48 protein-coding genes, 1 pseudogene, 2 CRISPR repeat arrays and 1 riboswitch (1 of these 52 running past the window's edge) are annotated in these 57,671 nt (G+C 48.2%); of the genes and pseudogenes, 41 read left to right on the forward strand and 8 right to left on the reverse strand.

Annotation, left to right across the window (positions count from 1 at the left end):
* Position 1 precedes the first annotated feature (1 nt).
* Positions 2 to 294: direct repeats of the CRISPR family, unit length 30 nt; unit sequence GGGCAACCGACACATTAGATGTATTGAAAT.
* 337 nt (positions 295 to 631) lie between these two features.
* From pta to BLR06_RS11585, 18 genes and pseudogenes are all read left to right on the forward strand, one after another.
* On the forward strand, positions 632 to 1,621 hold the full coding sequence (gene pta / locus BLR06_RS11500) for a phosphate acetyltransferase (protein ID WP_092073163.1): 990 nt from the start codon (positions 632 to 634) through the stop codon (positions 1,619 to 1,621).
* A 517-nt stretch (positions 1,622 to 2,138) separates the two neighbouring features.
* Complete coding sequence (locus BLR06_RS11505; RefSeq protein ID WP_092073166.1) at positions 2,139 to 2,816, forward strand: hypothetical protein; 678 nt, start codon at positions 2,139 to 2,141, stop codon at positions 2,814 to 2,816.
* Between the two features lie 14 nt (positions 2,817 to 2,830).
* A complete protein-coding gene (locus tag BLR06_RS11510) occupies positions 2,831 to 4,561 on the forward strand; it encodes a hypothetical protein (RefSeq protein WP_092073170.1) in 1,731 nt (576 codons plus the stop codon).
* A 14-nt stretch (positions 4,562 to 4,575) separates the two neighbouring features.
* Positions 4,576 to 5,544 (forward strand): type I CRISPR-associated protein Cas7, encoded by a 969-nt coding sequence (locus BLR06_RS11515; protein WP_092073172.1) that lies wholly within the window; start codon positions 4,576 to 4,578, stop codon positions 5,542 to 5,544.
* A 10-nt stretch (positions 5,545 to 5,554) separates the two neighbouring features.
* Positions 5,555 to 6,313 (forward strand): type I-B CRISPR-associated protein Cas5b, encoded by a 759-nt coding sequence (cas5b, locus tag BLR06_RS11520; protein ID WP_217636889.1) that lies wholly within the window; start codon positions 5,555 to 5,557, stop codon positions 6,311 to 6,313.
* Between the two features lie 80 nt (positions 6,314 to 6,393).
* Positions 6,394 to 8,811 (forward strand): CRISPR-associated helicase/endonuclease Cas3, encoded by a 2,418-nt coding sequence (locus BLR06_RS11525; protein ID WP_092073175.1) that lies wholly within the window; start codon positions 6,394 to 6,396, stop codon positions 8,809 to 8,811.
* The gene (locus BLR06_RS11530; RefSeq protein WP_092073178.1) at positions 8,808 to 9,296 is read left to right on the forward strand and encodes a CRISPR-associated protein Cas4; all 489 of its coding nucleotides are present in this window, start codon (positions 8,808 to 8,810) and stop codon (positions 9,294 to 9,296) included. Before BLR06_RS11525 ends, BLR06_RS11530 begins: the two co-directional genes overlap by 4 nt.
* Before the next feature lie 21 nt (positions 9,297 to 9,317).
* Positions 9,318 to 10,324: pseudogene (cas1b, locus tag BLR06_RS11535) on the forward strand (type I-B CRISPR-associated endonuclease Cas1b).
* A complete protein-coding gene (gene cas2 / locus BLR06_RS11540) occupies positions 10,321 to 10,605 on the forward strand; it encodes a CRISPR-associated endonuclease Cas2 (protein ID WP_092073180.1) in 285 nt (94 codons plus the stop codon). Before cas1b ends, cas2 begins: the two are co-directional and overlap by 4 nt.
* Before the next feature lie 711 nt (positions 10,606 to 11,316).
* The gene (locus BLR06_RS11545) at positions 11,317 to 12,552 is read left to right on the forward strand and encodes an MFS transporter (protein WP_092073183.1); all 1,236 of its coding nucleotides are present in this window, start codon (positions 11,317 to 11,319) and stop codon (positions 12,550 to 12,552) included.
* Between the two features lie 285 nt (positions 12,553 to 12,837).
* Positions 12,838 to 13,599, forward strand: a complete 762-nt coding sequence (locus tag BLR06_RS11550; RefSeq protein ID WP_092073186.1) for a transposase — start codon at positions 12,838 to 12,840, stop codon at positions 13,597 to 13,599.
* Positions 13,600 to 13,845: 246 nt separating this feature from the next.
* Positions 13,846 to 14,270: a CRISPR direct-repeat array (repeat unit 30 nt; unit sequence GGGCAACCAACACATTAGATGTATTGAAAT).
* Between the two features lie 165 nt (positions 14,271 to 14,435).
* Positions 14,436 to 15,191, forward strand: coding sequence for a hypothetical protein (locus tag BLR06_RS11555; protein ID WP_092073189.1), 756 nt, complete (start codon positions 14,436 to 14,438; stop codon positions 15,189 to 15,191).
* A gap of 178 nt (positions 15,192 to 15,369) precedes the next feature.
* Positions 15,370 to 16,413 (forward strand): AI-2E family transporter, encoded by a 1,044-nt coding sequence (locus BLR06_RS11560; RefSeq protein ID WP_173812879.1) that lies wholly within the window; start codon positions 15,370 to 15,372, stop codon positions 16,411 to 16,413.
* Positions 16,414 to 16,452: 39 nt separating this feature from the next.
* Positions 16,453 to 18,585 (forward strand): DNA helicase RecQ, encoded by a 2,133-nt coding sequence (gene recQ / locus BLR06_RS11565; protein WP_092073378.1) that lies wholly within the window; start codon positions 16,453 to 16,455, stop codon positions 18,583 to 18,585.
* A 52-nt stretch (positions 18,586 to 18,637) separates the two neighbouring features.
* Complete coding sequence (locus tag BLR06_RS11570) at positions 18,638 to 19,021, forward strand: YkvA family protein (RefSeq protein ID WP_092073195.1); 384 nt, start codon at positions 18,638 to 18,640, stop codon at positions 19,019 to 19,021.
* A 148-nt stretch (positions 19,022 to 19,169) separates the two neighbouring features.
* On the forward strand, positions 19,170 to 21,308 hold the full coding sequence (locus tag BLR06_RS11575) for a DNA topoisomerase 3 (RefSeq protein ID WP_092073198.1): 2,139 nt from the start codon (positions 19,170 to 19,172) through the stop codon (positions 21,306 to 21,308).
* Positions 21,309 to 21,458: 150 nt separating this feature from the next.
* Positions 21,459 to 22,667, forward strand: a complete 1,209-nt coding sequence (locus BLR06_RS11580; protein WP_092073201.1) for a DEAD/DEAH box helicase — start codon at positions 21,459 to 21,461, stop codon at positions 22,665 to 22,667.
* A gap of 349 nt (positions 22,668 to 23,016) precedes the next feature.
* A complete protein-coding gene (locus BLR06_RS11585) occupies positions 23,017 to 23,217 on the forward strand; it encodes a hypothetical protein (protein WP_092073203.1) in 201 nt (66 codons plus the stop codon).
* 142 nt (positions 23,218 to 23,359) lie between these two features.
* On the opposite strand, the gene BLR06_RS11590 is transcribed toward BLR06_RS11585, so the two are convergent.
* Entirely contained in the window at positions 23,360 to 24,658 is a 1,299-nt protein-coding gene (locus BLR06_RS11590) for a lipase family protein (RefSeq protein ID WP_092073206.1), read from the reverse strand.
* A 216-nt stretch (positions 24,659 to 24,874) separates the two neighbouring features.
* Here BLR06_RS11590 and BLR06_RS11595 point away from each other — a divergent pair, with 216 nt between their 5' ends.
* The 8 genes from BLR06_RS11595 (at position 24,875) to BLR06_RS11630 (ending at position 34,046) form a co-directional block, all read left to right on the forward strand.
* Positions 24,875 to 26,353, forward strand: coding sequence for an amino acid permease (locus BLR06_RS11595; protein ID WP_092073209.1), 1,479 nt, complete (start codon positions 24,875 to 24,877; stop codon positions 26,351 to 26,353).
* Positions 26,354 to 26,443: 90 nt separating this feature from the next.
* Positions 26,444 to 28,348, forward strand: a complete 1,905-nt coding sequence (locus BLR06_RS11600; RefSeq protein WP_092073212.1) for an ABC-F family ATP-binding cassette domain-containing protein — start codon at positions 26,444 to 26,446, stop codon at positions 28,346 to 28,348.
* Between the two features lie 152 nt (positions 28,349 to 28,500).
* The gene (gene dapB / locus BLR06_RS11605; RefSeq protein WP_245698128.1) at positions 28,501 to 29,322 is read left to right on the forward strand and encodes a 4-hydroxy-tetrahydrodipicolinate reductase; all 822 of its coding nucleotides are present in this window, start codon (positions 28,501 to 28,503) and stop codon (positions 29,320 to 29,322) included.
* Positions 29,323 to 29,504: 182 nt separating this feature from the next.
* Positions 29,505 to 30,143: a TrkA C-terminal domain-containing protein gene (locus tag BLR06_RS11610; protein ID WP_092073217.1), complete on the forward strand. Its 639-nt coding sequence runs from the start codon at positions 29,505 to 29,507 to the stop codon at positions 30,141 to 30,143.
* A 78-nt stretch (positions 30,144 to 30,221) separates the two neighbouring features.
* On the forward strand, positions 30,222 to 30,587 hold the full coding sequence (locus BLR06_RS11615) for a VOC family protein (RefSeq protein WP_092073220.1): 366 nt from the start codon (positions 30,222 to 30,224) through the stop codon (positions 30,585 to 30,587).
* A 423-nt stretch (positions 30,588 to 31,010) separates the two neighbouring features.
* The gene (locus BLR06_RS11620) at positions 31,011 to 32,360 is read left to right on the forward strand and encodes a cytochrome ubiquinol oxidase subunit I (protein WP_092073223.1); all 1,350 of its coding nucleotides are present in this window, start codon (positions 31,011 to 31,013) and stop codon (positions 32,358 to 32,360) included.
* Positions 32,361 to 32,379: 19 nt separating this feature from the next.
* Positions 32,380 to 33,603 carry a cytochrome d ubiquinol oxidase subunit II gene (cydB, locus tag BLR06_RS11625; protein WP_092073226.1) on the forward strand — a complete coding sequence of 408 codons (1,224 nt, stop codon included), beginning with the start codon at positions 32,380 to 32,382 and terminating at the stop codon, positions 33,601 to 33,603.
* A complete protein-coding gene (locus tag BLR06_RS11630; RefSeq protein WP_092073229.1) occupies positions 33,600 to 34,046 on the forward strand; it encodes a hypothetical protein in 447 nt (148 codons plus the stop codon). Before cydB ends, BLR06_RS11630 begins: the two co-directional genes overlap by 4 nt.
* Before the next feature lie 57 nt (positions 34,047 to 34,103).
* Here BLR06_RS11630 and BLR06_RS11635 read toward each other — a convergent pair whose 3' ends face one another.
* Together BLR06_RS11635 and cshA are read right to left on the reverse strand one after the other, a co-directional pair.
* Positions 34,104 to 35,234, reverse strand: a complete 1,131-nt coding sequence (locus tag BLR06_RS11635; protein ID WP_092073232.1) for a protease complex subunit PrcB family protein — start codon at positions 35,232 to 35,234, stop codon at positions 34,104 to 34,106.
* Between the two features lie 228 nt (positions 35,235 to 35,462).
* The gene (cshA, locus tag BLR06_RS11640) at positions 35,463 to 36,884 is read right to left on the reverse strand and encodes a degradosome RNA helicase CshA (protein WP_281242284.1); all 1,422 of its coding nucleotides are present in this window, start codon (positions 36,882 to 36,884) and stop codon (positions 35,463 to 35,465) included.
* A 181-nt stretch (positions 36,885 to 37,065) separates the two neighbouring features.
* Between cshA and BLR06_RS11645 the strand changes: the two genes are divergently transcribed.
* The 4 genes from BLR06_RS11645 to BLR06_RS11660 all read left to right on the forward strand — a co-directional run bounded on the left by BLR06_RS11645 (position 37,066) and on the right by BLR06_RS11660 (position 40,999).
* Positions 37,066 to 37,743, forward strand: coding sequence for a TVP38/TMEM64 family protein (locus BLR06_RS11645; RefSeq protein ID WP_092073238.1), 678 nt, complete (start codon positions 37,066 to 37,068; stop codon positions 37,741 to 37,743).
* 145 nt (positions 37,744 to 37,888) lie between these two features.
* Positions 37,889 to 39,265 carry an RNA polymerase factor sigma-54 gene (gene rpoN / locus BLR06_RS11650; protein WP_092073241.1) on the forward strand — a complete coding sequence of 459 codons (1,377 nt, stop codon included), beginning with the start codon at positions 37,889 to 37,891 and terminating at the stop codon, positions 39,263 to 39,265.
* Positions 39,266 to 39,467: 202 nt separating this feature from the next.
* A complete protein-coding gene (locus tag BLR06_RS11655; RefSeq protein ID WP_092073244.1) occupies positions 39,468 to 40,400 on the forward strand; it encodes a hypothetical protein in 933 nt (310 codons plus the stop codon).
* 191 nt (positions 40,401 to 40,591) lie between these two features.
* Positions 40,592 to 40,999, forward strand: a complete 408-nt coding sequence (locus BLR06_RS11660; RefSeq protein WP_092073247.1) for a VOC family protein — start codon at positions 40,592 to 40,594, stop codon at positions 40,997 to 40,999.
* A 60-nt stretch (positions 41,000 to 41,059) separates the two neighbouring features.
* Here the strand turns inward: BLR06_RS11660 and BLR06_RS11665 are convergent, their stop codons facing one another.
* Both BLR06_RS11665 and BLR06_RS11670 read right to left on the reverse strand, forming a co-directional pair.
* Positions 41,060 to 42,244: an HD-GYP domain-containing protein gene (locus tag BLR06_RS11665; RefSeq protein ID WP_092073250.1), complete on the reverse strand. Its 1,185-nt coding sequence runs from the start codon at positions 42,242 to 42,244 to the stop codon at positions 41,060 to 41,062.
* A 212-nt stretch (positions 42,245 to 42,456) separates the two neighbouring features.
* Positions 42,457 to 43,425, reverse strand: coding sequence for a bile acid:sodium symporter family protein (locus BLR06_RS11670; protein ID WP_340148021.1), 969 nt, complete (start codon positions 43,423 to 43,425; stop codon positions 42,457 to 42,459).
* A gap of 232 nt (positions 43,426 to 43,657) precedes the next feature.
* Here BLR06_RS11670 and xth point away from each other — a divergent pair, with 232 nt between their 5' ends.
* The 3 genes from xth to aspA all read left to right on the forward strand — a co-directional run bounded on the left by xth (position 43,658) and on the right by aspA (position 46,849).
* The gene (gene xth / locus BLR06_RS11675) at positions 43,658 to 44,446 is read left to right on the forward strand and encodes an exodeoxyribonuclease III (RefSeq protein WP_092073258.1); all 789 of its coding nucleotides are present in this window, start codon (positions 43,658 to 43,660) and stop codon (positions 44,444 to 44,446) included.
* A 122-nt stretch (positions 44,447 to 44,568) separates the two neighbouring features.
* The gene (locus tag BLR06_RS11680; RefSeq protein ID WP_092073261.1) at positions 44,569 to 45,117 is read left to right on the forward strand and encodes a pyruvate kinase alpha/beta domain-containing protein; all 549 of its coding nucleotides are present in this window, start codon (positions 44,569 to 44,571) and stop codon (positions 45,115 to 45,117) included.
* A 274-nt stretch (positions 45,118 to 45,391) separates the two neighbouring features.
* Positions 45,392 to 46,849: an aspartate ammonia-lyase gene (aspA, locus tag BLR06_RS11685; RefSeq protein WP_092073264.1), complete on the forward strand. Its 1,458-nt coding sequence runs from the start codon at positions 45,392 to 45,394 to the stop codon at positions 46,847 to 46,849.
* Between the two features lie 15 nt (positions 46,850 to 46,864).
* Here aspA and BLR06_RS19570 read toward each other — a convergent pair whose 3' ends face one another.
* Positions 46,865 to 47,035 (reverse strand): hypothetical protein, encoded by a 171-nt coding sequence (locus BLR06_RS19570; protein WP_173813082.1) that lies wholly within the window; start codon positions 47,033 to 47,035, stop codon positions 46,865 to 46,867.
* A 75-nt stretch (positions 47,036 to 47,110) separates the two neighbouring features.
* A riboswitch (SAM riboswitch) is annotated at positions 47,111 to 47,212 on the reverse strand.
* Between the two features lie 148 nt (positions 47,213 to 47,360).
* On the opposite strand from BLR06_RS19570, the gene msrB reads away from it, so the two are divergent.
* A complete protein-coding gene (gene msrB, locus BLR06_RS11690; protein WP_217636891.1) occupies positions 47,361 to 48,320 on the forward strand; it encodes a peptide-methionine (R)-S-oxide reductase MsrB in 960 nt (319 codons plus the stop codon).
* A gap of 5 nt (positions 48,321 to 48,325) precedes the next feature.
* On the opposite strand, the gene BLR06_RS11695 is transcribed toward msrB, so the two are convergent.
* Together BLR06_RS11695 and BLR06_RS11700 are read right to left on the reverse strand one after the other, a co-directional pair.
* Positions 48,326 to 49,228, reverse strand: a complete 903-nt coding sequence (locus BLR06_RS11695) for a DMT family transporter (protein ID WP_092073269.1) — start codon at positions 49,226 to 49,228, stop codon at positions 48,326 to 48,328.
* Between the two features lie 143 nt (positions 49,229 to 49,371).
* Entirely contained in the window at positions 49,372 to 50,094 is a 723-nt protein-coding gene (locus BLR06_RS11700) for a helix-turn-helix transcriptional regulator (protein ID WP_173813080.1), read from the reverse strand.
* Positions 50,095 to 50,759: 665 nt separating this feature from the next.
* Between BLR06_RS11700 and nifH the strand changes: the two genes are divergently transcribed.
* The 7 genes in view from nifH to BLR06_RS11735 are tightly spaced (at most 40 nt apart) and all read left to right on the forward strand, a layout consistent with a single transcriptional unit that may run on beyond the window.
* Complete coding sequence (nifH, locus tag BLR06_RS11705; RefSeq protein ID WP_092073275.1) at positions 50,760 to 51,581, forward strand: nitrogenase iron protein; 822 nt, start codon at positions 50,760 to 50,762, stop codon at positions 51,579 to 51,581.
* 29 nt (positions 51,582 to 51,610) lie between these two features.
* The gene (locus tag BLR06_RS11710; RefSeq protein WP_092073278.1) at positions 51,611 to 51,937 is read left to right on the forward strand and encodes a P-II family nitrogen regulator; all 327 of its coding nucleotides are present in this window, start codon (positions 51,611 to 51,613) and stop codon (positions 51,935 to 51,937) included.
* A gap of 12 nt (positions 51,938 to 51,949) precedes the next feature.
* Positions 51,950 to 52,357, forward strand: coding sequence for a P-II family nitrogen regulator (locus BLR06_RS11715; RefSeq protein WP_092073281.1), 408 nt, complete (start codon positions 51,950 to 51,952; stop codon positions 52,355 to 52,357).
* Positions 52,358 to 52,390: 33 nt separating this feature from the next.
* Entirely contained in the window at positions 52,391 to 54,010 is a 1,620-nt protein-coding gene (gene nifD, locus BLR06_RS11720) for a nitrogenase molybdenum-iron protein alpha chain (protein WP_092073284.1), read from the forward strand.
* Positions 54,011 to 55,399 carry a nitrogenase molybdenum-iron protein subunit beta gene (gene nifK, locus BLR06_RS11725; RefSeq protein ID WP_092073287.1) on the forward strand — a complete coding sequence of 463 codons (1,389 nt, stop codon included), beginning with the start codon at positions 54,011 to 54,013 and terminating at the stop codon, positions 55,397 to 55,399.
* A gap of 40 nt (positions 55,400 to 55,439) precedes the next feature.
* Positions 55,440 to 56,774, forward strand: coding sequence for a nitrogenase iron-molybdenum cofactor biosynthesis protein NifE (nifE, locus tag BLR06_RS11730; RefSeq protein ID WP_092073290.1), 1,335 nt, complete (start codon positions 55,440 to 55,442; stop codon positions 56,772 to 56,774).
* 14 nt (positions 56,775 to 56,788) lie between these two features.
* Positions 56,789 to 57,671, forward strand: partial view of a nitrogenase component 1 gene (locus BLR06_RS11735; RefSeq protein ID WP_245698129.1) — the 5' portion only. 512 nt of this gene lie beyond the right edge of the window; 883 of the gene's 1,395 nt are visible here — the first part of the coding sequence; the start codon lies at positions 56,789 to 56,791; its stop codon lies off the right edge, out of view.

A 57,671-nucleotide genomic window follows, 5' to 3' on the forward strand; every position in this document is an offset into this window, starting at 1 on the left:
AGGGCAACCGACACATTAGATGTATTGAAATCTACGGCAGAAATCCACAGACCAATAGGTCGGCGGGGGCAACCGACACATTAGATGTATTGAAATCAAAATCGGCTAAGCTGCCGCCCTTCCAGTTATTCCGGGCAACCGACACATTAGATGTATTGAAATATGGCGCAGATCGCTAAAACAGCATCCCAAGCCGAGGGCAACCGACACATTAGATGTATTGAAATCCATGCGGTTCAGGCGGCATACCCGGAGATGGTTCCTGGGCAACCGACACATTAGATGTATTGAAATTGTCCCCCGAACCACTTTCCAAGCTCGGCATTATCGGGCAACCGACACATTAGCGGAAGCGCTGCGTTTCAAGCTATCGGTTCATCACAATGGCGGTGTTGCTTTTTTCGGGCTTTTCTTGTCGGTATTTTTAACTATATATTCCTACTGGGAAAGGTTGAGCATATTGAGGTTTAAATAGGTAAATAAATCAAATCACCGCTTGATTATCTGTAACCAATCTTGACAGATGAGAAAGAATCAAAGACAATAACTGTATAGAAATGATTTTCATTGCTATACAGTTTTTTGCTTTTGCATTGCAATCAACTGGATAACTAAGTGAGGGAGCGATAACATGACTTTTATTGAACAGATGAAGCGAAAAGCCAAACTCAATCAGAAGACCATTGTTTTGCCTGAATCTACCGATTTGCGGGTTCTGACAGCCGTCAGCGAGGCAGCTAAAGAAGGGCTGGCCAAGGTTGTATTGACCGGCCGGAAAGCGGAGATTCTGCAGGCAGCGGGGGATATCGATTTATCACAGGTTACCATTATTGATGTCGCGGAATCGGACAAGCGCGAAGCATACAGTCAAGCTTTCTATGAGTTAAGAAAATCGAAAGGCATGACCATCGAAAAAGCCCGTGAATTGTTGCTTGACCCAGTTTATTTCGGAATGATGATGGTCAAGCTGGAGGACGCCGACGGTTTAATTTCCGGGGCTGTTCATTCGACGGCCGATACCCTGCGCCCGGCGTTGCAGATTATTAAGACTGCGCCTGGAACCAGTCTGGTATCTTCTTTCTTTGTTATGGCTATTCCTGATTGTGATTACGGCGCAAATGGCGTGCTGTTATTTTCCGACTGTGGTTTAAATGAAAATCCCAATGCCGAACAGTTATCGGATATCGCAATTTCCTCTGCCCATACCATGAAAAACTTACTGGGCATTACCCCGGTGGTGGCAATGCTGTCCTACTCTTCCTACGGCAGCGCGAAAAGCGAGATGACTGAAAAAGTGGTTAAGGCTACTGCATTAGCCAAACAAAAAGCGCCTGAGCTGGAGATTGACGGCGAACTGCAGGTGGACGCGGCGCTGGTGGAAAGAACGGCTAAGCTGAAAGCACCGGGCAGCACGGTTGCCGGCCGGGCCAATGTATTGATATTCCCTGATTTGAACACCGGGAATATTGGTTACAAGCTTGTTGAGCGTTTGGGCAAGGCCCAGGCTTACGGACCGATCACCCAGGGACTGGCCAAACCGATCAATGATTTATCCAGAGGCTGTAAAGCCGAGGACATTGTCGGGGTCATCGCCATTACCGCCATTCAGGCACAGGCTTAGACGGTTAAGCCACCAACGGTTTAATTAGTAAAATAGCATTTGACAACTCTTTATTCATCGGAGTTGCCAAATGCTATTTTTACTATGCGATAATAAGCATAAGAACTGTCAGATTAACGGTTAGCTCCCTATCGTTAGAAGGGGGGCTAACCGTTAATCTTGAGGCAATCTATTATAGTCGTTCGTATTTGTTATACTTGGTGGGCTTATTTCACAATAACGTATAATCCAAGCTAACCGTTTCCGGTTAGGAATTTGCAAGGCTGACCTGCTGCCGACGTATTAGTCCTTTATTTAATATTATACAAGGAAGAAAGCATGCAATTTCAAGTAATAGCCGCTAAAACTCGCAGCCACATATCACAAGATTGTACTGATCACCAGGAAAAATAGTTGAATAATACTTTGTATATCGTCCAGTAGATAATTGACGAAATATAGTAAAAAATGCCATAATATGTTTAATATGACATTGTTTGGACGGACAACTTGGTTTTAATGAGGAGAGGGTGAGCGCTTGCTTTACTATGAGTTAGTCATTACCATGATGTTGCAGGACAACCTTGAAGCAGCCAAAGGCTATGAATATTTATCAAGACTAATATCCAGCGCGATGCTGAAGGATGATCAACTTAAAAAATTGCATGGACAGAAAGCGCTTAAGGGTTACTGTCTGTGCAATCTGTATCCGCGGGAAGCGGATAAGACGTATAAGAAGGGCCGGGTGTATATTTTTCACATCCGGTCGTTTCAACTTAATTTCCTGTTGAAGCTAAAATATATTTTGCCGCAGCTCAGGGCAGGGGTTATTGCAACGGAGATTAAAAACTTCTCCTATCGTCCGGTTGCCCAGCTGAAAAGCCTGACTCCAGTGGTGGCGACAGTAAATAACCGTTCGTGGATCAGGGAGAACGGGTTGAAATTATTAATGGAACGGATTGAAGTTAATTGCTTAAAGAAATATCGGGCGTTTATTGGCGATGTGGACGAGCCGGAGGAAAACTTTATTGAGAGTATTCAACTCATCAATGAGAAACCGATTAAAATCCCCTATAAAGCCAACTCGTTTCTGGGGCATAAGCTAATCCTTGGCGTGAAAAGCGATCCGGTATCGCAGCAGCTGGCTTTTGCGGCAATTGGCGCAGGCCTGCTGGAGAAGAATGCAATCGGATTCGGGTATTGTCTTTATGAATAAAAGGCGGTGATGGGATGATTCTTGATTTGCTGGAGGTTTATCGCAAAAATGCGGACGGCGACAGGCTGGTTATTGACAATTATCAGTTGAAAGAGGGGTTGTACTTTAAGCTGTACGGCAGTCATAAAGAACCGGAGATCTTAAGAATCGAAAAAAAAGTAAATTATAGCGGCCCATTATGGGAGTTTATTAAAACGGCTGATTTTTATAGTCAGCTGGTCGATATGAATAAGCCGGTTGATCCCAAAAAGCAAATTCACAGCAATAATATCTTTGCGGTAGCGTTTAAAGCGGCTGTCCTGACGGAAGTCGCTAATGCGGTGGAAAATTTTAAAAACAGTCTGGCCAGATATTACCAGGCATTGCAATTTCCTAAAAAAGAAGATGCTAAAATTTTAAGCAACTACCAGTTTCCGCCACTGAATGAGCAATTGATTATGAACAAGCAGGAATATGTAATAAGCCTGATCGAGTATATCAAGCAGAAGATTTCTGACAACAAAATTAAGGATAATCAATATGTCAAGCTTTATTTTGCAGTGGATATTGAGCACTATATCCGGGAAAGCAAACGTTATTTAATCCCTAAAATTTTCAATAAAAATGACTACAATATACTCATCAATGGAACTTTGTACGGGCTATCGAACAGCAATATGGGGCTGAATGCCAAAAAGCCGTTTTTGGAGCATAAAACGACAGCCTTTAAAGTGCCTTTCCGGGTAAGCGCAGCCGATGCTTTGGCTACTAAAAATATGTTTACCTGGCTGGACGGGCAGCAGGATGCTGAGGGAAAGCCGGTAACCGAAGGGTATCTGCCCATTGGCGATTCGAAGGTATTTACCCTTGTTAAACCTGATGAACGCCGGTGGGATGCTCACTATCTCCATTTAGCCAAAGGTACGCAGCCGGTGATTGACGACTACGACTTTTTGCCGGGATTGACCGATAATTTAGTGCCGGCATTCACCTTGCACAACTTCTTGCTGCTGGAGGATTTTAACCCGCAGAACATTTCCAGTCGCCTGGAACTGGAAGGTCTGGTTGACGACTGGCTGTTCAATAAAAATTTAGTCAGGAATTATTTTAATGAAAAACCCAAGCCCAATGATTGGTTTTCCGAGTTTCAGGTAAGCTTGCTAGTACGATACAAGGACGCGATGCGTAATTATTTCCATAAAGGCGATCAACGCGATTTTGTGAGCTGTATTGACCGATTGTCTCAGGCCATGCTGAAAGAAATGCTGCCCTATAAAAAGTTGGAAGATCCTAAGCTTGCCAAAGCTCTCAATTTGCGATTATCGCTGTTTAAATATTTTAAAATAAAGGAGAAGGAAAAAATGGGTGACCTATTGATATGTTTGGCGGAGGGGCTCAGAGAAAAACTGGATACTACCGATAACAGCAGCGAGAATATTAGCTGTCAAAACGACCAGGAGTTTTATTATTATGCCGGGCAGATAGTACGCTATCTGATTTCTCAGAGTCAAGCGCAGAATCCATCGTATGCATTGATTGATCCTGTAACCGAGGCCCGGGATAATGTTAAATTCAAACAGGAAATTATAAAATTGCATAAAAAATACAACCATTCGTTAGGATTTAATACTAACATTCAATCTGATGTGCGGTTTAACAAATTGTTTGCAGTGGTAATGGCTTATCAGTGTGAAGATGTCAAAATGAATGGTCTTGATCTGTTTTTGGCTGGGGTAGCGTCAAAAAACTTAATTGATGTCAAATAAGGAGGCAATGAGCAATGAAAATGACTAACCGGATTTATGGAGTTGCGGCCATTCGCAGCATCATGGCGAACTGGAATGCGGATTTCAGCTCCAGGCCGAAAACGATTTCCAATGGGACCATCTTTGGCAGCGATAAAGCGTTTAAGTATCCAATTAAAAGAATGTGGCAGGCAACCGGTGAGAAAGTGCTGGCAATCAAGTCGTTTAAAATTGGCGCAAAAGGCAAGGAGGGCGAAGATGAGGCCGGAAAGCTGCAGCCCCGGGATTTACAGGAGCGGTATGAACAAATTTTTCAGACTGCCATTAATGATAAAACTCCCTCTAAAGAAGTCCTGAAAAATCTTTTTTCAGCAATTGACGTCATGAATTTTGGCGTTACTTTTGCTGAAAAAAAGCAGAATATCAGCATTACCGGCGCAGTGCAAATCGCTCAGGGCTTCAATAAATACCGCGAAACAGAAATTGAAAGCCAGGATATTCTTTCGCCCTACCGGAATTCCAGTGAAAAAAAAGAAAAAGCTATGGCTTCGACCCTTGGCAGCAAGATTGTCACCGATGAGGCTCATTATTTTTATTCGTTTGCCGTAAATCCCGACAATTATCTGGAATATCTGGATTTGGGCATTGACGGGTTTGAAGGGTACACCTGGGAGGCTTATCAGAAATTTAAACAGGGCTGCCTGGTAGCGGCGACTGCATTTCATACCAATAGCAAGAGCGGCAGTGAAAACGAGTTTGCCTTATTTGTGCAATGCAAAGAAAACAGCCATTTATATTTGCCTAATTTGGACAGGTATGTTGATTTCAGCAAGCAGGATGAGCGTAATCTCATCATCCTCACCAGACTGGCTGAGCTGCTTAAGGGACACGAACAAAGCATTGAGTGCGTGGAAGTATACTATAATCCGCTGGATACCGCGATTGAAGCCGACGGTCTGAATTGTACGGAATATGACTTATTTGGCCGGGCAATGAAAGGTTGAGAGGCGCAGCATGATGAAAACCAAAGCAATTAAATTCAGACTGTCCGGCGATGCCGCCTGTTTCCGGAAGCCTGATGTGAATGCGCAGGTCTACTTTACTTACCACAATATTCACCGGATTGCTCTGCTGGGCTTGCTGGGGGCAATCCTGGGCCTGAAGGGCTACCGGAATCATCGTTTGTTTGATGAGCAACAAAGCGGCTATCCCCAATTCTATGAAAAACTGACTGGACTGAAAGTGGCGATAAGACCGGAAGCCGAGCGGGGGTATTTCGCGAAAAAAATTCAGTATTTCAATAACAGCGTAGGCTATGCCTCAAAGGAGACCGGGGGCAATTTGCAGGTCTTTGAGCAATGGCTGGAACGGCCGGCCTGGACAATCTACCTTGCCCAAGGAAGCGCGGAGCCGGAGTTATGGGATCAATTGACGGAGTATTTAAGCGGCGGAAAATGCGTTTATCTTCCTTATCTGGGGAAAAACGAATTTCCTGCGGTGCTTGAGAAGGTTGAGTTTTGCGAACTGGAACCGGTACAGCAGGACGAACCGGTATTTATTCATTCGTTGTTTACCGGCGAGCTGGCGGAAATTGACGACACCGAGACAGAGGGAGACCAATTGCCCTTTCTATTTTCCGAGCGTGCTCCGGTGGCGCTGCAGCCCGAGCATAACTTTTATGTCCTGCAACAATGTTTTTATACTAACTGTATGGTGATTCAGGTCCCCGGCGTTTTGTTGCGGGACGGCGAGAAGGTGCTGTTCTTTTTATGACAGGGCGGATGTATTCCGTCCTATTTGTTTATGAAAGGCGCGGGTGTTGGTTTTGAAGTTACGAAAGGGAGCGAACTGAGATGCGTGCTATTGATGAACTTCTGAGTGATCCCCGCTACTGGGCCCACACGGATAAGGGGAAAGAGCCGGAGACGCTGGCTGCGCATAGCAATTTATGCCTTCACTATTATCACCGGTTTTGCCGGAAGAAAGGCTTGGACGCAATCATTAAGCGAACGATTGTCCAATGCGGCTGTGATGAGCGGGAAACGGCGGATATCTACCGGTTTTTTGTTAAAGCTGTTTATTTGCACGACATTGGCAAGATCAATCCGGTGTATCAGCGCAAAGTATTGAAAAACCCGGCATTTCCTGTGGTGAATAACAGCCGCAATCATGCCTTGCTGTCAGCTTATATCTATCTGTGTGAACACCTGGAAAGCCTTCCGGTGAAGGATGTCAAAAAGTATTCCTATTTTTTGTTTTCTTTTAGTTATTGTATTGCCCGGCATCATGGCTATCTTAAAAATATTGGCGATTATAAAGATAAACTGCAGGATTGCATAGAGAAGAACGGCTGTTACGATACAGCGCTCAATTTAGCTAAGAACAGTATTTTTACGCCGGACAGGGGTTATGACCGGCTGAAAAAGATCGTCGCTGATGAAACGGCTTTCTATATTTTGAATAAGCTGTTGTTTAGCGCCATTACGGCCTGTGACTATTGCGCCACCTCAGAGTATAAGAACGGGGTAGCTGTGGATATTTGTACAATTGACGATCCGGCCGAATTTATAACCAGGTATCGCGATGGAGCGCTGTACGTCGGTATTCAGCAATATCAACACAATAAACATGTTTTTTCCGGGTCAATCAATGCGCAGCGCTGTGAGCTGTTTTTGGAGGCCGAACGGAACCTGCGGGAGTATCCGGACGCCTGTCTGTATTATCTGGAAGCGCCCACCGGGTCGGGAAAGACCAACATATCCATCAATTTATTTTTGACGTTGCTGAATGAACGGAAGGAATTATCCAATGTTTTTTATATTTTCCCGTTTAATACGCTGGTGGAGCAGACGGCGGAGGTTTTGGGCCAGTATTTTGTGTACGGAGAAGAGCTGGCAGTGGTTAATTCGCTAACCCCAATATATGTTGAAGCTTCCGGGCGGCAAGCTGCCGGTGCGGAGGACGAGCAGGAATATGATTATGAAAAAGCGGCACTCAATAAGCTTTTGAATAATTACCCGTTGGTAGTGACTTCTCATGTCAACTTTTTCAATGCATTGTTCAGCACCGGGCGGGAGCCGTGCTTTCCTCTGCTTAAATTATGCAACAGTGTGGTAATTATTGACGAGATTCAAAGCTACCGTAATGCTATTTGGCAGCAGATTATCTTATTTTTATTGCAGTATGCCAGGCTGTTGAATATAAAGGTCATCATGATGTCGGCTACTCTGCCCAAACTGGATCTATTGCTGGACGGCCATGATTATGACATCGTGGATTTAATTAAAGACCCGCAGGTATATTACCGGAATCATTTTTTTCAGCAGCGGGTGGAATTGGACTTTTCGCTGCTGGCTTTTCAAAAGATCGATTTAACAGTGTTACGGGATAAAGTGTTGCAGTATAAGCACAAAAAGGTGCTGATAGAATTCATTAATAAAAACACGGCCAGGGAATTTTTCAAGCTAATGTGTCAGGAATCGGCTGTTTATTGTGTGGAAATAACGGGTGATGACAATTCGTGCTGCAGGAAAGCCGTGATTCAGGAGATCAAAGAAAGGACAAGCCTAATCGTGATTGCAACCCAGGTGATCGAGGCCGGAGTGGATATTGATATGGATGTGGGGTTTAAAGATGTATCCCTGCCTGATGCCGAAGAACAGTTTTTGGGACGGATTAACCGCTCCTGTCTGCGGAGCGGCAAAGCGTATTTTTTTCATTATGATGATGCAAAAAAAATCTACGGCAATGATGAGCGGCTCAATTATCCCGTCACCAGGCCGGAAATTGCAGAAATGCTGCGGAAAAAGGATTTTAAAGGAATTTATGAGGGGATTTTGCAGGATGTCAAAAAGATCGGCCAGTCAAGAACCGCTAAGCACATACATTACACCTATGAAAAATGTCTAACATTGAGTTATCAGGATATTGAACGGGATATGCAGCTAATTGCACCAACTTGGCAAATTTTCCTGGCGTATGAGCTGCAAGAAGGGGCGAAGCTTATTTCCGGGCGGGAAGTGTGGCGGCGTTACAAGGAAATCTGCCGGGCGAAGGATATGGGGTATGGACGGCGGAAGGTGGAACTGTCCATACTGGCTGAACAAATGTCGTATTTTACTTATCAGGTATACGGCGTTGGTCAACAGGCTTTGGGGTGTGATGAGGAGTTTGGCGGCTATTATTATATCGAAGATGGCGAACGGTTTATTGAGTATGGCAAATTTAACCGTAAAGCGTTTGTTCGCCAGGGGAAAGGGCTGTTTTTATGAGGTTGACGGGCACGCTGGTTAACTATTACTGGCATTGTCCCCGGCAATGCTGGTTGTTCTATCATAAAATTAACATGGAAGATAACTCCGAGGATGTGCGGATAGGCCGGGTATTGCATGCGCTTAATGCAGGAAAGGATGGAGAATTAGCCATTGATCAAATTAAACTGGATAAAATCACGGATGAATATGTGGTGGAGTTGAAGAAATCCGATGCCGACCTGAAAGCGGCTATGGCTCAAATTCAGTTTTATTTAATGCGGCTGGCTGAAAAAGGAATTTACCGGAAAGGGCGGCTTGAGGTTTGGGAAAAAAACAAGCAAGACAAAAAGGTTCATTATACGGAGCTTAATAAAGAACTGATTCAGCAGCTTACCCGCCAATATGAGGAAATTGAGGGGTTTCTGCGTACGGTGGTTCCCCCGGCGGCTAATTTAAAGAGAGGCTGTAAACGGTGCGCCTATTATGAGTATTGCTATATTTAAATCTATATAGGAGATTAGGGAATGAAAGAAGAAACGCGCTATATTTTTTCCAAAGGGGATTTAAGCCGCAAAGATTTTTCTATTTGTTTCCGCGGTGAACGAGGTAATATTTATCTGCCGATTAAAGACACTAAAGAATTGTATTGCTTTAATGACATTACGTTAAGTACAAAGCTATTGGAGATATTGGCGAAGGCCGGGATATCGTACATTTCTTCGGGTACTATGAAAATTACGTGGGGACATTCTATCCCAAAGACTATCTGCTCAGCGGCAGGCTGACCGTCGCTCAGGCCTTAGCCTATGACAACCAGGAGAAGCGTATGACCATTGCCCGGGCCATTGTAAAAAGTATTGCCCTGAATATGCATTTTGTCCTGTATCATTATTACCGGCATGGTAAAACCGGATTAAAGCCGTTCCTGGACTGGCTAAAAAGCGATGTTCCTAATTTGCTGCCACGTATCACCGCGATCAAAACTTTGCTTAGTCTGGAAGGAGAAATCTGGGCCAGATTTTATGGCGCTTTCCAAATAATATTACCAGAGGACTTCGCGATGAATAAAAGAGTAAAGCGTCCGCCGGACAATCCAATTAATGCTCTAATATCTTTTGGCAATACGCTATTGTATACAAAAACTTTGACACAGCTTTATCATACGCATTTGAATCAAACAATTTCCTATTTACATGAACCAATGGAACGGCGTTATTCGTTGAGCCTGGACTTGTCAGAGACATTTAAACCCCTATTGGTATATAAAACTATTTTTGATTGTGTAAACAACAGAAAACTTACGGTAGCGAAACATTTTGAGAAAAAGCTGAATTACGCGTTGCTGAACGAGGCCGGGCGGAAGGTGTTTATTACTGAATTTGAGGAACGCATTAACGGGGTATTCGACCATCCGAAATTAAAGCGGAAGGTTTCTTTTAAGCAGGCTATCCGGCTGGATGGATACAAATTAATCAAATATCTAATTGAGGAAAAACCAATGGTTTTTTTTGATATGGAGGATAAGGAATGAGCAATGTTAATTATAACTATGCTTTTATTTTTTATGATATTGGCGAAAAGCGGGTTCAGAAGGTTTTTAAAATTTGCAAGAGATATTTTAAACACCATCAGAAGTCGGTATTCCGGGGGCATATTACGCCGGCTAATTTAATTGAGTTAAAGAATGAACTTAATAAAATTATTGATAAAGAAGAGGATTTCATCACGGTGATTAAGTTGAAGAGTAAAGCCGACTTTAGCGAAGATGTTCTGGGGAGCGATCATAAGAAAACGGAGTCGCTGATCATTTGATTTTTCCAAGCAGGCTTTGCAGGCAGGCGGGGAGAAAGTCTTATAAATAGCAAGATTGCGGGGCTTTTGTCCTCAATTTGAAAGGCGTGCTGCCCCGGTTGGAAAATTTGGGCTAAATCCATTGTAACTGCTGGGATTTTTGATCATTCGGTTGTGAGAAATACAGTGTTTTCCTTGGGGCAACCAACACATTAGATGTATTGAAATTTTTTGGGGATAATCCGTACGGTGAGGCTGTACTGGGGCAACCAACACATTAGATGTATTGAAATTTGACTTCTTCTCTTTCAAGTTGCTTGATAATCTGCGGGCAACCAACACATTAGATGTATTGAAATTTACAGGCGTATGTTAAAATCAGCACTGTCTGTTACGGGCAACCAACACATTAGATTCATAACCTTTTTCATTCTACTTTCACCTGATATCTGGAGCCCTGCAATTTCAAAGAATAATTTAATAGAGGGTTTATACGAAGAAATTACTATTCTCAAAATTCTGCTACTGCCCACATCCCCGGCCAAGGACGTATGGAACATTTTTTGAGTACAGGCCAGATGGTTGATCTTTCTGATAACATTGCTCAAATATTGAATATTAAAAACAAATTAGTGATTTAGGTAGTGGCTTAATTAAGACAGTAGTATAATTAACATATATTCCAGGGATTATTTCCCAGTATCAAAACATTTAAGAAAGCCGGTAATAACTTTGAATAATGCAGCGAAAAGAAATCCGGTAGTCACGCTCTCCTTAATTACCGCAGCCTGCCTTATAGGTGATTCTATGTTGTACATTGTATTACCAACGCATTGGAAGGAGGCGGGCTTAAACTCTTTATGGGAAGTTGGAATTCTCTTATCAGTGAATAGACTTGTACGAATACCGCTAAACCCACTTGTCGGATGGATATACAAAAAAATCAGCATTCGAACTGGCTTTGTTTTTGCTACTATAGTAGCGCTTTTAACTACTTTATCATATGGATTTGTACAAGGATTTTTACCATTGCTTATGATTCGTTGTACTTGGGGATTGGCTTGGACCTTTCTTCGCCTGGGAGCATATTTTACAATTATTGATTGTTCGGACGACTCAAATCGTGGTCACTTTATGGGGCGGTATAATGGACTATATCGCTTAGGTAGTTTGTTTGGAATGCTTATCGGAGGCGTTATCGCCGATCATTATGGCCTCCAAAACACTGCCTTTGTTTTCGGGTTACTCACTCTGTCTTCAGTCCCCTTTGCTTTCTTTTACATACCTACATCCAAAAATTACGAAAATCAAATCGATATTAAAACAAATAACTCCAGTATTATATGGAAAGACACAGATATTCTGTGGGCTTTAGCCGCCGGAACCTTTGTTGCAATGATTTATCAAGGTATGTTTACGTCGACCCTTAGCCACCTAATAGAAGTACATAACTCTTCAACCGTATACATTGGAGCGTTGGCAATTGGAGCTGCGTCTCTGGGAGGTATTTTACAAGCATTACGGTGGAGTTGGGAACCATGGCTAGCTCCCTGGATTGGGAAAAAATCTGATGAAAAAAATGGTCGTTACTTTATTTTGGTTGCGACATTGGGATTAGCCAGTCTTTTATTTAGTTTAATCCCATTCCAATTTCCGGTATTACTATGGATAGTTATTCTGATAGGCATACAAATTACAGCAACCTTTTTAACGACTATAGCAGACGCCCTTGCGTCTGATGTAGCCGTTAAATCGTCTTCGAAAATGAAAGTTATGACCACATATTCCCTTTTAATTGATTTCGGCGCAGCAGTTGGTCCAATATTTGGTTATTTACTTAGCGAATATATTGGAATATATTCCGCATACTGGTACGCTGCATTACTTTTAGCAATATTGGCATTCAAATACTCATTTCTTCTCATTCAAGTAATATCACCTAATAATATACTTAAGAAGAAGGAATAGCTTGATCTATCATTCTCAGTGACTGCTGCTCACATAAACAATAGTCGAAACGTTTCTTCTCTTCTTGTGGATACCGCCCTTGGGCGGTATCCTACCATGAACGACCGGTATCTTTAGCATAAAAGGATTGGATACCTTTGCTGAACCCCCCGGTACGATTACCGCGAAATATTCAATTGTGCGTGGAATCAATAAACAAGTCATATTCGAGGATGATGGAATCAAAGGGACGGTTCTGTTGAGTTTAAAAGAATAACGTGATAGAATCTCAATGAGGTGATAAAAATGTCCAGACAAGCGCGTCAAAAAAGCGAAAGCGGAATTTATCACATTATTGTGCGTGGAATCAATAAACAAGTCATATTTGAGGATGATGAAGATCGAGAAAAGTTTATTGGATATTTACAGTATTATAAGGATATTGCCAGCTATCTTCTATATGGTTATTGTTTAATGGATAATCATATCCATTTATTAATTAAGGAGGGTAAAGAATCCATAGGAAACACGATGAAGAGAATCGGCGTAAGCTATGTATCGTGGTATAATCGTAAATATGACCGAGCTGGACACTTATTTCAAGACCGATTTAAAAGTGAAGTTGTGGAAACTGATGAATACTTACTGACCGTATTGCGCTATATTCATCAAAATCCAGTAAAAGCCGGAAAAGAGAAAAGCGTAGAAATTTATAAGTGGAGTAGTTATGCTGAATACATAGGTAAGAGTAAAATCATTGAGACTGGTTTTATATTAGGTATTTTTGCGGAAGAGCGAGAAAAATTCATTGTTCATTTTCAAAACTATATGAATGAATATGCTGACGCCAATTGTATTGAAATAAATGAAAAGAAAAGAATGTCAGATGATAAGATCAAAAAGATCATCCAAAAGTATGCAAAAGTTAAGATGCCTACCGAATTGCAAAATATGGAGAAAACAAAACGAGATGAAATAGTAAGAAAAATAAAAGAAATGAATGGTATTTCAACACGGCAAATAGCAAGACTAACGGGCATGAGTCAAAGTGTGATAGCTAAAGCTTAACTCATTAGAACCGTCCCTTTGAGTACTAGGGAACGATCATAAGAAAACTGAGTCGCTGATCATTTGATTTTTTTCCAAGCAGGCTTGCCGGCAGGGGGAGGGAAAGTCTTGTAAATAGCAAGATTGCGGGGTTTTTGTCCTAAATCTGCAAGGCATGCTGCCCCAGTTGGAAAATTTGGGCTAAACCCATTGTAACTGCTGGGATTTTTGATCATTCAGGTTGTGAGAAATACAGCGTTTCCCTTGGGGCAACCAACACATTAGATGTATTGAAATCTGTTAATGCTGTCCAATTTATTCCCTCCTTTTATGGGGGCAACCAACACATTAGATGTATTGAAATATAAAAACAGCCCCAGCAATGGAGCTAACGGCAATGGGCAACCAACACATTAGATGTATTGAAATACAGGTCATAGTTGAGCTCAATGATCCCATGGTAAAGGGCAACCAACACATTAGATGTATTGAAATCTGCGCAAATGGCAATTGCGGATCCGTCATGTCGTCGGGCAACCAACACATTAGATGTATTGAAATCAAAAATGAGGATTCGAATGGGGTTAAGTTGTATTGGGCAACCAACACATTAGATGTATTGAAATTTTTGGGATACGCAGCATAACTTTGCCTTTTATTCCGGTCAACCAACACATTAGATGTATTGGAATTCGAGACAAATATCCCTCCGCAAACAGCAACAAGTTGGGACCGATTTTTATGTATAGCGGAAAAAGCAGGTTATGATAATTCCGGGTTCCGGATAAACTAATTTTAGCTCAAGCTGTGATTAGAGCAAATTTAGCGGTAGGCGGACAAAGCAGAGGGGGCTACTGATGAACATTTATTGTGATATTCTGAAAATGGGAAAACGATTGGCGCAAAGCAAAACAACGCCGCGCCTTACCGTCATTGACACGCTGCAGGTAGTTTTGCAGGAACTGAGCAGGGGCTGCAAGACTGCGCCGTTATTGAATGCTTCAGCGTTGCTGGACGATGTCGCGGAAGTTTGCCGCTATACTTATAATTATGAGTCCGGGTTGGATTATGGGAATATTGCCCCGGTTTTTCCCAGTGTCTGGATTGAACTGGCTGATGCGCAAACGGCTGTAAATCTTGCCGCCTTTGTCGTATATACGGAAAACAACGGCCAGGCTGATTTGGCCGGGCAGGCGCAGAAGCATAACATCAAGGCTGATTTTCGCTGGCGCTGCCGGACGCGCTGTTTTATTAAAAAGGCAAATGGTAAAACCCTGCCGCTGAAATGGGAATGGATAGAGTATGTTGAGTCAGAGGGCCGTTCTGTACGCGGCCTGATGCAGCCGGTTGGCTTGCCGGGCGCTTTGGAAGAGGCGATTAACAGTGAGCTTGAACAGATGCAGTTTGTTCAGTCTGACTTGTGCGCTCTTGTGGCAAATCTGGGGTTATACACGATTGATATGATCAACAATCGCATTGCCACCCTGCAGTCGCCGCCGGGCTTGCGGCATAAGCCGCCGGCCGGTCGCAAGCGGGAAGTGGAGCATTATATCGTAGATCTAAATTTTAACAATAATCCTGTGATTGCGCCGGTATCCACGCTGCGGGGCTAGTGCCTTATCAGGTACTGGCATACGCCCGCATGATCCGCTCTGCTTTAGTGGATCATGCGGGCTTTACTCTGTTTGCGTTCGCCGCTGTTTCGGATATAAGAGGTTTTTCCGCCGGCAGGACTTTGCCGTGCCGGTAGCGAAATAAAACAGCTGTAAACTTATGCGAAAAGAGGCCTTGATGATGGCGGAATTGCCGCAAGGGCGCAATGGAAAAAACCTGTTCCCTTTTTCCTGGGTGCAGCGTTATATGCTTGCCGCGATTGTGCTGCTGGCACTTATTTTCTGGACTGCCGCCAAGCTGGGCGTGGTGCTGTTTATTGCCTCGCTGGTGACGCTGCTTGTTCTGCCGCTGCGCAATGCGCTGGAAAGAAAACTGTCCCGCGGCAGCGCGAGCTTGCTGGCGATGGTGATCATGCTCGCTGTTATGGCGGCTTTTGCCACCTGGATCGTACGGACGATTGTGCCGAGTTTTTCTTTGTTTGCCTATAACATTCCGCAGATGATCAAGCCTGAATATATATTGTCGTTGATTGACGCTCTGAATTTGCCGCCGGAAATAACCCAATACATAGAACAACTGCTCAATGAGGCGGCGGCCTTTGCCGTAAGTCTTGTCAAGCAGTCGGTAAATCCGCTGGTTAACGCTCTGTCCGGCATGGTGGAGCTGGTTGGCGTACCGTTTATTGCCTTCTATTTTTTAAAAGACGGGGTAAAGCTTTGCAACATGGCTTTTTCCTACGCACCCCGGCGGGAAAGGGCCGAATTGCTGCGGGTGGCGAAGGAGATTGCCTGCATACTGGGCGCTTATATCAAAGGCCAATTGACGGTATGCCTGTTTTCCGGCATTGCCGTGTTTGTTTATTTCCAGGCTACCGGGTTGCCGTTTGCACCGGTATTTGCTTCACTGGCGGCAGTCGGGGAACTGGTGCCGATTGTGGGCCCGCTGGCCGCTTCGGCGGCGGCGGTGGCGCTTTGTCTCGGAGAGTCCGTGGCTTTTGCCGTTAAGACAACAATTTTTTATGTCATTCTGTTAAAAGTCAACCATAATTTGGTTTCGCCAAGCCTGATTGGCCGGGCGGTAAAGGTCCATCCGGTATTGATTATGATCGGGGTATTGCTGTTTGGTCATTTATTCGGCATTCTGGGCATGATTATGGCTGTGCCGGTGATGGGCGTTGGCCGTCTGGTATTGCGGGAGTTTCTGCCGCAGTATGGCGATTGACTGACAGGAGTGAGAGAAAGGCAGGTTCGGATGTCAATGATGCTAGAACAGGCAGGACAGGTTTTACAAAAATACTTTGGTTACCATGAGTTTCGTCCGGGGCAGGATCAGATTATTGCCAGCTTGCTAAAAGGGCATGATACGGTGGCGATTATGCCGACCGGAGCCGGGAAATCAGTCTGCTTTCAGGTGCCGGCCTTACTGCTGCCGGGGGTAACGCTGGTGGTTTCGCCGCTCATTTCACTGATGAAGGATCAGGTTGACGGTTTAAACAGTCAGGGAATTCCGGCAACGTTCATTAACAGCGCTTTGGCCGGGACCGAAGTACGGCGGCGTCTGTATGACATCAGCGCCGGCCGCTATAAACTGGTGTACATTGCCCCGGAGCGGCTGGAAACAGAAGCCTTTCAGGCTGCCTTGCAGCGTCTGAATATTAGTATGGTAGCAATTGACGAGGCGCATTGCGTGTCGCAGTGGGGGCATGATTTCCGGCCGAGTTTCCGGAATATCAGGCCGTTTATTGAGCGCTTAAAGGTGCGCCCGGTGCTGGGGGCCTTTACCGCTACGGCTACGAATGAGGTAAAAACCGACATTGCTGCATTGTTGTCTTTGGTTCAGCCGGATGTTTATGTTACCGGCTTTGACCGGCCCAATTTATCTTTTACGGTGCTGCGCGGTGAGAACAAGCAGAAGTTCATTATGAATTATTTACAAACCAATAGCCGGCAGTCCGGCATTATTTATGCCGCCACCCGTAAGGAAGTGGACGGGCTGTATGAGCTGCTGCTCAAGCGGGGCGTTTCAGCCGGCCGGTATCACGCCGGTCTGAGTGACGAGGAGCGGGCGCAGCAGCAGGAGCGTTTTTTATATGATGATATCAGGGTGATGGTTGCGACCAATGCATTCGGGATGGGAATTGATAAATCAAATGTCCGGTATGTGCTGCATTATAATATGCCGAAAAATATGGAATCCTATTATCAGGAGGCTGGCCGCAGCGGACGGGACGGACTGCCGGGCGAGTGCATTTTATTGTTTGGGGCGCAGGATACGCTGTTGCAGAAGTTCCTGATTGATAAATCGGTAGAGGATCCGGTGCGAAAGCACCATGAACTGCGAAAGCTGCAGCTGATGGTGGATTACTGCCACACGCCGGAATGCCTGCGGCAATACATCCTGCGCTATTTTGGCGATACCGCAGCCGCCAGCGAGTGCGGCAACTGCGGCAATTGCGATAATGCCGGGGAACTGGTGGACATTACACTGGATGCGCAAAAAGTGTTTTCCTGCGTTTATCGTCTGCGGGAGCGGTTCGGCGTGACTGTGATTGCCGATGTGCTCAAAGGCTCGAAGAATAAAAAGGTGCAGCAGCTGGGACTGGACCGGCTGCCGACCTACGGCTTGTTTGCCCAGCGGACAATACCTGAGATAAAAGCGCTCATCCAGCGGTTAGTGGCAACGCAATATCTGAACTTTACCGAAGGTGAATATCCGGTTGTCAAATTAACCGCCCAGGCTTTGGCTGTTTTAAAAAATGAGGCCAGTGTCTGGCAGAAGGAAACAACCCAGCGCAAGCTGGAGGCGGACGATGACCTGTTTGAATTGCTCAGGCAGCTGCGTAAGCAGATTGCCGAGCGGGAAAAGGTGCCGCCTTACGTTGTATTCGCCGACAGTACTTTACGGGAGCTTAGCGAGAAATGTCCGCAGGATGAAGCTGACCTGCGGCATATCAAGGGAATTGGCGAGCTTAAGCTAAAACGCTATGGCGGGGAGTTTCTCCAGCTGATCCGGCAACATACGGCGCAGTCTGCTGCTCCGGAAAGCGCGGCGCCGGCTGCGGCGGCAACGCGCAAAGCGGCCGGTCCGGCCAGTCATTTGGTTACGCTGGAGCTGTTTCGGCAGGGAAAATCGCTGGAACAGATTGCCCAGGAGCGCGCATTAACCATCAACACAGTGCAAAATCATTTAAGCCGCTGCAGCAGCGAGGGCCATGCTGTGGACTGGGACCGGCTGATTCCGGCGCAGTATGAAGCGTTGATCGTAGCCGTCATTCAGCAGCTGGGCGGCGATCTTTTGCGGCCGATTAAAGATGCTTTGCCGGAAGAAGTGGGCTATGAGGCCATTAAGGCGGTGCTTGGCAAGCATTTTTCCAGCAGCAGCAATGCCGGGTAATCCCCCACTTTGCCTGGAGTTGAAATCATATCATAGATAGGCGGGATACGTTATGAGCGGCTTTGTCCACCGGCTGCCCCTTTGGCTGAAAGCGCTGAAGGATGATGCCATCGTTTTATATTATGCCTGGAAACATCCCCAAACGCCTGCTTATATCAAGGGTTTGATGCTGGCGGTGCTGGTGTATGTGTTCAGCCCAATTGATGTGATACCGGATTATCTGCTGTTTTTGGGCATCACAGATGATGCGCTTTTACTGCCAACCGCCGTCATCTATCTGAGCAGGCTGCTGCCTGACGCCGTTAGAGCGGAATGCTACAGCAGCAGTCTACGCTGGCGCAACCGTCTGCCCTGGCTGCTGGGGCTGCTGGTCGTAGCGCTGATCGGCTGGCTGACGCTTTGTTTGCTGGGAATAGCCTATTTGGTGGCTAAATAACGACAGACTATTTACGGATGAATGGTCTTTTGGTATTATACAACAGAGTGTGTTTGTCTAATTTCAGGAATCCTGCCAGCAGGGTTCCCGTTTTTCATTAGGTCATTGCCGGCGCAAAGCCGGGCCTGTCCAAGTAAGAGGTGTTATCATGAGGTTGTATATTGCCGAAAAACCCAGTATGGGTGCTGAAATTGCCAAATGCCTGCCCGGGCCGCTTAGCCGCCGGGATGGTTATATTACTACCGGCGCCGGTGTGGTTACCTGGGGCTTTGGGCATATTCTCCGCCAGGCTGAGCCGGGCGAGTATGATGAAAAATATATGAAGTGGCGGATGGAAGACCTGCCGATTATTCCGGCGGAGTGGAAGCTGCTGATTGCCGAGTCCTGCCGTAAGCAATTTGGCATTATTCAACAGCTGATTGGCCAGGCAACGGAAATTGTCCATGCCGGCGATCCGGATCGCGAAGGCCAGCTGCTGATTGACGAAGTGCTGGACTATATAAAAAATGATAAGCCGGTGCGCCGGATTCTGCTGAATGCGCTTGATGAAAAAAGCATCAAAAAGGCGATTGCCAGCCTGCGCGACAATCAGGACTTTTTTCATTTGAAGCAATCCGCTCTGGCCAGGGCGCGGGCCGACTGGTTAATTGGGATGAATCTTTCCCGGGCTTATACGCTGGCGGCGCAGCGGGCGGGTCACCGGACAACCCTGCCGGTAGGGCGGGTTAAGACGCCGACGCTGGCGCTGGTGGTCAGGCGGGAACGTGAACTGGCGGATTTTAAGCCTGTTGATTATTATGTCATTAAAGCTGAATTTCAGCATGACAACGGGCGGTTTACGGCTACCTGGAAACCGCGGGATGAGCAGGCCGGACTGGATTCGGAAGGTCGGCTGATTGATCAGGCAATTGCCGCCCAATTGCTGGCGCATTTGGATGCAGCCGACCGGCAGGGAGAAATTGCTTACTGTCAAACCACCGAAAAAAAAGAACCGCAGCGTTTGCCGCTTTCCTTGTCGGCCCTGCAGGTGCTGGCAGGCAGGAAATTTAATTATGACCCCCAGACTGTCCTGGATACCGCCCAAAAGCTGTATGAACGCAAATTAACCAGCTATCCCCGGTCTGATTGTGATTTCTTGCCGGAATCGCAGCACGGGGAGGCGGCAGTTATCCTAACTAACCTGCAGACCGGCGGCCAGGCTGATTTGGCGGCCTGGTCGGCTAAAGCGCAGCCGAAGTTAAAGAGCCGGGCCTGGAACGATAAAAAAATTACCGCCCATCATGCCATTATTCCAACCCAGGAAAAATGCAATCCGGCGGTCCTGAATGAAACGGAACGAAATATTTATTTTCTTATTGCCCAGGCTTATATTGCTCAGTTTTACCCTGTACATATTTATCAACAAACCAAGATCGAAGTACACTATGCGGCTGAAGCGTTTGCCGTCAGCGGCCGGATTATTCTGGAGGCGGGCTGGAAAGAGGTTTACGGTGTAGATGCCGAGGAGAAGAAGGAGGAGGACAGCGGCGCTCTGCCGGTCATGCGCAAAGGGGACGCTGCCTGCTATATTGGCGCCGCCGCTGATAAAAAAGCCACCAGGCCGCCGTCGCGCTTTACGGCCTCCACGTTGTTGGCGGCAATGAAGGAAATCCATAAGTATGTAAAAAATCCCGACCTGAAGAAGCAATTGAAGGATGTCAGCGGTATTGGCACTGAAGCCACGCGGGCTACCATTATCAATGAGCTGATTGCCCGCGGTTTTTTGCAGGAAGAGAAAAAGAAAAAGTATTTGCTGCCGCAGCCGTCGGCGTATTTGTTAATTGACGCATTGCCGGATGAAATGACCTATCCTGATTCGACCGCCCGGTGGGAAAGCATCCTGCATAGCATGGCCGGCGGCGGCGAAAGCCTGGAAGCGTTTATTCAGCAGCAAACCCAGTTTACTGTCCGGCTGTGCCAAAATGCCCTGGAGCTGCGGATTCCGCTTCAGGGTGAACACCCGTGCCCGCAATGCGGCAAAGGCGTACTGCAGCTAAGAACAGGACGCAACGGCAAGTTTTGGGGCTGTTCGGGTTATCCGCAATGCCGGGCGGCTTACGATGATGAGGATGGACGGCCGAAAAAACCGGATCATATTTGCCCGCGGTGCAAAAAGGGCGAGTTGAAGTCAATGAATGGCAAGAACGGCCGGTTTTGGGGCTGTACTAAATTTCCGGCTTGCCGAGCAACCTATAATGATAAGGACAATCAACCGGATATACCGGAAAATCTCAGGCAAGTCAATTAAAATTGTAGTGTAGTACCGCGCCAATCTTGAAACTGCAAGTGAATGGCAAGGCGATTTGTCGCAAGACAAGCGGTGTTGCGGAAAACCATTCGCCGGGACACGCAAGATCAGGGTTGAAGGCCGTACGAGGAAAATAGAGGAGCAAAAAATATGAGCCAATCATTTAGCGAATTGGGAATAGGCGCGCCGCTGACGGCTGCTTTGCACAAATCAGGAATTACCGTTCCCACCGAAATACAAGCCCGGGTGATTCCCCTGGTATTGGCCGGGCAGGATGTCCTGGGGCAGTCGGCGACCGGCACCGGTAAAACGCTGGCTTACCTGCTGCCGCTGCTGCAGCGGATTGACTGCGCCAAGCGGGAACTGCAGGCGGTAATTCTGGCGCCAACCTATGAACTGGCCATTCAAATTCAGCGGCAGCTCGAACAGCTGATCCAAACTGCGGCGTTGAATATTGTTGCTGCGCCGATGATCGGCAATGTCAATATTGCCCGTCAAATAGAAAAACTGAAAGAAAAGCCGCATATTATTGTCGGTTCCAGCGGCCGGATTTTAGAGTTAATCCAAAAACGCAAAATAACGGCGCAAACGATCAAAAGCATTGTGCTGGATGAGGCTGACCGGCTGCTGGAGGATCAAAATTTTCGCAGCGTTCAGGCGGTAATCAAGACTGCGTTGCGGGACCGGCAGCTGTTGCTATTTTCGGCGACAGTGAATGCCGGGACCATTGAGCGGGCCAAAGAATTCAGCGCCGGCTTTGCTGTTGTCAGGGCAATTGGCGAAACAGCCGCCAAGCCGGATATCGAACACCTGTATGTGGTAACAGAACACCGGGATAAAATTGAGGAGCTGCGCAAGCTGGTGCACGGTTTAAACATGGAACGGGGGCTGGTTTTTGTTAATAAAAGCGATGCCATTGCGCTGACGACAGCAAAGCTCAATTATCTGGGCCTTACAGCAGCCGGGCTGCACGGTGGTTCGGACAAGCTTGACCGGAAGAGAGCGCTGGAGGATTTCCGCGCCGGGCGGGTTAAGCTGCTGGTAGCTTCTGATGTGGCGGCGCGTGGTCTGGATATCGCCGGGATCGATTATGTCGTTCATTTGGATGTGCCGGATGATCCGCAGCTTTATCTGCACCGCTCAGGACGGACCGGCCGGGCCGGTAAGCATGGCGTTGCGGTAGCCATCGTGGCCCGCCAGGAAAAATGGATTGTTGAAAAACTGGAAAAGAGCCTAAAGCTTAAGCTTAAGGCAAAGCAAATTTCCCGGGGGCAGGTACTGGATGCCGGGGAGCGCCCCGCCGGTAAGCATACAAGCCGTACCAAACCCGGTCAAGCGGCCAAACACAACAAGCGCTAGCACTCCGCCAAGCGAAGCTGCAAGATAATGGCGAGACGCTTCTTCGCCAGGACAAGGCACGGCGGCAACGAATTTGAGCGGCAAAGACCTCGCAACAGCCGGAAGGCTGCAGCGCAGCTGTGGCGAAAAATTGCAGTGCGTAGTAAACTTATTGACATCGAAGATTATATGTGCTAATATAAATAAGATTATTGCATTGCGATAAGCAACCATTAGAAAGAGTGATCCTGTCCCGAATATCTCTTGCCTAATGCGTAATTGGTAGTAGTCGAAAGGTAATTAGCGGCTGATGACGCGCCTTACTGGTGCGTTGTAATTACCAATTTGTAGAAGTACGGAGGAAGTTACAATGGAGCAGCGTATGAAGCAGCTCTTCAACCGTTTAGCCTTTTTGGGCTATCGTTCGTTTGACATCAAGAAAATCGTACAGGAAGCCATCGGTAAAGAGAGTGTAAGTGAAATTAACCGTTCACAGTCAATCAAAGTTATCCGGCATCTTGAATTTTACGAGCAACTTGGTGCAAATTTTGTTGAAGCCTACAGCAAGTAATTAGCGGCGTTTTTACGTCACAAATACATGTATCAAAAGGGCTGCCGCACCGGAATTTGGTGTGGCGGCCTTTTTAATGCGCGATTCAAAACAAGGACGGCTTCCGCCGGTGTTTAAACCGGCGGAAGCCGTCCTTGTTTTTTTACAGCCATTCAGCGGTGTGAACGCTAAGGCCTCTGAACGAATGGATAAAAGCTTCCAGCGGAGTGAGCTGAGAAGTTGCGGTGGAAAATATAGCGGTGTCAACGGCGTTGCCGGTGCGGGCGTCATAGATTGTTTGCTGTAGCGTGACGTAATAGGTATTCTTTGCTTGTTGAAGGCGGATGGCGCGGACTTCCGGAACAATTAGCCAACGGTAGCCCAGCTTTGCCGCCTCTTGTTTCCAGTCCGCTGCTCCGGAGGCAAAAGCGGATTCGGGCAGTATTTGGCGGTATTCGTCCCACAGCGCTTCCTGCATATACCGGAAGTCGTTCTGAAATGCCGCCGGCAGATTATTTTGCAGCGGGGCAATATAAGCCGAGCGCTGCGTGTCCGAAGCGGCGGTTTTAGGCGGGAGGGGAGCAATACCGGCGGCCTGGCGCTTATCATAATAATTTCTAATTGCTGCATCAACATAGCCCAGCAGCTCGTGCGGATTATCGCCGGGCGGATCAGACCAGATGATTTCCCGGCCGAACTGTTTGTAGCCGCCTACCAGGGTTTGCAAAACGCCGGTTACCGGATCACCGCGCATGACTACCCGGGTTAACCGAAGCTGCGGTTCGTATTTTTGGGCAAAGGCGGCGTTGCCGACCGCCGGCGCGCCGAAGGTGATGACTTCTAACTGCTCAGGCGCTGCACCAGCGCTAATCAGTCCGGCCGCGGCGAGTGTCGCCGCCGCTCCTCCTAAACTATGGCCGGTGATCAGCAGCTGATGTGTTTTGATGATTTGCAGCAGATCGGGGAGAAAGGCTGAGTCTTCCAAATTGCCGGAATCGCGCAAAATCGCCGCCAGGCCACTCTGCGTAAAGCGGTGGAAGCCTTTATGTACTTTGGGGCTGTCAGGGGGAATGACCGCCGGGGCCGAATCCGCTTCACCGGCGGTGACGCCGGGGAAAGGGACTTTTTCGACCTGGAGGTTCATTTTAATATCGCCGGCGGTTTCAGTGCCGACAATGGCCAGCACAGCTAATTGCCGCTTGTCGCTTAAATCTTTCTCTGCCAGTACAAACCGTGCGCCGCTTTGCCCGTCCGGCTGGATGTAATGGCGAATGCGCCAGCCGTCCCGCGCCAGATAGCGGGCAGCCAGCAGTCCGGCCCGATCGTGATAAGCAGCGGCGCTGGCTCCGGCGGCAATATAGAGTTTATAGGCAGTTTCGTATTCTTCCTGAGGGCCCGCCAGGCCGCGTACAGGCATAACCACCAGAAGCAGGCTGAAGCTGAGTGCTAATAAACGTTTCATGTAAATAGTCCCTTTTTATTCTATTGAATGCAATGCTTGCCAAAGAAACGGGCAAAATTGTCCTTTTATAGCATAATAACGTATTTTGGCGCTGTGGTCTAGCGGCAGGATTGACCGTGTAGTCAGTTGAGGTCGTCCATAAGCCGTTTTTAATAACTTTGGACTGTTTTACAAATACTTAGAGGTGGGAACAGGCAATGAAGCGGAGGTTTTCCTATGGATAAAAATATGCAGGGACTGTCAGCCTGGCAACTGGTCATGCTGGCTTTAGGCACAGTAATCGGCGGATCTTTTTTTCTTGGTTCGGCGGTTGCAATCAAAGCAGCCGGGCCGGCGGTTTTGATTGCGTATTTGCTGGCTGGCGGGCTGGTTTTTGTCATTCTTTATGCTTTGTCGGAAATGACGGTGGCTGACGCTGCGCCGGGTTCGTTCCGAACGTTTGCCGAGCGGGCCTTTGGTCCTGCCGCGGGTTTTGTCGTTGGCTGGGTATATTGGACGGGGTTGGTGCTGGCGATGTCCAGCGAGGCGACCGCTGTAGCGATTTTTTTGCAAAACTGGTTTCCGGCAATGTCCCTAGGGCTAATGGGAGCGTTCATTATTGCCGTGGTTACCTTATTCAATTTGTTGGGGGCCGATAAGCTGAGCAAACTGGAAAGCGGCCTGGCAATCATTAAACTGCTGGCCATTGTTGGTTTTATTGTCACAGGACTGGCTTTGATTGCCGGGCTAATGCCAGGTACGCCGGCAATTGGCAGCGGAGTTTTATTCAGTCAGCCCTTGCTGCCGGGCGGGCTGGGAGGGATTGCCGGCAGTATGCTGATTGTTATGTTTACTTATGCCGGATTTGAAATTATTGGCCTGGCGGCTTCAGAGGCCGACAATCCCCATACGACAATACCGCGTGCTATTCGCTATACCGTTTTTGGACTTCTGGGACTGTATGTAACAGCGGTTGCGGTATTGCTGCCTCTGACGCCGACCGCTGCTTTAGGCGGTGAACAAAGTCCTCTGGTTACGGCGCTGGCCCGGTGGGGGCTGGGCTGGGCGGGCGCTATTGTCAATATTGTGCTGGTCACGGCAATCCTTTCCACTATGCTGGCGGCCATGTTCGGGCTGGGCCGGATGCTCAGATCGCTGGCGGATGAGGGGCATGCGCCGGAGTGGATCAAAGACCGGGGGGATATTCCCCGACGCGGTATTTTGTTTTCGGGAGCTGCTATGCTCACCGGTCTGGGGTTGGCGTTTCTGCTGCCGGAGCAGGTTTATCTGTTTTTGGTGAGCGCCGGCGGGTTTTCCTTGCTGGCGTCTTACGCCGTCATTCTGGTCACACACTATAAATACCGGCAGTCCTGCGGCTGTCCGCCGACCGGCCATTGTCAGCTGCCGGGCTATCCTTATACCTCCTGGCTGGCGATGGCCGGCTGCTTGGCAATTATCGCCGGTATGCCGCTGATTCCCGGGCAGGGATCAGGCTTAGCCGCCGGATTGGTTTTGGTGGGGTTTTATATATCCTGCTATTTTGTAAAAAAACGGTTAGGCGAAGCTGTCCGGGAGAATGTACAGCGCCTGCCCGGACGTTCCGGTCTGGCCGGACAGACGGAAACCTCTCAGGAACTGGCGCCGCTAAAGGATGGAATGGCCGCCGCGCCCGCCGGTAAGTCCCGGCGGGAGGATGAAGCCAGGCTTGATGATTGATGTCCGCTTAAGTTCCGGTTTCCTTGACTGGCGATCTATGTTACAGTATAGCTATAGACTTACTAATTTTGAACAGTTGGGGTTTGAATGATGAATGTATTGTCAGTTGAAAATTTACAAAAAACCTATGGAGAAAGAGTTTTGCTGGACAACGTGTCTTTTGGCATTGACGATGCAGATAAAATTGGCCTGATTGGCATTAATGGCACGGGAAAGTCGACGTTTTTGCGGATCATCGCCGGCCAGGAGCAGGCTGACGCCGGTAACATCATAAAAGGTAACGGCGTGCGGATTGAGTTTTTGCCGCAAAATCCGGAGTTTGACGCCGGGGAAACGGTTCTGGAACAGGTATTCCGCGGCAATTCGCCGGTGATGCAGACCTTGCGCGCCTATGAGCGGGCTTTGGCGCAAAGCAACAATTGTCCGGGCAATGGCGAGTATCAGCAGAAACTGATTGATTTAAGTCAGCAAATGGATGCTTTGTCCGCCTGGCAGCTGGAAAATGACGTTAAGACGATTCTTACCAGATTAGGGCTTGACCGCTTTGATGCGATGATTGACCGGATGTCAGGCGGTCAGCGTAAACGGGTGGCGCTGGCCAGAGCCTTAATTCATCCATCCGATTTGTTAATCCTGGATGAACCGACCAATCATCTTGATCATGAATCGGTCGAATGGCTGGAACAATATTTGCATAAACGCAAAGGCGCACTGCTGATGGTTACTCATGACCGTTATTTTCTCGACCGGGTGGCAAACCGGATGCTGGAACTGGAACAGGGTGCGTTATACAGTTACACTGGGAATTATGGTAAGTTTTTGGAGCTTAAAGCCGAACGGGAGGAGCGGCGCGAGGCCAGTGAAAACAAACGGCGAAATTTGCTGCGCAATGAACTGGCCTGGATCAGACGGGGGGCTCAGGCGCGCAGTACCAAACAAAAGGCGCGGATTGACCGGTTTGAGCAGCTTAGTGCGATGAAACCGCACAACAAAGACGGCCGGCTGGAGATCGCAGCCGGTACCAGCAGACTGGGGCGTAAAATTATTGAGCTTAGCAATATTGGCCACCGGTTTGACGGGCAGGCGGTAGTCAATGATTTTAGCTATACAATTTTGAAAAGGGACCGGGTTGGTATTGTCGGCCCAAATGGCAGCGGCAAGTCAACGCTGCTGAATATCATCGCCGGCCGGCTAAAACCGGATAGCGGTCAGCTTGATACCGGCCAGACGGTAAGAATCGGTTATTTTTCGCAGCAGGACAGCGGCATGGATCATGATATGCGGGTGATTGACTATATTAAAGCCGAAGCCAATCATTTAACCATCGCTGACGGCAGCGTGATTACGGCGGCGCAAATGCTGGAGCTGTTTTTGTTTCCTCCCGCTTTGCAATGGGCGCCTATTGGCAAATTATCAGGCGGCGAGCGCCGCCGGCTGTTTTTATTGAAGATCCTGATCGCCGCTCCCAATGTTTTGCTGCTGGATGAACCGACCAATGATCTGGATATTCAGACGTTGACTGTATTAGAGGATTACCTCGATGGTTTTCCCGGGGCGCTGATCGTGGTATCACATGACAGGTATTTCCTGGACCGGCTGGTTGACAAAATTTTTGTCTTTAAAGGCCAGGGCGATATTACCCAGCATAACGGCGGTTACTCCGAATATCGGGACTTCAGCCGGCTTGCCGCCGGAGACGGTGAAGGAAGCGCGCCGGCGGCCGAATCTGCCGTTAAGCCTAAACCAAAACATACGGCGCCCCGGCGGCCGAAATTTACCTTTGCTGAACAGCGGGAGTATCAGCAAATTGAAGAGGTTATTGCCGGAGTGGAACAAGAGCTTAGCAATGTTCTGGCTCAAATTGAACTGGCCGGCAGTGATTTTGAACTGCTGCAGGAGCTGGCTGCAGCACAAAAGACTTTGGAGCTTAAACTGGAAGAACTATTGGAACGATGGACTTATTTAAATGAGCTGGCCGAACGGATCGGGGAATAATTTTCCGGCAGTCCGGGGGGATGTCTGAAAATGCAGCGGCATTTCGGACATCCCCTTGCTGGTATTGCTATAACTGTACGAAAAACAAATGGTTTGACAACTGCCAACCCGTATGATAAAATTAAGTTGTTAGTAAAAAAATAGGAGGTACAATGATGAAAATAGCACTTGTGGGGTTAGGACGCACCGGTGAAACTGTTGCCAGATATTTGTTGCAACAGGGTGTGTTAAGCATGGTATTGTGCCGTCCCAATAGTTTGAAAATCGATAAGGATTTGGGCAATATTCTTAATATGGCCGATACCGGAATCATTGTTGAACCAACCGATCATTTGGAGGAACGGCTTTTTTACCGTAAGCCTGATGTGATTATTGATTTTTCCTGCCACAGTTTTTTGCGGGATAATATCCATTTGCTCGCCAAATGCGGCGTGAATGTGGTTACTGCGGTGACCAGTTATGAAACGGCTGAGCTTAATAAGATCAAACGGGTGGCCGATAGAGGCGGTATTGGCGTTGTTATGGCGCCCAATATTACATATGGCGTTAATATTCTCATGCTGATGGCGGAGATTGCGGCTGAGCTTATGAATGATTATGATTTTGAGATATTTGAAGAACACCATAAATTTAAAAAAGATCAACCGTCCGGTACGGCCAAGAAGATTGCCGATCGAATCAGGGACAACAGTTTGCTGTATAAGGAAATTCCCACACACGCCGTCAGGGCTGGCGGAATTGTCGGCAAGCATAAAGTATTGATCAGCGGTGAATTTGATCAAATTGAAATCTCTCATGAATCCTATTCACGGGTTGCTTTTGCACAAGGCGCTTACAAGGCCGCTCAATTTATCAACGGCAAGACCGGATTTTATGAAATGAACGATATCTTCGAATATGAAAGAAATCAGCGGCGGCAAAGAGTACAGGAACTAAAATCGGAACAAAGCCGGGAGGAACTTGATCTGGCGTAAGCCAATATATGCTATGAATACAACACGAGCGACAGTTATACTAAAATAGGGCATCTTCCTGGCGGCAGGACGATGCCCTATTATATTAAAAATTATTTGGCGCATAAGTTGCTAACTGGCAGGACATAGTCTAATATAAGATAAGGAAGAGAAACACAATCTTCGCGGAGGGATTTACGATTATGGCGGCAATGTATCTTTCTATAGCAACTGATATTGCTCAGCGCATTATTAATGACGAGTTCGCTATTGGCAGCCGGATCGCCGGCCGGACTTTACTGGCCAGTCATTATAATGTGTCTTCAGAGACAATCAGAAAGGCAGTTGCGTTATTAAAAGATGCGAATGTGGTTAATGTATCACAAGGCAAGGAAATTACGGTATTGTCGGTGGAAGAAGCCTACCGGTTTATTGATCATCACAAAAGTATGCAATCGGTCTATTCCCTGCGGCAGGAGCTGGAAATCCTGCTGGAAAAAAAGAATGAAATTGATAAACGGCTGGAAAACGTTCTTAATGATATTATCGGCTATTCGGACCGGTTGAAGAACCTGAATCCCTACAATCCGATTGAAGTAAAGATTCCGGCAAATTCGCATTTAGTCGGCAGGACCATCGCCGACATCAAGCTATGGCAGCATACCGGGGCCACTGTTGTTGCTATTCGCCGTGATACCGATATCATTATTTCCCCGGGACCGCTGGCGGTTATTGAGGCTGACGACAGACTGGTAATTGTCGGTAATGCCGAGGTTCTACAGCGGTCAACCGATTTTGCCCATAAAACCAGTTTGCAATCGGAACCGATCAGTTTAAACTGATGCCGGGTAATGGGCCGCCTGCCCGCCAGGCAGCGTCAGGTCAGCCGGGCGGCTACTTAAGATAAGGAGGTTATAGGCATGAAATTTAAATTTGCTCATAACAATTTTAATGTACTGAATTTACAAAAAAGCCTCGCTTTTTATCGTGACGCACTGGGTTTGGTGGAAACACGGCGCAAGGAAAAGCCTGATTTCACCCTGGTTTTTTTAGGTGACGGGCAGACCGGGCATCGGCTCGAGCTGACCTGGCTAAAGGACAGAACCGAACCTTACAATCTGGGCGACAATGAATTTCATCTGGCCTTTACGGTCGAGGATTTTGACCAAGCTTATGAATTACATAAAGGTATGAACTGTATTTGCTACGAGAACAAGGATATGGGAATTTATTTTATCTCTGATCCTGACGGTTATTGGCTGGAGATTGTTCCCGCCAATCGTTAACGGATGCCAAAGCCACCGGACAATGCGCCGGTGGCTTTTTTATGATACCGGATCTTTTTTTTATTTGGATAAGAGCAAAACAGGTCCGAAAATCATAGGATGGAGCAAATAACAATGATTGTTATTGAAGGAGGAGTTCTGCATGAACGGATTTGGTCGTGGCAATAGTTGGATCTTTATTATTATCATTATTATTTTGCTGTTTTTATTTGGCTTTGACGACGATACTACCTGCTGACACCGGACTTGCGTTCACAATAGTGACCGGCCCCCTGGAATTGGCTACTGCCTGGCAGTGGCTGATTTTTTTTTGCCGGACGGAGCCGTCGGCCGGGTGGATAAAAAACGCAGCCTGGGCAACAATAACTAGTACTTGCGTTGCTTAAAACTGATTTTATCATTATGCGTTAAATGAGGGACTCAATGGACAATACAGCCTTAATACTGGCGCGGCTGCAGTTTGGCATTACTCTGACCTATCACTTTTGGTTTGTAGCGCTTACCCTCGGGTTATCGGTGCTGATTGCCATTATGGAGACTGTTTATGTAGTTAAAAATAAACCGGAATATAAACAAATGGCTCAGTTTTGGGGTAAGTTATTTATTTTAAATTATGCCGCCGGCGTTGCCTCCGGAATTGTACAGGAGTTTCAATTCGGTATGAACTGGGCGGAGCTCTGCCGGTTTGTCGGCGAGGTGATTGGCGTTCCGCTGGCTTTGGAGGCGCTTACGGCATTTTTTATTGAAGCGACTTTTATCGGGATATGGGTTTATGGCTGGGAGCTTTTCCCCAGAAAAATACATTTGACGGCAATTTGGCTGATTGCCGCAGCGAGTAATTATTCGGCTTTCTGGATTTTAGCGGCCAATGCTTTTATGCAGCAGCCGGCAGGGTATGCCTTTCAAAATAACCGCCTGGAATTAAATGACCTTACGGCAATTATCACCAATCACTTTTTGTACTATCAATATGTCCATACCGTGGCAGCCGGTTTGCTGACAGCCGGATTTTTTGTCATGGCGGGCAGCGCCTATTACTTGCTGCAGCATCGGCACCGGCAGTTTGCGTACAGGTCTTTTAAGACCGGGTTGATTTGCGCCGGGCTTTCCGGTTTGCTGGTGTTTTTCAGCGGGCATGTTTATACGCAGCACTTAGCCAAAGTACAGCCAATGAAACTGGCGGCAATGGAAGGCTTGTGGGAAACAGCCAAGCCGGCCCCGTTCATTATAGCGGCGATCATTAACGAGAAACAACAGGTCAACTCTGCTGAGCTTGCCGTACCCGGTATGTTGTCCCTGCTGGTGAATAATCACTACAACAGCCGCGTCTCCGGAATGAAAGAGTTGCAGGAGAACCTTGCCGCAGCGTATGGCCCGCGGTCTTATGTTCCGCCGGTAAATCTGCTGTTTTGGAGCTTTAGACTTAAAGTTGGCGCAGGAACGGCGGTAATCTTTCTGGCTGTGGCCGGCTGGTGGCACTGGCGGAAGCAAAGTCTTGACAGCAAGAAGTGGCTGTTGCGTTCAATGATCCTGGGCGTACCGCTAATTTATGTTTGTCAGGCGGCAGGCTGGTTAATTACCGAAGTCGGACGTCAGCCCTGGCTGGTTTACGGCTGGCTGCTGACGGAACAGGGGATATCTAAGACGGTACCGGTCAGTCAGCTGTGGTTTTCATTTCTGGGCGTTAATGTTGTATATGCCGGCATGGGACTGGCTGTATTCTATTTTATGCGTTCTATTCTCATCGCCGGACCGGACAAAACCGGTGAATAATTGATCAACAGGTGTAAATATGGACTTAAACGTACTTTGTTTTGCTTTGCTGGGATTTTTAATGTTAGGCTATTTCATATTGGAAGGCTTTGATTATGGCATTGGCATGCTGCTTGTGGCGATTGGGGAGAATGAACTGGAGCGCCAGGTGCTGATCAACACCATTGCCCCGTTAAGGGACGGGCATGAGGTCTGGGTGATTGCCGCGGGAGCGGTGTTATTGGCCAGCTTCCCAATGGTCTATGCCACCGTGTTCAGTGGCTTGTATTTGCTGCTGGTGCTGCTGCTGCTGGCGCTGATTGTTCGTAATTTGGCGATTGAAATGCGCAGCGGGAGCGATAGCAAAACCTGGCGCCGGGTTTGCGACTGGGGCATTTTTGCCGGCAGTATAGCGCCGGCTTTTCTATGGGGCGTAGTCATTGCCAGCCTGGCCAAAGGCCTTCCCATTGATGCTGCAAAAGAATTCAGCGGTTCGGTTATGGCCGCGCTGAATCTATATACGCTGGTTAGCGGCAGTATGTTTACGCTGCTATTTATAGTTCACGGAGCTGCCTATCTGACGCAAAGAGTGGAGCGGAATTTAGCGCAGCGCGCAGCGAAAACCGGTTTGAAAGTATATAATTACGCAATTGCCGCCGCGATCGGTTTTGCCGGCCTGACTTGCAGCGCTCTGCCCGCCGGCAATAACCTGACCGCAGGCGTTGTTGCCGGCGGGCTGGTTTTGCTTTTACTTGCCGGGCGGCGGCTGTTGAGCCGGGATGAATACCTGCCTGCTTTTTGCGTCGGTATCTTAGCAATTGCGGCGGCCACAGGAACTGTTGCCGCCGCTCTGTTTCCCCGGCTGGCGATATCCACGCTCAATCCGGCGTTTAGTCTGGATATTTATAATTCGGCAGCCAGCCCTGCGGCGCTGACGATCATCAGCAGGCTCATGCTGGTGATCCTGCCGGTCTTGGCGGCCGGCCAAATATGGAAGTCGTATCGGTTCTGGCGCCGGCTGAGTACGGAGGATTTGGCGCTTAAACAGTCCAGGCGGGAGCTGGCAGTACGCAATAAAGCACTGAGAAAACTGCTGGCTATCGCCGGTTTGCTGGAGGACGCCATGGCTAAAGTCAGCTACTCGCTGCAGGAAGGCAATGGGCAAATCATTCACAGGCTGAAACCCGGCAGCAAGGCTTTACTTTGCGGCAAGCCCCGCAAACTAGTCCGCCATCCCGGGAAAAAGCAGGCATCCGAAAAATGAATGGAGAAATAATAAGGCGGGATTTTACACCAGTAAGCGGGGGGAAGGTATTGAAAGAGGAATATGTACAGGCAATCATGGCTATTCTGCGGCAATATCAGGGAGAACTCGGCGATGAACAAGGCCTGCACAATGCCGCTGAGACGATATTAAGCGCAGGGCTGTATTGGGTGCGGGCCTTTAGCGGCAAACCGGAGGAAGCGACAATTGTTGCGATGATTGACGAGTTAGGGCGTCCCGGAGGCCGGCCGGAAAAAATTATTTCAGTAATGACGCTGGCTTTTGTTCTGGGTACGACCAGGATGCCCACCGATGTGGCTACCGGTTTATTTGATGAATTATTGTACCGGCTGTTTAGTGATGAAAGCAACGATCAGCTAACTGCAATTAAAACAATTGCAGCGGCATTATACACTACGGCAACAGACAACTCACCGTTTTAAGAAGGCTTGGTTCACAGTGTAAAGCCTGAGTCTCAACACCGGAGACTCAGGCTTTTATCAATCGCGCAGGGACAGCGTGTATTTGCTGAATGTGGTTCCGCCAATATCGGCAAAGGTTATGGTGACCGGGTCGCTAAAGTCCAGCGTTGACCGGTCAAGAGCAATAAAATCATAATTCTGGGTCGCCGTACTGTTAATTTGCCCGGAGCCGGGACTATTGGTTCTAACCGTTATCGTATAATCATTGCCGGTTTGAATGATTTTTTCAATGCCAATGCCGTATCCCTGGCCGGAAACTGTGCCCAATGAGGCATAGACAACAAATTGGTCATTAAAGTCAATATTTTTTATGGCCGTAAGTACACCGGCCGGATGGCTATCGGTTGCATCACGGGGGTCTTGCAGTAAAATGCCGAAAGCCCGGTCGCCTGGATAGGTATTCTCCAGCCAGTTCCAGCCGAAATACTTGTCGGATTCAAACAAGATTTTGGTTTGACCGGTATTCTGAACAGGTTTTGCGGGCAAGACGCCGGTGCTGGGAAACATGCTGGCCGGTATATAGGTTGCCGGATATCTGGCGTTGCCAATGCCCCGGATTGTGGTGATCTCCCAGCCATTCGCTTTTTTGGCTAAATCGACGTTAAACGTCTGGCCGCCGGTACGAACCTGTACCGTGGCTTTAGCCCCGCTTAGCGACAACAGGCTGAACTTGTCGCTAGCCGGATTAAAACCGAAGCGGCGGGCATTGTCAATCACTTTCTGAACCGGATTGCCGGCGGCTTTATCCGTTTCCCTGCCGGTCTGCTGTACTCCGGCAACCTGCCAGTTGCCATTCCTGGTTTTGATTAATTCCATTTTATAAGTTTTTCCGGTTGTGGTGCGGATGATCACTGTGGCGGCGGTTTGGGTGCGGCTTTGCAGGGAAAACCGGTCCCGGGTACTGTCAAAGCCATATTTAGACGCTTGCTGCCGGGCTGCTTGCAAGGGAGAACCCGCTTGATCCGGCCGCGTTGCAGAGTCATCTTTGCCGGGCGGCGCAGAATTGACGTTATTGGAATCAACCGCAGCCTGGACTTTGGCAAGCGGAATGCCGGGCAGCATTGCCGACGAAATGACCGCGGCTCCCGCCAGGGCAGCAGCCAGACGCTTATAGCCGCGTTTCGGACTTCTTTTTCGATGGTTGTTCATAAGCGGCTCCTTTCTCCAGTGCGCTGTACTAGTATAGTACGGCTAGCTACAAGCGGCACCCGTAAAATTGGATGATCCGATAAATTAAGCCGCTTTTTTCTATCCAGCTTGGTAAGATGGAATCAAAAGCGGCTTAATCAGATAAGCTATATGTTGTTAGTTTGCCCGCAAAGCGGGTTAAAATAATCCCGGCATATTTTGGCATGAACTGCCGGCTTACGGTTTGGTTTAAGCGTGCGGACGGGACCGGTTTTTATTAAAGGGCGGGCGATTTTCGCCGGGGCCTTTGCGCCGGTTAAACTGCGGAGGACGGTTGCGGTCGCGGCGAGCGCGCAACGGCGCTTCTTCTGTTAACTTAACCGGAGTTGTATCCGGTTCTTTGGTCAGTAATTTCAAGGCCGCCGATACTAAGGCTACAGAATCGCTTTGATTCAGCAATTCTTCAGCACGGCCTTTATATTCATCATAATTGCCTTCCTCAATAACCCTGAGCAATTTTTCCACTGCCAGTTTTTGCTGCCCTTCCAGGGCGTCAGTGAGGGACGGTACGGGCATGCGGACGATCTTTCTTTTGGTATGCCTTTCGATCGACCGTAAATGATCCAGCTCGCGCGGTATGACAAAGGTCAGCGCTGCGCCGGTATTGCCTGCCCGTCCGGTACGGCCGATTCTATGGACATAGCTTTCAGCGTCCTGGGGAATATCAAAATTATAAACATGAGTAACGCCGGAGACATCCAGGCCGCGCGCCGCCACATCGGTGGCAACCAGAATATCGATGACGCCGTCTCTGAATTGGCGTAATACGCTGTCGCGTTTGGCCTGGGTCAGATCGCCATGAATACCTTCGGCCGAGTAGCCGCGTTTTTTCAGAGCTTCGGACAGTTCATCGACCCGGCGTTTGGTACGGCCAAAGGCGATTGCCAGCTCGGGAGCCTGAATATCAAGCAGGCGGCACAAAACATCAAATTTTTGACGGTCAGGCACTTCGACATAAAATTGTTCCACCAGTGGAACGGTAACTTCTTTGGCTTTTATACTGACAAAAGTCGGGTTTTTCAAAAACTTTTGCGACAAGTTCTGGATGGCCCGGGGCATCGTTGCCGAAAATAGCAAGGTTTGGCGGGATTCCGGCGTTTCTTTCAAAATCTTTTCAATGTCGTCAATAAAGCCCATGTTCAGCATTTCATCCGCTTCATCGAGAATCAGTATTTTGGTATCGCCAAGCCTGATGTTGCGCCGTTCCATATGGTCCATCAGCCGGCCCGGGGTAGCCACAATAATCTGCGGGTTTTTACGCAGGGCTTTTATTTGCCGGCCAATTTCCTGACCGCCGTAAATGGGCAATGCAAACACGTTGGCATATTGACCAAGTTTATTCAGCTCTTCCGCTACCTGAATGGCCAGTTCCCGCGTGGGGGTAAGGATAACTCCCTGGATGCGGCCGCCCGTATGCCGGACTTTTTCAATCAGGGGTATGCCGAAAGCGGCTGTTTTACCGGTGCCGGTTTGGGCTTGTCCAACTAAATCGTTGCCGGCCATAGCTTCCGGTATTGCTTGTTCCTGAATGGGGGTAGGCTCTTCAAAACCCATATCATTAAGTGATCTAATGATTTCATCACTTATTCCCAATACTTTAAATTTTTCCAAAAAATTCAACTCCTTGTTCATACTATCCTTTAATTATAATACCCGCAGCCATCTTTTACTATCATTTGGCCGCAATAAAAATATTTTTAATAAAAATATTTTTATTGCAACAATTCAGCAAGCGCTTTTCCAGCCGGAATTTTCTTTACACTGTTCAGTGCCGGCATTATAATTAATATTCATGAGATACTACGATCATTTCTTGTCTAAGCCTGCTTTAACCGGCGTTCTCATTGTTATTAGTATTGCCATAGTTTGCTATAATTATGGGGTGGGCCTTGAACAATTTAAGCCGGAGGCGGTCAGCAGGGCGGTAACCAAACTGGGACCGTGGGGGCCGGCTGTTTATATTCTACTCAATATTTTACGTCCGCTGTTTTTCTTTCCGGCCATCATTCTGGCGGTTGCCGGCGGGCTGGCCTATGGCCCGTACCTGGGGGCTTTATATCTGATTACCGGAACGGTGCTGGGGGCGAGCGGCTGTTTTTGGTTAGCCCGGCTGCTTGGGCAAAATACCGTCGGACGGCTGTTGCCGTCTGGCTGTCATTTGAGCAGAATGGCTGAACAGGTTGGTGGCCAAGACTTTAAAATGCTGTTGCTGATTAGGCTGATGCCAGTCGTTCCCTGGGACGCTTTTAGTTTTCTCGCCGGCCTGAGGCAAGTCCGGTTTTGGCCTTATTGCCTGGCAACCTTTTTAGGCAGCATTCCCGGTGCGGTTATTTTTTGCTGTTTAGGCAATGCCCTGAACCGTTCGCTGTTGACTGCTGTATGGGGAGCGGTCCTGCTGGCAATTATTTTTAGTTGCCTGCCCCGGGTATTTTGTCGTAATATGGATAGAGAGCGGCGCGATTTCCTGTAAGTAGTCTTGCGCCGGTTTTTTTCCTGCTTGTTAACGGCGGGCAGTCGTTTTTAATATTTTAATTATCAGAGTATTTAAAAAAGGAAGGCATACTATATTTAGCGAAACATACAGTGTAATAAACCAAAATGTTAGGGTGTTAATTATGGATTTCGGCTTAAGATTGGAAACACAACAAAAATTAATGATGACGCAGGAATTGCGTCAGGCGATTGCCATTTTACAGCTTTCCACACAGGAGCTGGCGGCAATGGTTGAACAGCAGTTTTTGGAGAATCCGGTCCTGGAAATGGAGAACGCAGCCGGGGATGACGACCAGCCGGCTGGGGATGCTCCCTCAGCCGGTATTACCGCCGCTAACGTGAATGAACTGGACGATTATTTTAAGGACGGCCTCAAGGCAAATTACCAGACCGCAGTTCATAGTGATGAAATGGCGGCCGGTAGTTTTGCCGCAAGAGAGGTTTCCTTGGATGAACATTTGCAATTTCAACTTGATATAACCTTTAACAACCCGTTGGAACATGCTGTCGGGCAGTATATTATCGGCTGTATCGATCATAAGGGGTATTTGTGCAGCTCTGTGGAAGAAATTGCCCAGGCGCTGGCCGTTTCAACGGAATTGGCCGGCAGTGTACTGGAAATTATCCAGACGTTTGACCCTGAAGGGGTTGGGGCGCGCAGTCTGCAGGAATGCCTGCAGATCCAGGCCCGCCAGCAGGGGCTTTATCACGGGCTGGTTAAAGCAATTATTGAACAGCATCTGCCGGATTTAGCTGATGCTAAATACCGTTGGATTGCCGAACGGCTGAACTCTACGGCTCATGCCGTACAGGAGGCGGCAGACCTGATCCGCAAGCTTAATCCTAAACCCGGTCTGGCGTTCAGTACCGAGAGCGCCGGCTATATTTCCGCCGACGTTACCGTTGAACGGGTAAACGGCTCCTATGTTATTCTGGTGAATGACAGCAATATACCAAGATTGTTCATCAACCCCTCCTACCGCCAGGCATCGCGCCAGCCGGACAGTGAAGTTAAGAAATTTATTGAGAACCGGCTGAATGCAGCCATCTGGTTAATCAGAAGCGTTGAGCAGCGGCGCAATACTTTATACCGGGTTACGGAAGCTATCCTGGATTTACAGCGCGGTTTTTTTGATCATGGCCCCCCCCATATACGACCGTTGATTATGAAGACGGTGGCTGACCGGCTGGGGATTCATGAATCGACGGTCAGCCGCGCCGTAGCCAACAAATATATCAATACGCCTCACGGCTTGTTCAGTATGCGGGCTTTTTTTTCCAGCTGTGTCAATACTGTCAACGGGGAGGAAATGGTGTCAGGCAAAATCAAGCAGGAAATAAAGAATCTGCTGCGCAGTGAAAATCCTGCTTCTCCGTTGAGCGATCAGGGCATTAGCGGCCTGCTGGCCAAGCAGGGAATAAAAATATCGCGGCGGACGGTCACCAAATACCGCGAAGAGATGGGAATAGCTTCATCAAATAAGAGAAAGCGTTATTAAACAAGGAAAAATGGGGGATGTCCGAAACCGCAAAGCAGTTTTAGACATCCCTTTGCGCTGGTACTGAAACTGCAAGCTCGTGGTGGTGCAGTACTGCGTCCGTTCTGGCGAGGCTGTTTATGGTGCATAATTATCATGGATAAGGGACAATGCTAGAATGACGTTAAGCGGCTGCAGGCTTTAAAAGGAGCGTAAATGAAGGATGAGCAACAAATGTATTGTACTTGGGCTGATGCTTGTCTTGCTGACCGGGGGCTGTGCGGGACACAAGTCCAACCAGCAGGGGGAAGTTCAGCAGGAGCTGGCCGGCTCAAGTACGGCAGCCGAAGCCGAGCAGCAGCAAATCATGAATGAATTTGACCGGCTTAGGAACCAGCCGGATATTCAGCCGGCTGAACTACGCCTGTATATTGACGGGATGATAACAAAAGTGGCCAGCCACCGGGCGGCGGCAATGATGATTGGTTTGGAACAGGTGCAAAAGCAGCGGCTGGCAAAAATGGCAGAAGAATATTTTCATAACGATGCATTTCAGCGGCGGTTGCAGCAAGGCTTTGCACCGGGCAGCGATTTAGCCAGCCTTGCCGGACTGCAGGATGCTGAGTTAAAGGATCTTTTGCTGGGCTTCCAGGCAGGCGGCTATAAATTCGATAGCGCCGAGGGCCTGTATTTTCCGCTCATTGACTATAGCCTGTATCAACGGTATAACTCCCTGCTTACTGCCGATCTGGCCGCCTACATTGATATTATGGCGGTGGAATCAGCTAAAGCGGCGGCAAAAGACGGCGCTCTGGTTATTGGCTGGGACGAGATCATCAGGCGGGCTTTAAGGCAGGAAAAGTTTCTTAACCGGTACAGTGACTCGCCCAAATTTACCGAGGTAAAGGATTTATATAAGCGTTACGTGTTATGGGGATTATATGGCGCAAACAATACGCCGCTGTTCGACGATGCAACAAAATTGTTCAATCCTGAAGCCCGGGCTGCGTATCAGCAAATTGCCGGAGCTGACGCCGGCAGTAGCCTGCTGGAAACGATCAGGAGCTATTTAGAGGTATTGAAAGGCACTAACTTTAGATTAACCGATGATGTTGAACGGTTCCGCAGGGTTGCCGCCGACAAACTGCTTAATTAAGGCAAAAAACCGGTACTGGCGTAGTCCAGTAGCGGTTTTTCGGGGTAAACTCATTTAATCAGCAAGGGTTTTAGACTTTGTCATCGATTTATCCGGGCGCTGGCGGACATTTTTCTGCTGTCCGGCAGGGGTTTGGCAATACTTTCCCGAAATGATATAGTACTTAATCTTAAGGTATGGAGAGCGATGTCATGAGGATAAAGAGAATTGATACTACGATCAGCACGGAAAAGCTGCAGGAGTCGAAAGATTTTTATATGAAGCATTTTGGTTTTAAACTGGTTTATGAGAGCGACTGGTATATCGAATTGCTGTCGCCCAGCCTGGAGGTTGGCGTAAGCTTTACGCTGCCGCAGCGGGAAGAGGGGGAGTTTTTCAATGGTAAAGGCCTGATTCTATCGTTTGAGGTTGAGGATGTAGATGCCGAATACAACCGGCTTAAGCAGGCCGGGCTGAACATTTACCAGGAGATTCAGGATAAGCCCTGGGGGGAACGCAGCTTTGTCGTGGATGACCCTGCGAAAGTTCATATATATATTTATAAAACCATTCCCGCCACGCCTGAATACCAAAAGGTGTATGATTCATTTAGAGGCTAGTACGTAAAGATACATATAACAAGGCTGCCATGTGAGGCAGCCTTAACTGATTAAGCGGTTTTATATTTGATGAATTGCGGTGAAAAAAATATCTACCAGAGCCGGATCAAATTGAGAGCCGGCCGCAAGCCTGATTTGTTCCAGGGCTGACGATTGGGACAAAGGCTGACGGTACGGGCGGGGGCTGGTCATCACTTCGTAAGCATCCGCAATGGCGAAGATCCGGCAGGCCAGTGGGATCTGATCACCGGATAGCCCCAGCGGATAGCCCGATCCATCCCAGCGTTCGTGGTGTTTTAATATCCACTCGGCAATGGGGACAAGCTCGCTGGAGGCTAAGGCAATGCGCTGACCGATTTCACTATGGGTCTGCATAATGGACATTTCTTCAGGAGTCAAGCTGGCCGGTTTGAAAATAATGCTGTCCGGGATGCCGACTTTGCCAATATCGTGAAATTTGGCCAGAAGCTTCAGATCCGGCTGTTTAGCTGCAGGAATTCCGGTTTTGAAGGCCAGAGAGGTGAGGATTGCCTGTAGACGGTCGGCATGACCTTCGTTGATAAAGTCACGCTTATTTAATAGCTTGATGGCATTCTGAACAATTGCGGTGCGGGCGTTGGAGCCGCGCTGCAATTTTTCACGGTACATACTATTATCAGCTTCGACGATCAGCCGCTTCATCGAAGTCAGTTTTCCGCTGCTGATGGAGTAACCAAAAGAGAGGCCCAGGGGAATACAGGCGGTTGCGTTATGTTCGTTGATTCTGTCAAGAGCCAGCGCACATGCTTTTTGAATGTAAGCTTCAGTAGCGCCTGTCTTGATGATGGCAAACTCATCGCCGCCGATACGCGCCAGTACGTCGCTGTCGTCAAAACATTCCCGGAGAATTCCGGCGATGGCAATCAGGTGTTTATCGCCCTGCGGATGTCCCAGGGTGTCATTGACAAGCTTAAGGCCGTCCAGGTCACAAATGATCAGACCTAGCGAAGCGGTTTGATTTGCTTCAAAGCAGTGTAGCTGCTGTTCAAAATAGTTGCGGTTTTTTAAGCCGGTCAAAATATCGTGGAATCCAGCATAACGGCACTGTTGCTCACTTTCCTCTAAAGCCTTGTTTTGCTGTTCCAGGTTTAGAATGGTTTGTTCTAACTGACAAATTTTTTGCTGTAATTGCTGATTGATTCGTTCCAACTCCGCCGATTTTTTACGAAAATAAGAATCTGATGGTTCAAGCTGAAGTTTCATCATTTTCACCCTCAAATTTCACCCTCAAAATTACCTGTCAATGAAAGAAAAATGGATAAAGATTCATAAGGTTAATTATTTATTCCTAAACTAATCTCCTGCTAATTTTTAGTGGAATTTACAAATAATATATAATAATCCTGTTTGCAATAGAAACTGTCTGGCTGGGACCAGCGCCATTCAGCGGACAGTTTTTCAATTTACCGGGCTGACGGTCAGTTTGCCGGCGCAGGCTGCTTTACGAAGCGTTTATAGAGATAAGGGATAATTGTCGCCAGGGGCTGCTGGTATAAAATGGCCAAAGTTATTGGTATGGCTGCGGCCGGGGGAAAATAAGCCAGAGCCAAAACTAACCCGCTGGCATTGTTGCGAATGCCGACATTATAGACAAGGGTTAGTACCTTTTCAGGGGTGCGTTCCTTTAGAATGTACGAACCAAGATAGCCGACAAAGTAACCTGAGGCCACAATCAGCAGGGTGACCAGCAGGAGTTTAAGCATCGCTGAGTCCCAAGTGATTTGCGGGGCTACCAGTGCGGCGTTAATTAAAATTACCGCCAATAGCGATAATTTGGCCGTTGCCCCGCCAATGCTTTGTGAAAAGCCGACAATGCGGCCTTTGGTTAAATCATGCACCAGCATTCCGGCAATGCTGGGCAGGGTAATCATCAGCACCAGGTCAAGGGTCATGTCAAAATAGCTGACCGGGATGATTTTGCCGACAACAAATTTAAAAAATACCGGCAGGATGATGGGAACGAGGAATGTATCAAGTGTCACAGCGACCAGTGATACCGCCATATCGCCTTTAACCAGGGCTGTCCAGATAATCGAGGTTACCCCGATCGGAATTGTAGCGCCAATTAAATAGCCTATCCGGATATAGTCGTCATCAGGATAGAAACTGATGCCGGCCAGCCAGGCGGTAAAGGGAGTTGCAATATGCACCAGAATCAGAATCCATAGTGGCAGCCACGGAGTGCGGAGCGTATTGGCAAAGCTTTTCAAACTGGTTCCTAAGGCTGTAATAAAGGTCATGTAGGCAAATAAGAGCACGACCAGCTTACGCAATAAAGCAGAGTCCGGCAGTCTTAGCATAAAGCCAAGCAATAAGCCGGTAAGGACAACCAGGAACATATTTCGTCCCAGCCAGCAATTGAGCTTACAGAACGAGTCCGACATCATAAACCTCCAAGCTTTCTTGAAATGAGCAGAATTTACACTATAAAAAGATAAAAGCACTCCCCCGGAGGGCTGCTTACCCGCAGCCTCCAGTGAAACGCCAGGGAAGATTATCATTGTTTTATTATACGCCAGGGAGAAGCAAAAACCAATGTTTTAAAAAATTTTTAGCTTTGAAACAGGGTTTTCTCCGGCAGCGGCAAAAGTAGGATAGTACAACAGAGGAGTGGGAAAAATGGCTGGATATTGGAAGATTGCCACATATAATGTAAATTCAATCCGGGCCCGTATGCCGGTGCTGCTGGCCTGGCTGGAGCGGGAGCAGCCTGCTGTTGTTGCGTTGCAGGAAACCAAAGTCCGGGACGAGAATTTTCCGCACGACGAGATAAAGGCGGCCGGTTATTACGCCATATTTAAAGGGCAGAAATCCTATAATGGTGTTGCTATCCTGGCAAAATCGTCTCCCGAAAACGTGCGGTTTGGCCTGGATGAGTGGGGGCAGCCCGATGAGGCCAGGCTGGTTGCGGCTACAATCGACGGGATCAATATCGTCAATACCTATATACCTCAGGGGCGGCAGGCGGCCACTGATTATTTCTATTATAAACTTGGCTGGATTGGCCAGATGCGGGAATATTTTAACCGTTACTATCAGGCCGATCAGCCGGTGATCTGGGTTGGCGACTTTAATGTAGCGCCGGACAGGCGCGATGTTTATGCGCCTGACAAACTGCTGGGATCGGTTGGATTTCACCCGGACGAACATGCCGCGCTGGATATGGTGCGCCAATGGGGTTTTGTGGACATATTCCGCCATCACGTACCGGAGGAAGGTCATTATACTTTTTGGGATTATCGCGTACCTAACGGATTTAAACGAAAAATGGGCTGGCGGATTGACCATATTTGGGCGACTGCCGCCATTGCCGGCCATTCAGTCCGGGCCTGGGTCGACACCGACATGCGCCAGGGGCCCAAGCCGTCCGATCACGCGCCGCTGCTGGCCGAGTTTAACTGGAGTTAAAGGTTTGCGTCAGGCTTGCTGTTTTAGCAACCCGGTCATGCTGTCGGCGGAAAATACAGGAAAAGTCTATCGACGTTTAGAATCCATTCAGGGTATGACCTTATTAAAGAGGGGTGGAGAATATGTACTGGGAAAAAAGCGGACCGGAAAACACCGCCGCGACAATCGAGGCCGCCGTTAAAACAGCGCGCGAGCGGGGCATCGATTATGTTGTGGTGGCATCAAATTCAGGGGCCACAGCTCTTAAGCTGGCGGGAAAGGCGCCTAAACTGGTATGTGTGACTTATGCTCATGGGTTTGGACAACCGGGGGGAGTTTCGCTGCTGCCGGAGAATCGTTCGGCTTTGGAACAGCAATCGGTCGCTATCTTATCGACTACACATGTCTTATCGGGAGCGGAGCGAGGGCTAAGCCGTAAATTCGGCGGAATTTATCCGGTGGAAGTTATTGCGGCTTCCTTACGCATGTTAGGGCAGGGCGTCAAGGTGTGCGTGGAAATTGCAGTAATGGCTTTGGACGCCGGATTCATTCCTTACGGAAAGCCTGTCATTGCCGTTGCCGGTACGGGCAATGGCGCCGACACGGCAGTTATTATCCGCCCGGCCCATGCAGCGGCTATTTTAGATACTTTTATCGCTGAAATTATCTGCAAGCCGGCGGGCCAATCCTGACGCAGTCATTTCCGGCGTTTACGGGCCGCTGAACACTTGAAATATTTAGCAACAATGATTCTTCCCTCGCTTATTTTGGCTTAAATCGCGAGGTTACTCAATTTGCGGCCTGGTAGACACCGGATAAAACTTGAAGAAGTTAAAATTCTTCGGGTTATTTTTTTGTTAACGACAAAAACTAAATACGATAACGGCACTATCTGCGGAACCAGCCTTTTATGTGAAAATAAAGGTATATAAAATACAGAAAAAATCAGGATGAGGAGGGCTGTTTGTGCGAAGCGAGCGTGATTTTCTGGGAGAAGTATACCTGCCGGACAAAGCTTATTACGGTGTGCAAACCCTGCGGGCTGTTACCAATTTTTCTATTACCGGCCACCGGTTATGCCGCGAATTTATCACAGCCTTGGCATTAATCAAAAAAGCTTCGGCTAATGCCAATATGAAAACCTGCTTGTTGTCAGAGACAGTGGGCCGGGCTATTGTACAGGCTGCTGATGAAATTATGGCCGGCAAATGGCATGACCAGTTTGTTGTTGATCCCATTCAGGGCGGCGCCGGCACATCAATGAATATGAATGCCAATGAGGTCATCGCCAACCGGGCCATCGAAATTCTGGACGGCCTCAAAGGCGATTACCAGCTGATTTCGCCTAATTCACATGTCAATATGTCACAATCGACGAATGATGTCATTCCCACTGCGATTCGTATTGCCACAGTACGAAAAGCCGCCAAGTTAAATCGTGAGCTGGCGGCTTTGGCGGAAAGCTTTGATGAGAAGGCAGCCCAGTTCAGGCAGGTGGTGAAAGTGGGACGGACCCACCTGCAGGATGCAGTTCCGATCACCCTGGGACAAGAGTTCAAAGCGTACGCCGATGCACTGGGCCGCTGCATAAGACGGCTTGAGCAGGCGGCGGCGGGGTTAAAAGAGATCAATATGGGGGCAACTGCGGTCGGGACAGGTTTGAATGCCGAACCCCGGTATATAGAAGAGGTAGTCCGGCAGATCAATTTTCTGACCGGCGATCAATACGCGCCGGCGGCAAATTTAGTGGATGCCACGCAGAACACCGATGCCTTAGCCGGTTTTTCCGGAGCTTTAAAAGTATGTGCGGTCACTTTATCCAAAATTGCCAATGATCTCCGGATCCTGGCTTCGGGCCCGCGCTGCGGTATAAATGAGCTTTATTTACCGGCATTGCAGCCAGGATCATCGATTATGCCGGGCAAAGTCAATCCCGTCATTCCCGAACTGGTAAATCAAGTGGCCTTTCAGGTAATTGGCAATGATCAGGCGGTTACGATGGCGGCGGAGGCCGGGCAGCTGGAGCTTAATGTAATGGAGCCGGTACTGGCCTATAATCTGTTTAATTCTCTCCGTATTCTGACAAATGCAGTCAATGCTTTTAACTATAAATGCATTCAGGGGATTCAGGCCAATAAGGAACGCTGCCGGGAAAATGTCGAGCGCAGCCTGGGAATCTTAACGGCGTTGACTCCTCATATCGGGTATGAAAACGCCTCGTTGCTCGCCAAAGAAGCGCTGCAAACCGCTAAGCCGCTCAGGCAACTGTTATTGGAGAAAAAAATGATGACAGTTGAACAGCTGGAGGCGATATTATCACCGGAGGAAATGACGAAACCGGGTATCGCCGGCAAAGAATATATGGCGCTGGCTTGTCGTACAGGGTCAACCTTAAACGGCCACTGCCAGCAGACACCGGACTGATGACGGGTACGAGTGTTAGCCTTTACAAATGGTTTTCTGGATATATTTTACAACACGCCCATTTTCTATCACGATAATGATTCGATTGGTTTTCTCTTTCGTTCCGCCAAGCGAAGTCTGATCGAGCAGCTGGTTTTCCGCGCTATTGCCAAGCTCACCAGTTAAGTGATTGCTATTTGTATTCATGATTGATCCTCCTCTAAAATTCGGGCTAAAAAATACGCTCCTTCAGAAGAAGGAGCGTAAACGTAGATAATACGTCTCTCATCTTCCAGGATTCATCCTGCTGGAATTAGCACCACTGCATTAACTGCCGGTTGCTGGGTGTCATCGGGCCAGTCCCTCGACCTCTCTGGATAAGAGTTCAATATTCATTTTTTATACAATGATATAAATATAATATGATATTGGGGAAATGTCAAGTGGTGAAATGCTGCAATTTTTTAGTATAACCCGGCTTGCTACGGGTAATTCTTTGTTATATTATAGTTAAAATAAGGAGCTGATTTTGGTGCGAAATCATGAAGAACTGGCGACTTTTGCCGGAGGCTGCTTTTGGTGCATGGTCGGTCCTTTCCAGGCCGTCCGGGGGGTATCCAAAGTAATAGCGGGTTATACCGGCGGGCATAAGGCCAATCCTACTTATCAGGAAGTTTGTTACGGCGGCACCGGGCATTATGAGGCGGTCCAGGTAACGTTTGATTCGGCGCTGGCCTCATACCGGGAATTGGTGGATGTTTTTTGGCGGCAGATTGATCCGACTGATTCGGGCGGACAGTTTGCCGACCGGGGACAAGCTTACCAAACGGCGATTTTTTATCATAATGAAGAACAGCGGCAAGTGGCTGAAGCCTCAAAGCAGGCATTGGCTGACAGCGGCCTGTTTAGCGGTCCGATTGTGACTGCAATTTTGCCGGCGGCCCGGTTTTATCCGGCTGAGGATTATCATCAGGAGTATTACCGCAAAAACGAAACTCACTATACGATGTATAAAGAAGGCTCAGGGCGGGCCGGTTTTATCAAAAAGCACTGGGGGGCCAAACCGGAACCATTGCCTAAGCTTACCGACCTGCAATACGCGGTCACGCAAAATAACGCCACTGAACCGCCGTTTCGCAATGAATACTGGGATAACCGGCAGGAAGGCATCTATGTTGATGTTGTTTCAGGCAAGCCTCTTTTTAGCTCACTGGACAAATTTGATTCAGGCTGCGGCTGGCCCAGCTTTACCCGGCCCCTGGACGATGAGCGGCTGAGAGAAGTGGCTGATTCCAGCAAGGGCATGGCCCGGACGGAGGTCAGAAGCAACGACGCCGATTCGCATCTGGGCCATGTATTTCAGGACGGACCAACGCCCGGCGGTTTACGGTATTGTATTAATTCCGCAGCGTTGCGCTTTATTCCTAAAGAACAACTGGCCGAAGCCGGTTATGCCGAGTACCTGGCATTGTTTCGCAATGACGGCGATTGACCTGATTATCTGTGGCGCTCCGTCGCAGCTGCGGCGTTCGGCTGCATGACGAGATATACCGCAACCAAGATGAGCAGGCTGCCGAGATAAAAAGGCCAGCTCAAGTGCTCATCCAGAACAGCCCAGCCGAGGAAGCTGCCAACCAGCGGCTGGAGGAAAAAGAATAAGCCGGCTTGATGGGCGGGTACCAGAGCAAGTCCTTTATTCCAGAGCAGGAAGGCGCCGGCGGTTGAGATCACCCCGATATAAAACAGGCTGAATGCTACCGGGCCAGTAGTCAAGACCAGCGTGAACTCCAGGCCTTTCAGTTCATGCCAGGCAGCCGGCAGGCTGGCGGCTGCAGCAATAAACACGCCGATGGCAGTAATTTGCAGGGCGGAGTAATGATCGGATATTTTTCTGACTAGTACCGAGTAGTAGCCCCAAAACAAAGCCGCCAATAGCAGAAAAAAGGCGCCGGTTTGCAGATGACCGCCACCGGTAAAACCGTCCATCCCGTTCATGATGAGAACTCCGGCGAAAGAAAGCGTAATGGAAATAAGCTGGCGGGCGGTTAACGGTTCCTGCAGCAGCCAAATGGCGAAAGCGGATTGAAAAACCGGTGACAAGGTGGTGATGACTGCTCCCATATGGGCCGAGGACAATTTTGTGCCGATAAACTGGCCGGCGATTGAGAGGAAATATCCAAAGAAGCCGATTTGAAATAAAATGAATTTATTGGTACGCGGGATCAGGCTGATACGGTTATACCGGCAGATGATTGCCAGCACAATAAAAGCAATGATGTAACGGATCGCCATCAGCGTAAAAGGCGGAACCACAGCCAAAACATATTTACTGGCCACATACATTCCGCCCCAGATGCTGGCGGCTGCCGACAGGCAGAGCGCTCCCTTAACGTTTGTCATAAGCAATGTCATCTCCTGAGACATATTCCTGAAGTTAATAGGATTATTGTAACAGCCCGGACCGAAGAATTTTCATTTAGGCTCAGCGAATTTTTAGGCTGCCCAAAGAATTTTGCAAAAAGCGGCGGGCGGGGGCCGTGTGGTTATTTGCGGCTGCCGGTGCGAAAGTGCAGCGGTGTGACGCCTTCTAATTCTACAAAGGCTTTCGTTAACGTAGATTGATGGCCATAGCCTACCTGACAGGCGATATAGTGCAGGGAATAACCGGTGGCGATTAACAGCTCTTTGGCTTTGTTAACCCGCAGCCGCTGGATATATAAACGCGGTGTGGTACCGGTGGTTTTCTGGAACCACTGATGATAATGGGAGGGATGATAGTGTTCCAGCGCGGCAAGCTGGGCCACGGTCAGCCTGTTGTGGTAGTTTTCGTGAATGTATCGTATTGAAGCCGGCCCGGCATCGCGGGTGAGCAGAAGCATTGCATAACGCAGCAGGTGCTGGATAGGCTGACTATCGACTGGATTTTCCCGCACTTCGCAGGCTAACAAAGTGCGGATTGCCTGCCAGCGCTGGTCAAGGGCGCTGTTGATTTCGGCCGGCGTTGTTTGGGGAAAGTAGGGCTGTAAAAAGTACTGTGGTATGTCAAATACAAAAAATTCATTTTGGCTGTTGGCAAAAAATGAATGCTCATAGTGGGGCGGGATAAACAGAATGGTCGTTTCGTCAGCGGCAACCAGGTGCGAATTTATATTGACGGTAAGACTGCCTGTAATGGGAAGCAGCAACTGGGCATAAGCATGTACATGGCTGCAGGGCCGCAGGGAATAGATCCGGCGCTCACAGAGCGCGGCGGCATTTGTTGTCACAATCATCACCTGTTTCACGATATATTGAGTTAGTGCTAACGCCTACTCCGGCTTTTTGCGCGTTTTCCGGCTACATAGTATTAGTGTAATCAGTCTGGTCAAAATAGTAAATACAAAAAGATAGCGGCTCGCGAAAAAGTCGTTGCCAGCAGTCTTTGAAATGAAATTATTTTAATATTGCGAATTTATTGGAGCCTATTGCGCCGGGGCAGCCAGTATGCTATACTGAACTCAACTTAAGAGATTGAAACTTAAGCGATGAAGCTTATAGGCAACAGCCTATAAGCTTTTTTGTGTAATCAGAAAGATTATTTCTGATCTGCTGGGGTCAGCCGCCGGGTTTCAACTTCAATATCGTTTCGGCAGAGAAAGATTCTGCCGTAAAGCAAAGGAGCTATGCCGGCGATGTTAATCGCTGGGCGGCTCCTTGTGTGTTTTCGGCGCTCTGTCCGGTGAGTAAATTTGAAAAGGTGGTGGTGGCAGCGGTAAAAGCGGGAGTACTCAAAAAAAATAAAGCTTCATAGGTATTCGCAGTACCTATGAAGCAAGGCTGGTCTTTTACCCAGGACAGGGTTTCTTCGACTTGCCTATTTGTATTATACCTTTCACCTGGACGAATTTCAAGCATTAAAAATGAAGATCCAATGTTAAGGAGGAAATGAATGATGAGACAAGTTGCTATATATGGAAAAGGCGGTATTGGTAAATCCACGACAACACAGAATACAGTCGCAGCGCTGGCTGAAGCCGGAAAACAAGTCATGGTGGTGGGGTGTGATCCTAAGGCTGACTCTACGCGGATGCTGTTACACGGTCTATGTCAAAAGACAGTACTTGATACGTTGAGAGATGAAGGCGATGATATTGATCTTGAGGATATCTTAAAAGCCGGTTACGGCAAAACCCGTTGTGTGGAATCAGGCGGACCTGAGCCGGGAGTGGGCTGTGCAGGCCGGGGGATTATTACCTCGATTAATTTACTTGAATCACTGGGCGCTTATACCAGCGATCTTGATTATGTGTTTTATGATGTTCTTGGCGATGTTGTGTGCGGCGGCTTTGCAATGCCCATCCGCGAAGGCAAAGCCAAAGAAATTTATATTGTCGCCTCCGGTGAATTGATGGCGCTCTATGCGGCCAACAACATTTCCAAAGGTATTCAGAAATATGCGCAATCCGGCACTGTGAGACTGGGCGGCATTATCTGCAACAGCCGTAAAGTGGACGGAGAGGGTGAATTGTTAAAAGCGTTTGCCGAAGAGCTTGGTTCGCAATTGATTCACTTTGTGCCGCGCGATAATCTGGTTCAAAGGGCGGAAATTAATAAGAAAACAGTCATTGACTTTGATCCTACGGCCGGCCAGGCTGAAGAATACCGTACTCTGGCCCGCAATATTGACGGCAACGACATGTTTATCATTCCCAAGCCAATGGTACAGGACCGTTTGGAGCATTTGATGATGGAGCACGGCATCATCGAGGTATAAAAGTCAAAAAATGACGGAGAGTGGACGCAATGTTGTTGGTGAGAGCAATTATAAGACCGGAAAAGAGAGATGAAGTGCTGCTGGAACTGGCCAAAGCCGGGTTTAATGCGGCAACCGTAGTGGATGTTGTCGGCCGGGGCAAGCAAAAGGGGATTAAAATCGGCGGGATTGTTTACGACGAAATTCCCAAGGTTTTACTGATGATCGCAACCCGGACTGAATATAAGGATGATATTATCAGTGTCATCATTCGCGCAGCGAAAACGTCGGAAAAAGGGGCTTTTGGCGATGGCAAAATATTCATCAGCTCGATTGACGAGACCTATACAATATCCTCCGGCGCCACAGGCATATAGGGAGGGCTGACAATGAAGGAAATTATTGCCGTAGTCAGGATGAATAAGACGAGCGCTACAAAGCAGGCGTTGGTTAAGTCCGGCGCCGCCGGATTTACCGCCTTGAAGGTAATGGGCCGCGGGCGATTGGTTCAGGATGAATCGTCCATTATTGAACGCAAAAATAAACTTCTGCAATTAGCCGGTGATGATGAGCAGGAAACAGCTTTACTAATTGAAGGGTTTTTAACGGGTGAGCGCCTGTTTCCCCGCCGTCTGTTTAATGTGCTGGCCAACGACGAAGATGTGGAAGGAATTGTTGCGGCAATTATCGCCGCAAACCGGACCGACAACAATGTCGGCGACGGTAAAATATTTGTTCTGCCGGTCACGGACGCAGTTCGCGTTCGTACCGGTGAAACCGGGGAAGCTGCTGTGTGATTTAAGCGTCGAAAGAAAAGGAGGTCGCAGATCATGGCGATGACAGAAAAACAATTAGAGGAAATACTGGCCCAGTATCCTTCAAAAACCCAAAAGAACCGCAAAAAACATGTGCTGGTTAAAGATTCGACAACAGAAAATCCCCAGGTCATTGAGGCCAATACCCGGACCATTCCCGGTATTATTACCAACCGCGGCTGCGCTTACGCCGGCTGCAAGGGCGTAGTTGTCGGACCGATTAAAGATATGGTGCACATTACGCACGGACCGGTTGGCTGCGCCTACTATACCTGGGGAACGCGGCGCAATAAGGCTAAAACCGAAGATCCGGATAAGAATTTCATCAATTACTGCTTTACTACCGACATGCAGGAAAGTGATATTGTTTTTGGCGGCGAGAAAAAGTTAACCAAAGTCATTGATGATGTCATGTCAATCTTTAAGCCCAACGCCATTTCCATTGCGGCAACCTGCCCGGTCGGCTTGATCGGCGATGATTTAGGCGCGGTGGCCAGAAAAGCCGAGGAGAAATATGGGATTCAGGTATTGGCTTTCAACTGTGAAGGCTATAAGGGCGTCAGCCAGTCCGCCGGTCATCATATTGCCAATAATGGTTTAATGCAGCATGTCATTGGTAAAGGCGCGCTGGAAGAAGCGCCGGCCAAGTACGCGATTAACCTGCTGGGCGAGTATAATATCGGCGGTGACGGCTGGGAGGTAGAAAGGGTTCTTAAAGAGATTGGCTATCATATTGTTACGGTCATGACCGGCGACGGGAAGTACGAGGATTTAAAGAATGCGCATGTAGCCGAATTGAACCTGGTGCAATGCCACCGGTCAATCAACTATATTGCGGAAATGCTGGAAATTAAATATGGCACACCGTGGCTGAAGGTCAATTTTGTCGGCGTTCAGGCCACTATTGATACATTGCGCAATATTGCCGAGTACTTTGGGGATGAAGCGCTGACCGAAAAGACGGAAGCCGTAATCGCCAAGGAATTGGCCCGCATTGAGTCTAAACTCGATCAGTATAAAAAAATCTGTGAAGGCAAGACGGCTTTCTGTTTTGTCGGCGGGTCCCGCGGCCATCATTATCAAGGCTTGTTCAGGGAACTGGGCATTGAAACCGTATTGGCAGGCTATGAGTTTGCCCACCGCGACGACTATGAAGGCCGGCAGGTTATTCCGGATATCAAGCTGGACGCCGACACAAAAAACATCCCGGATCTGACGGTGGAAAAAGATCCGGAGCGGTTTAAGCTTAAACTGTCCCCTGAACGTTATGAAGAATTAAAGAAAAAAATTCCGCTTGGACAGTATTGCGGCATGAATGTGGAAATGAAAGACGGAACAGTGATTGTTGACGATCTCAATCATTATGAGACGGAAGAATTCATTAAAATTCTGAAACCGGATATCCTGGCCTCGGGGATCAAGGATAAATATGTTATTCAGAAGATGGGGATTCCCTCCAAGCAGCTGCATTCGTATGATTATAGCGGCCCTTACGCCGGTTTTAACGGCGCGTTGAAATTCGCCGAAGACATTTGCATGAGTTTTTCATCGCCAACCTGGAATTTCATTACTCCACCCTGGAAAGATGAACCTTTGCTTACCGGCACAGTAGCAGATGCGGAAGGAGTGGCCTAAATGTTAGATTGTACACCGAAAGAAATTAAGCAGCGCACCGGCGGCGGATTGATTAATCCCGCCAAAACCTGCCAGCCGATCGGGGCTATGTATGCCGCCCTGGGAATTCACAAATGCCTGCCGCACAGCCATGGTTCGCAAGGCTGCTGCTCTTTCCACCGGATGCATTTGACCAGGCATTTCCGTGATCCGGTGATGGCTTCAACCAGCAGCTTTACCGAGGGAGCATCTGTTTTTGGCGGCGGGGCCAATCTTAAAACAGCGATTAAAAATGTGTTTTCCATTTATAATCCCGATGTTATGGCGGTGCATACCACTTGTCTGACTGAGACGATTGGCGATGATATTCCCAATATTATCAGTTCGGCTGAAGTTCCGGAAGGCAAAGTGGTTATTCATGCCAATACGCCGAGTTACCAGGGCTCCCATGTGACCGGCTTTTCGAATATGGTTAAAGGCATGGTCAATTATTTTTCCGCAGCTACCGAACCAATTAAAAAAGAGCAGATTAATGTCATCCCGGGTTTTGTCAATCCGGCCGATATGCGGGAAATAAAACGGATGATGAATCTGATGGGGGCAAAATATATCATGTTTCCCGACACTTCGGGGGTTGTTGATTCGCCGATGACGGGTGAATTTCAGATGTTTCCCGAAGGCGGTACTACGGTTGAGCAGTTAAAAGACACCGGCAACTCCAAACTAACCGTGGCCTTAGGACGTTTTGCCTCCAGTGATTCCGCCGAAGTATTGGCAAAAAAATGCAAGGTTCCCGTCGCCACGCTGAAAACGCCGATTGGCATAAAAGCAACCGATGCTTTTCTGATGGTGATCAGACGGATATTTGTCAAAGAAATTGTCGCTGAACTGGAACTGGAACGCGGCCAGCTGGTTGACGTTATGACTGACACCCACTTCCATTTTCACGGGAAAAAAGTTGCGATATTCGGTGATTCGGATATTGTAACCGGCGTCACGGAATTTGTACTCAGTCTGGGCATGGAACCGGTTCACATTTTGACCGGCACGCCCGGCGGGGCAATCGGTTCGGCGGTCGGCAGCTTTGAAGAAGATATCCAGGAAATGCTGCTGCTGGCCGGAGTAAAAAGTAATGTGAAAGCCGGCGGGGATTTGTTTACCTTTCATCAATGGATTAAAAATGAGCCGGTGGATTTAATTATCGGCAACACCTACGGTAAATATATTGCCAGAGCGGAAGATATTCCTCTGGTGCGGGTTGGCTTTCCGATTCTTGACAGAAGCGTTCATTCTTATCTGCCGATTGTCGGGTATCGCGGGGCGATGCGGCTGCTGGAAATGATCAGTAATGCCCTGCTGGATCGCCAGGACCGGGATGCGGCGGATGAGGATTTTGAGTTGGTTATGTAATTGACTTTAAGGTTGAAATTGTACCAGAGAGGATGTGATCATGTTGGAAGCAGCACTTGTAATCACCGAACGAAATGATTCAATTGCCCAAAAAGGCCGGCAAAAGAACCAGATTAAGTGTGATACCGATAGTGTGGCAGGCTGTGTCAGCCAGCGGGCCTGTGTGTATTGCGGGGCCAGAGTTGTGCTTAATCCGGTTACTGATGCCATCCATCTGGTGCACGGCCCCATTGGCTGTGCCAGTTATACCTGGGATATCCGGGGCAGTCTAAGCAGCGGGGAAGAGCTGTACCGTAACAGCTTTTCGACTGATTTGAAGGAACAGGACGTCATTTTCGGCGGAGAGAAAAAGCTGGCCCAGGCGATTGATGAACTTGTGGCGAAATATCCGTCCCCGGTGGTGTTTGTTTACTCAACTTGTATCGTAGGCGTAATTGGCGATGATTTGGAAGCAATCTGCAAGGCTGCTTCTAAAAAACATGGCATTGAAGTTTTACCGGTGCAGTCAAGCGGTTTTATTGGCAATAAATCGGCCGGTTACCGGGCGGCCTGTGATACCTTGCTCCGGCTTATTGAGCCGCCCCAGTCCCGGAAAAATCAGCATAGCATTAATTATCTGGGTGATTTTAATTTAGCTGGTGAAGCCTGGATTATCCGCAACTATTTACACGAAATAGGCGTTGATGTCAATGTAGTGTTTACGGGGGACTCCAGCTATGCTGAACTTAAGACAGCGGCAACGGCTTCACTGAATATTATTCAGTGCGCCGGATCCATGGCTTATCTGGCCGAAAAAATGGAACAGATCTATGATATTCCTTATTTGCGGATTTCCTTTGTCGGACTGGAAGATACGGTTGATTCGCTGCGCCGGATCGCTCTGGCGCTAGGCGATGCCGGCATGATTGCCAGAGCCGAGGCCCTCATTGCGCGGGAAACTGCCCGGGTTCAGCCAATTCTGGCGACATACCGGGAGAAATTCAAAGGGAAAAAAGCAGCAATCTATGTCGGCGGCGGTTTTAAAGCAATCTCGCTCATCAAGCAGTTCCGGGAAATCGGCATTGAAGTTGTCATGATTGGCACCCAAACCGGGCAACGGGAAGAATATGAAACGATTCATGAGCTGGTTGAGGAAGGGACGATCATTCTGGATGATGCCAATCCGGCGGAACTGGAAAGATTTATGGTCGGGCAGGGCGCGCATATTCTGGTGGGCGGGGTTAAGGAGCGGCCGCTGGCTTATAAACTGGGCGTTTGTTTTATTGATCACAATCATGACCGTAAGCATCCGTTGAGCGGTTTTACCGGCGCTGTAAATTTTGCCCAAGAAGTTTATTCAACGCTTTGTTCACCGGTCTGGAACTTTGTTCGTTAAAGGAGGGGGAAGCTGTGGGGCCGGAAAACAGCAATTATCGCAATTTGAATGAAAATCCGTGCAGCATGTGTATGCCGATGGGAGCAATCCTGCCGTTTAAGGGAATTGAAGAGGCCATGGTAGTTTTACACGGGTCACAGGGCTGCAGCACATATATGCGCCGTCATATTGCCGAACACTTTAACGAGCCGGTGGATGTCGGATCCTCAGCGCTTAACGAGAAAGGGACGGTATACGGCGGTGAAGGCAATTTAAAAAAGGCTTTGGATAACATCATTAAGGTTTATCAGCCCAAACTTATCGGCGTGTTAACCACCTGCCTGGCTGAGACCATTGGCGAGGATATTCGCCGGATCACAACCGATTATCTTGCAGAGCGCGGCCTGGAGGATCTGGCCATCGTACCGGCAGCCACGCCAGGCTATGGCGGCAATCATCCCGAAGGTTATTTTCTGGCGGTGCGCAGCATTGTGGAAACATTAACCGGGGAAACCGGAACCCACGCGAAAGTAAACATTATTATTCCGAACATCAGTCCCGCCGACGTTAGAGAACTGAAACGAATTCTTCAGCTGATGGAGGTAGACTACGTACTTTTGCCTGATATTTCGGACACCCTGGACCGGCCTTATGAAAAACCATATACTAAGATAGCCAAAGGCGGCACCAAAATCGCAGATATTAAAGCCATGGGCGGAGCAGCAGCCACAATTCAGATGGGAATAACGATGGCTGATGAATTATCGCCCGGCAAATATCTGGCTGAACGATTCGGGGTGCCGCTGTTTAATTTACCAATACCAATTGGCGTTGACAATACGGACTTGTTCATCAATACGCTCAGCAATATTACCGGAAAGCCTTGCCCGGACGGCCTTAAACACGAACGGGGGCGTC

The sequence above is a fragment of the Dendrosporobacter quercicolus genome, assembly GCF_900104455.1.
In the GTDB taxonomy this organism is placed as follows: Bacteria; Bacillota; Negativicutes; order DSM-1736; family Dendrosporobacteraceae; genus Dendrosporobacter; species Dendrosporobacter quercicolus.

What these genes read in the sequence shown, in the direction of transcription:
- pta (WP_092073163.1), top strand. Translation starts at nt 632, where the DNA reads ATGACTTTTATTGAACAGATGAAGCGAAAAGCCAAACTCAATCAGAAG.
- BLR06_RS11510 (WP_092073170.1), top strand. Translation starts at nt 2,831, where the DNA reads ATGATTCTTGATTTGCTGGAGGTTTATCGCAAAAATGCGGACGGCGAC.
- BLR06_RS11515 (WP_092073172.1), top strand. Translation starts at nt 4,576, where the DNA reads ATGAAAATGACTAACCGGATTTATGGAGTTGCGGCCATTCGCAGCATC.
- cas5b (WP_217636889.1), top strand. Translation starts at nt 5,555, where the DNA reads ATGATGAAAACCAAAGCAATTAAATTCAGACTGTCCGGCGATGCCGCC.
- BLR06_RS11525 (WP_092073175.1), top strand. Translation starts at nt 6,394, where the DNA reads ATGCGTGCTATTGATGAACTTCTGAGTGATCCCCGCTACTGGGCCCAC.
- BLR06_RS11530 (WP_092073178.1), top strand. Translation starts at nt 8,808, where the DNA reads ATGAGGTTGACGGGCACGCTGGTTAACTATTACTGGCATTGTCCCCGG.
- cas2 (WP_092073180.1), top strand. Translation starts at nt 10,321, where the DNA reads ATGAGCAATGTTAATTATAACTATGCTTTTATTTTTTATGATATTGGC.
- BLR06_RS11550 (WP_092073186.1), top strand. Translation starts at nt 12,838, where the DNA reads ATGTCCAGACAAGCGCGTCAAAAAAGCGAAAGCGGAATTTATCACATT.
- BLR06_RS11555 (WP_092073189.1), top strand. Translation starts at nt 14,436, where the DNA reads ATGAACATTTATTGTGATATTCTGAAAATGGGAAAACGATTGGCGCAA.
- BLR06_RS11560 (WP_173812879.1), top strand. Translation starts at nt 15,370, where the DNA reads ATGATGGCGGAATTGCCGCAAGGGCGCAATGGAAAAAACCTGTTCCCT.
- recQ (WP_092073378.1), top strand. Translation starts at nt 16,453, where the DNA reads ATGCTAGAACAGGCAGGACAGGTTTTACAAAAATACTTTGGTTACCAT.
- BLR06_RS11570 (WP_092073195.1), top strand. Translation starts at nt 18,638, where the DNA reads ATGAGCGGCTTTGTCCACCGGCTGCCCCTTTGGCTGAAAGCGCTGAAG.
- BLR06_RS11575 (WP_092073198.1), top strand. Translation starts at nt 19,170, where the DNA reads ATGAGGTTGTATATTGCCGAAAAACCCAGTATGGGTGCTGAAATTGCC.
- BLR06_RS11580 (WP_092073201.1), top strand. Translation starts at nt 21,459, where the DNA reads ATGAGCCAATCATTTAGCGAATTGGGAATAGGCGCGCCGCTGACGGCT.
- BLR06_RS11585 (WP_092073203.1), top strand. Translation starts at nt 23,017, where the DNA reads ATGGAGCAGCGTATGAAGCAGCTCTTCAACCGTTTAGCCTTTTTGGGC.
- BLR06_RS11590 (WP_092073206.1), bottom strand. Translation starts at nt 24,658, where the DNA reads ATGAAACGTTTATTAGCACTCAGCTTCAGCCTGCTTCTGGTGGTTATG.
- BLR06_RS11595 (WP_092073209.1), top strand. Translation starts at nt 24,875, where the DNA reads ATGGATAAAAATATGCAGGGACTGTCAGCCTGGCAACTGGTCATGCTG.
- BLR06_RS11600 (WP_092073212.1), top strand. Translation starts at nt 26,444, where the DNA reads ATGAATGTATTGTCAGTTGAAAATTTACAAAAAACCTATGGAGAAAGA.
- dapB (WP_245698128.1), top strand. Translation starts at nt 28,501, where the DNA reads ATGATGAAAATAGCACTTGTGGGGTTAGGACGCACCGGTGAAACTGTT.
- BLR06_RS11610 (WP_092073217.1), top strand. Translation starts at nt 29,505, where the DNA reads ATGGCGGCAATGTATCTTTCTATAGCAACTGATATTGCTCAGCGCATT.
- BLR06_RS11615 (WP_092073220.1), top strand. Translation starts at nt 30,222, where the DNA reads ATGAAATTTAAATTTGCTCATAACAATTTTAATGTACTGAATTTACAA.
- BLR06_RS11620 (WP_092073223.1), top strand. Translation starts at nt 31,011, where the DNA reads ATGGACAATACAGCCTTAATACTGGCGCGGCTGCAGTTTGGCATTACT.
- cydB (WP_092073226.1), top strand. Translation starts at nt 32,380, where the DNA reads ATGGACTTAAACGTACTTTGTTTTGCTTTGCTGGGATTTTTAATGTTA.
- BLR06_RS11630 (WP_092073229.1), top strand. Translation starts at nt 33,600, where the DNA reads ATGAATGGAGAAATAATAAGGCGGGATTTTACACCAGTAAGCGGGGGG.
- BLR06_RS11635 (WP_092073232.1), bottom strand. Translation starts at nt 35,234, where the DNA reads ATGAACAACCATCGAAAAAGAAGTCCGAAACGCGGCTATAAGCGTCTG.
- BLR06_RS11645 (WP_092073238.1), top strand. Translation starts at nt 37,066, where the DNA reads ATGAGATACTACGATCATTTCTTGTCTAAGCCTGCTTTAACCGGCGTT.
- rpoN (WP_092073241.1), top strand. Translation starts at nt 37,889, where the DNA reads ATGGATTTCGGCTTAAGATTGGAAACACAACAAAAATTAATGATGACG.
- BLR06_RS11655 (WP_092073244.1), top strand. Translation starts at nt 39,468, where the DNA reads ATGAGCAACAAATGTATTGTACTTGGGCTGATGCTTGTCTTGCTGACC.
- BLR06_RS11660 (WP_092073247.1), top strand. Translation starts at nt 40,592, where the DNA reads ATGAGGATAAAGAGAATTGATACTACGATCAGCACGGAAAAGCTGCAG.
- BLR06_RS11665 (WP_092073250.1), bottom strand. Translation starts at nt 42,244, where the DNA reads ATGATGAAACTTCAGCTTGAACCATCAGATTCTTATTTTCGTAAAAAA.
- BLR06_RS11670 (WP_340148021.1), bottom strand. Translation starts at nt 43,425, where the DNA reads ATGATGTCGGACTCGTTCTGTAAGCTCAATTGCTGGCTGGGACGAAAT.
- xth (WP_092073258.1), top strand. Translation starts at nt 43,658, where the DNA reads ATGGCTGGATATTGGAAGATTGCCACATATAATGTAAATTCAATCCGG.
- BLR06_RS11680 (WP_092073261.1), top strand. Translation starts at nt 44,569, where the DNA reads ATGTACTGGGAAAAAAGCGGACCGGAAAACACCGCCGCGACAATCGAG.
- BLR06_RS19570 (WP_173813082.1), bottom strand. Translation starts at nt 47,035, where the DNA reads ATGAATACAAATAGCAATCACTTAACTGGTGAGCTTGGCAATAGCGCG.
- BLR06_RS11695 (WP_092073269.1), bottom strand. Translation starts at nt 49,228, where the DNA reads ATGACAAACGTTAAGGGAGCGCTCTGCCTGTCGGCAGCCGCCAGCATC.
- nifH (WP_092073275.1), top strand. Translation starts at nt 50,760, where the DNA reads ATGAGACAAGTTGCTATATATGGAAAAGGCGGTATTGGTAAATCCACG.
- BLR06_RS11710 (WP_092073278.1), top strand. Translation starts at nt 51,611, where the DNA reads ATGTTGTTGGTGAGAGCAATTATAAGACCGGAAAAGAGAGATGAAGTG.
- BLR06_RS11715 (WP_092073281.1), top strand. Translation starts at nt 51,950, where the DNA reads ATGAAGGAAATTATTGCCGTAGTCAGGATGAATAAGACGAGCGCTACA.
- nifD (WP_092073284.1), top strand. Translation starts at nt 52,391, where the DNA reads ATGGCGATGACAGAAAAACAATTAGAGGAAATACTGGCCCAGTATCCT.
- nifK (WP_092073287.1), top strand. Translation starts at nt 54,011, where the DNA reads ATGTTAGATTGTACACCGAAAGAAATTAAGCAGCGCACCGGCGGCGGA.
- nifE (WP_092073290.1), top strand. Translation starts at nt 55,440, where the DNA reads ATGTTGGAAGCAGCACTTGTAATCACCGAACGAAATGATTCAATTGCC.